The organism is Gordonia phosphorivorans, from assembly GCF_042432625.1.
Taxonomy (GTDB): domain Bacteria; phylum Actinomycetota; class Actinomycetes; order Mycobacteriales; family Mycobacteriaceae; genus Gordonia; species Gordonia phosphorivorans.
Genome location: NZ_JBHLWV010000030.1, coordinates 1 through 56,646 on the forward strand (window position 1 = coordinate 1; position 56,646 = coordinate 56,646).

The window sequence follows — 56,646 nt, forward strand, 5'->3', positions numbered from 1 at the left end:
GCTACCAGCCAAAACAAAACCGGCACAAGAAAATTTCTGTTACACACTATCGAGTTCTCAAAAAACACACACCCACCAACACCACACAACAAAAGACATCGTGCGAACTTCAATGAGCAGAGTTTGTCGTCTTCTCGGCCTCTCGGTCTTCCCGGGGGAATCCCTGGTCGCTGACGACTTGGATAAAGTTACACAGGGGTTGACGGGAACACAAATCAGCTGGTCAGGACCACTTCTGCGGCCTGCTGCGCGATCGCCAACTCCTCGTTGGTGGGCACCACCAGGACCGCGGTGCGCGAGTCGTCGGTGGAGATCCGACGGCTGACCCGCGCACGCTCGGCGTTGCGTGCCGGATCCACCGCGATGCCGTAGCCCTCCAGGCCGGCGAGCGCATCGGCGCGGACGGTCGCCGCGTTCTCCCCCACCCCGGCGGTGAACACGATCGCGTCGACCCGGCCCAGGTCCACCAGGTACGCGCCGATGTAGTGGCGCAGACGGTGGATGTACACGTCGTAGGCGAGTGCGGCGGCGGAGTCGCCGGCCTCGATCCGGTCCAGGATCGCGCGGAAGTCGTTCTCCCCGCACAACCCCTTGAGACCCCCGCGCAGGTTGTAGATCCGGTCGACGTCGTCGACCGACTTGCCGCCGACGCGGGCCAGGTGGAAGGCGATACCCGGATCGATGTCCCCGGTGCGGGTGCCCATGACCAGTCCTTCCAGCGGCGTGAGCCCCATGGAGGTGTCGATGGGGCGGCCGCCGCGGATCGCCGAGGCCGAGGCGCCGTTGCCCAGATGCAGCACGATCTGGTTGATCTCGTCGTCGGGCCGGCCCAGGAACCGCGCGGCCTGTCGCGAGACGTACTGGTGGCTGGTGCCGTGGAAGCCGTACCGGCGAATCCCGAACTCCTGCGCCACCTCGGTGTCGATCGCATAGGTGGCGGCGGCGTCGGGAAGGTCGTGGAAGAACGCCGTGTCGAAGATGCCGACCGCCGGCACGTCGGGGAGCAGGGCGGTGACCGCCTCGACGCCGACGAGGTTGGGCGGATTGTGCAGCGGGGCCAGCGGCGAGAGGCGTTCGATCGCGGCCAGGACCGCGTCGTCGATGAGGATCGGCGCGTGGAACTCGCGACCGCCGTGCACCAGCCGGTGACCGACGGCGGACAGCTGCGCAGCGGCGAGGTCGATGCCGTCCTCGCGGAACAGCTCGACCACCTCGGCGATGGCGGCCCGATGGTCCGGCAGCGCGACCCGACGGATGCGCTCACGCCCACCGACCTCGTGGGTGATCGACGAACCGGTCGGTTCACCGATCCGTTCGGCCAGCCCGTCGGCGTAGACGCGCTCGGTGGCCGGATCCACCAGCTGGTACTTCAACGACGACGAGCCGGCGTTGATCACCAGCACGGAGCCGGGGGCGATGCTGTCTGCGATCGACTCTGCCATCGGTCAGCTCCGCTTCATGTTCTGCGCCTGGATCGCGGTGATGGCGACGGTGTTGACGATGTCGGACACCAGCGCACCGCGGGAGAGGTCGTTCATCGGCTTGTTCAGGCCCTGCAGCACCGGACCGATCGCGATGGCGCCCGCGCTGCGCTGTACGGCCTTGTACGTGTTGTTGCCGGTGTTCAGGTCCGGGAAGATCAGTACGGTGGCCTGACCGGCGACCGGCGAATCGGGCATCTTGGTGCTCGCGACGGAACGGTCGATCGCCGCGTCGTACTGAATCGGCCCCTCCACCAGGATCTCGGGGGCGCGCTCGCGCACCAGCTCGGTGGCTGCACGCACCTTGTCCACGTCGGCGCCCGTCCCCGATCCGCCCGTGGAGTACGACAGCATGGCCACCCGCGGGTCGATACCGAAGGCCGCCGCCGTCGCCGCGGACGAGATCGCGATGTCGGCGAGCTCGGTCGACGTCGGGTCGGGCACGATCGCGCAGTCGCCGTAGGCCAGCACCTTGTCGGCCAGGCACATGAAGAAGACGCTGGAGACCGTCGAGACCCCCGGCTGGGTCTTGATGATCTCGAAGGCCGGTCGGATGGTCTGCGCGGTGGTGTGCACCGCCCCGGAGACCATGCCGTCGACCATGCCGGTGTGCAGCATCATCGTGCCGAAGTACGACTCGTCGCGCACCACCTCCTGCGCCCGATCGAGCGTCATGCCCTTGTGTTTGCGCAGTTCGGCGTAGATCGGCGCGAACTGGTCGACCAGTTCGCTGGTGCGCGGATCCAGGATGTCGACCTCGGACAGGTCGATCCCGAGTTCCTCGGCGCGACGGCGCACCGTCTCCTCCTGGCCGAGCAGGGTCAGCCGCGCGACGCCGCGGCGCAGCAGTCGGCCCGCCGCCCGCAGAATCCGGTCGTCCCCGCCCTCGGGCAGCACGATGTGCTGGGGATCGGATTTGGCCTGCGAGAGCAGCATGTACTCGAACATCTGCGGGGTCATCACCTCGGAGGAGTGCAGCCGCAGGTCCGCGAACAGCCGATCGGCCGGCATGTAGCGCTCCATCAGCGCCAGCGCCGCGTCGATCTTGCGGACCGAACCCACCCCGATCCGACCGCGCGTGGTGGAACAGATCCGTGCCGTCTCGTACGTGCCGTGCTCGCACTGCAGGATCGGCAGCGTAGGCCGCAGCCCGCGCACCAGCGCGTCGATCATCGGGTGCGGTTTGAGGCCGCCGTTCAAGATGATGCCCGCCAGCCGCGGAAAGCCTTGTGCCGCATTGGCGTTGACCAGCGACAGCAGCACGTCGGAGCGGTCGGCCGGCGCGATCACGGCCATCGACTCGCTGAGACGTTCCAGGATGTGCTCGACGGTCATGCCGCCGACCATCACGTCGATCGCCTCGCGATCGAGCAGGTCCGCGTCTCCGCTGAACAGTTCCGCGTCGAGCGCGGTGGCCAGCTCGGCCATGGTCGGCGCGAACAGCAGCGGTTCTTCCGGCAGCGCCCATGCGCGGTAGCCGCCCTCGGTCACCGCGTCGACGATCTCGGCGCGCCGGTAGCGGTCGCAGCGATTGGCCACCACGCCGGCGACCGCCGCGTGGGCCTGCGCGATGTCGCCGGCCAGCAGGTCCACCAGGGCCCGCACCTCCGACGGCTCACGGCCGAGCGCCTTGACCACCAGCAGGATCGGCGCCGCCAGGTTCGCGGCGATGCGGGCGTTGTAGCCGAGCTCGGAGGGCGAGGCGACGTCGGTGTAGTCCGAGCCGAGGATCAGCACGTTGTCGCACTGCGCGGCGACCGCGTGGTAGCGCGTGACGATGTCGGCGATCGCCGCGTCGGGGTCGTCGTGGACGTCGTCGTAGGTCACGCCGAGGCAGTCCTCGTACGGCACGTCGACCGAGGTGTACTCGATGAGGAGGTCGACGATCTCGTCGCGCTCGCCGGCGCCGGCCCGCGCGATGGGCCGGAACAGTCCCACCCGGCCTCCGGTCGCGGCCAACTGCACCAGCACGCCCAGCGCCACCGTCGACTTACCCGTGTCCCCCTCGGCCGACGCGATGTAAATGCCGCTCGCCGACTCGATCCCGTTGCCCGTCATGGGTGTCAGCGTATCGTCGCCGAGTCCGAATCCCGGATGACGGCGCGCACCGTGAGATCGGCGATCTGCTCGTCGGTCAGGTGCCCGCGCGGAACCAGCATGCAGGAGTAGGCGATCCGGATCATGAGCTCGATGGCCCCGCGCGGATCCGGGTACAGCAGGGCGGCCTCGTCCTCGCCGATCTCCGGCAGCGTGACGTCGACGATCATGTCGATCAGCGACGGCCCCTTCGCATCCGGGGACAGCACCAACGCGCCGACGATCTCCTCCGGTTCCCGGGTCAACACGTACTGCAGCGCCTCGTGTTGGCGGATGTACCGCAGCGACTCCACTGCCCGCACGTGCACGCGCGTGGCGATGTCCGGCTCGTCGGCGCCCCACTCGCGCACCTTGACCGCGACCAGCGCCAACTCCCGCTGCACGATGGCCGAGACCAGCGCGTCGCGTCCACCGAACATTCGATAGGCCGTCGCCCGGGCGACGCCCGCTTGGCGGGCCACCGACGTGAGGCTGAGGGCCTTGGCTCCGACGCTGGAGATGAGTCCGACGCCGACCTCGATGAGTCGATCTCGATCCATGTCCTAGCGATCGTCGTCGATCACATGCACCGCGGCCTCTTCGGCGGAAGCGCCCGCACCGTCGACCCCGGCGTCGCTGGCCAGCAGCTGCGCATCCACGTCGGCGCCGGTGCCCAGATCCGGTGCCACCAGACGCCCGGCGCGGCGCCCACCCACCTCGTCGCTGGAGGGGAAGTCCGGGTCGCGGTCCTCGGCGTCGTCGGTGAACACGTCCGGCTCCTCCTCGGCCAGCCGTTCGTCGAGCGTCTCGTGCTCCGGATGGTCGGCGGGACGACGGTCCGGCGGCGAGTAGCCGCGGTCCAAGACGTCTTCCAGGTCCTGGTTCTCCAACGTCTCTTCCGGTTGCAGCTGATCGCTCTGGTAGTCCTCGTTGCCGTCCACCAAGTCGTCTGGATCACTCATGGCATCGAGCCTATCGCCCGATCACCGCCGCCACGATTCGTATGCCCGCGGATCCTCGATCGGTTCCAGATGCACGGTCACCACGAGGCCTTCGACGGCGTCCCGCAGGGCCGCCTCGACCACTTCGGCCGCGTCGTGCCCGCGCTGCACCGACCAGGCGCCGGGGACCAGCATGTGCAGCTGCAGGAAGCGCACGGGGCCGGATTCGCGGGTCCGGATGTCGTGGAACTCGACCGGTTCAGGCGCCGAGTCGGCACGGAACTTCTCGAGCACCTCGTCGATACGCGCCAGGTCGTCGTCGCCGAGTGCGGTGTCCATCAGGCCCGCCGTCGACCGCTTGATCAGCAGGTAGCCGACCACCAGGATGTTGATCGCGACGCCGATGGCGATCAGCGGATCCAACGGCAGCCAGCCGGTGAGGGCCACCAGCGCGACGCCGACGACGACGCCCGCGGTAGTCCACACGTCGGTGAGCAGGTGCTTGCCGTCGGCCTCGAGGGTGATGGACCGGTGCCGTCGGCCGGCGCGGATCAACAGCCAGGCGACGACGCCGTTGAACACCGACGCCACCACCGAGATGCCCAGACCGATCCCGATCGATTCGAGTTCGCGCGGATTGAGCAGCCGGTCGACGGCGGTGTAGATGATGACGCCGGCGGCCACGACGATCATCACGCCCTCGATCACCGCCGAGAAGTACTCGCTCTTGGCGTGCCCGAAGTTGTGGTCGTCATCGGCCGGTCGTGCCGCCACTCGCAGCGCGATGAAGGCGACGATCGCCGCGACCAGGTTCACCAGGGATTCGGCGGCGTCCGAGAGCAGGCCCACCGACCCGGTGATCTGCCACGCCGTCGTCTTCAGGGCGATGGTCACCAGCGCGGTCGCGATGCTCAGCAACGCCCAGCGACTGAGGTCCTTGGTCGGCGCCGAATCCATGGCGCTCATCCTGCCATCTCCCGCGCCGCAGGGACCGGTGCGCCGGTTCGTCTCAGATTCCGCCGTCCTCGCCCGCCGCCGACTTATCAGGGGCATGGTGGAGTCATGCTCGACGAGCTGGAGGCCGAAGCCCGGTCAAGCTTCGAAGCCGGTGAGTACGACCACGCCCTCGCGGAGTTCTCTGTGCTCCGCGAAGTACGCGCCCGCCGCGAGGGCCCCTACTCCGTGCCCTACCTGCGCGCGCTGCACGCCAGCGTGCGGTGCATGCGTTTTCTGCAGCTGTGGCAGGACTCGGATCCGCTGTGCCGGGAACTGCACGGCAAGTACGTGCGCACCCACGGCCGCGGCCAGGCCGACACCGTCGACGTCGCCAAGCACTGGGCATGGACGATGCTGCACCTGGGTGCGGTGAGCGCGGCCGTGGCGCTCTACGTGCGGACCGCCGACGCACTGTGGGACTCCGACATCTCCACCGCCCGCCGACTGCTCGGCGCGGCCGCGGTGAACTCCGGGCCGGCGGTCGATCCGCTGGCCGGGCTCACCCTGACCCACACCACCGAACTCACCGAGTCGCTGGCCGACCTGCGCCGCCTGCTCCCCAATGACGCCGGCGCCGCCCCCGCGAGTGATTTCGACGGGGCGACGCCGGGCTGACGTACGGGGTGGACCTGCGGGTCAGTCGATGATCGGACCGGGCGCCGGCGCGAGGGGCACCTTGCGGGGCAACGACACCAGCGTGACGATGCTGACCACGATCAGCAGCAGGCCGAGGAGCCAGGCGAGCGTGGTGAGCGTGGCGCCCGGGGCCAGGAAGAGCATGGCGATACCGGCGAGCACCGAGATCACGCCGCCGACGATGACCAGCCACCGCGGCGCGACCGCGATGCCGGCGCGAGCACCGAAGATGTCCTGGAAGCCGCCGAAGATCCAGCCGATGCCGATGAAGACCGCCAGCATCCACCAGGCGTCGGCCGGGCTGATGATCGCGATCACGCCGCAGAAGACCATGGCCAGCCCCAGCGCCAACATCAGCAGGCGCAGACCGAAGCTCAGGCCCACCGAGGCGAACGAGTAGAACAGCCGGAACAGGCCGGCCGTCACCAGTGCGATACCGAACAGCAGGCCCGCGACGAAGACGCTCACGCCCGGCCACACCATCATCAGCACGCCGAGGACGATGCCCACCACGGCCGAGAAAAGGATGCCGGATCGAACCGCGTTGACGGCCTCCGCGGGCACCGCGGGCCCACTGGGGTGGAGTTCAGAAGTGGTCATGGACACAGCGTAGCCTCACGCCATGGTTGATTCTGCATTCTTCACTCGCGACAACAAGGGTCGCTTTATCCCCACGCCGATGGCGTACAGCCTGTGGGGACCCGATGCACTCAACGGTCCGGCCGTCTGCGCCGTCGCCGCCTACGCGGTGGAGACCGATCACGGTCGCGAGGGCTGGCGCCCGGCCCGCTTCACCATCGAACTGTTCAAGAGCGCGCGGCGGCTGCCGACCACGGTCCGCACCTACGTGCAGCGCTCCGGCGGTCGCATCCTGGTCGCCGGTTTCGACGTGCTCCAGCACGACGACGAGACCGAGATCCTCGTCGCCAAGGGCGTCACCGTCTTCCTCGTCGAAGGCGTCGACCCGCCGGGCGCCCGCTGGTCGCGGCCGGACGGCGAACGCACCTTCTTCCCGCCGGACGTCCCCGAGGACGACGACGATCCCCGCTTCGGCGGGCCGGACGGATGGTCCACCAGCATGGAGGGTCAGCAGGAGGCGCACCGGCACCGCCTGTGGTCCAAGGCGCTGCCGCTGGTGCCCGACGCCGACCTCACGCCGTTCCAGCGCGCGGTGATCACCGCCGAGTCGACCAGCCTGATGACCAACTGGGGCGAGGGCGGCATCGGATTCATCAACTGCGACCTGACCGTGGCGCTGGCCCGGCTCCCCGAGGGTCTGCGCGTAGGCGTGGAGGCCGACACGCATCTGTCCGCCGACGGCATCGCGGTGGGCACCGCGACGCTGTACGACCGGCGCGGGGCCATCGGCACCGGCACCGTGACCGCGGTGGAGAACGCCCGCGCGATGATCGATTTCACCCGCACCCCGCGCACGCACCTCTGGTCGACGTAGCCGTCGCGGCCCCGCCGGCCGCGGTCAGGCGGTCGGCGCGGGGCTCTGCGGCGGATTCGGGCTCGACGGCGAGACGGGTTCGGCCGCTGCGGCCGGCAGCGGGGCCGGCCCCTCCTGCAGGGCCTGATCCACCGCTTCGACGCGTTCGAGTTCCTCCTCGGCGGCGCGTCGACGGTTGCGCGGCTGAATGTAACGGCGATCCACCAGGCTCACCGTGCCCACCACGAGTGCCGCCAGGAGCCAGCCGAGCAGGATGTCGAAGACGTAGTGCTCGGCGGTGTACACCAGGGCGAAGGCCATCACCAGGGCGTACCCGGTGAACAGGGTTCGTCCGAGCGCCTTGGTCCGCGGCCACATGAACAGCGCCAGCATCATGGTCAGCCCCGCGTGCAGCGACGGGATGGCCGCCACCAGGTTCGACTGGCCCTGACCGCCCTTGATCAGCTTGCTCGCCGCTTCCACGCGGATCACGTGCCAGCCGCGCGTGGAGATCCGTTCCACGTACGGCGCCGCCCCCTCGTTGGTCGGCTCCACCTGGCCCAGCAGATTGTCGGGCACCGCGCCCTCGGGCAGGTACATGCAGTCCGGATCGTGCGGATAGTCGGCCACCTGGGCCGCGGTGCACTTGGCGGCCGCCCACGGCGGTGCCGCCGGCACCAGGGTGTAGCCGATCAACCCGATGAAGCTGGTGGCGATGAAGCACGCGGCGAACCGCCGCCAGGTCGCCCGGTTGCGCACCCACAGCACCGCCGCGGTCGCGTACGGGACGATGAAGTACGACATGTAGACGACGCTGACGATCACCTCCCACCAGGGCGGCTCCACGAACTTGATGTGCGACTGCAGCCACACCGTGGGATTGACTCCGAAGAGCCAGAAGTCTGCGTCGGCGGCGAGCTTCCAGTGCGTCGGCATGTCCAGCCAGACGGCGATGTTGCGCGTCCAGTCGTACAGCATCAGGATCAGCACGAACGGCAGCCAGTCGATGATCACCGTGATCGCGCGACGCCGGCCGACGGTGGCCGCGGCCATGCCGAAGGCCAAGTAGAGGATCAGTCGGGTGCGGTCGAAGGCGACGCCGTTGATCGCGATCTCGAAGCCGAGCGCCACCGCCCACACCAGCAGAAGCGAGCGCCGAACCCAGGTGAGGTCCCGGCCCTTCTCTACGACGACTTCGACCGGTGCCTCGGTCGCGACCTCGCGACCATCGGGCTCCGTCGCGACCTCGCGACCCTCGGGTTCGGTCACGACCTCGTGTTCCGTCGCGACTCCGCAGTCGTCGGGCTCGGTCTCACCGGTCGGCGACGCCGAACTGTTCACACTCACGTCAACTGCTCCTCGGCATACGGCAACCGCGTCAGACTACAGGCCCCGCGCCGCCGATCGTCGCCGCGAGCGCCCCGCCGCCTGGCCTATCGTGGACTCATGCGACTCGGAGCCCACCTGCGCCAGGACGAGAACCCGATCACCACGGCCGAGGAACTCGGTGTCGACATCTTCCAGATGTTCGTCACCGATCCCCAGAAGTGGAACAAGCCGGCGCCCCATCCGCACGCCGAGCAGATCCGGAACTCCCCGATCGACGTGGTGGTGCATTCGAGCTACCAGATCAATGTCGCCAGCCTGAACAACCGGCTCCGCATGCCCTCGCGCAAGGCGGTCGAGCAGCAGGCCGCGGCGGCGGCCGAGCTGGGCGCAATCGGACTGGTGGTGCACGGCGGCCACCTGCGCGACGGCGAGGACGCGCAGGAGGGTTTCGACAACTGGCGCAAGCTGTTCGAGCGACAGCAGGACAAGGGCGGCTTCGGCGTACCCATCCTGATCGAGAACACCGCCGGCGGCGATCACGCGATGGCGCGCACGCTCGAATCGATCGAGCGACTGTGGGATGCCGTCGGCGACTTCGATCAGGCCGGATTCTGCCTGGACACCTGCCACGCGTGGGCCGGCGGCGAGGAGTTGGTCGGCCTGGTGGAGCGCATCAAGGCGATCACCGGGCGCATCGATCTGGTGCATCTGAACAACTCGCGCGACGAATTCGACTCCGGCCGGGACCGGCACGCCAACCTGGAGTCGGGCCACATCGCCGCCGACGTCCTGGCCGAGCTGATGGCCCAGGCGAACGCGCCCACCATCCTGGAGACCCCCGCCGACGGCGTTCCGGCCGATCTCGCCTACTTGCGCGAACTCTAAGCCTGCTTGCAATTGTAAGCACTGACACATTCCTACCGGTTGTCCGGAGGCATACGGTTCGGTAGTCTGTCCAGTGTTACCGGCAAGTAACTTGTCTGTTCAGCCCTCCGTGACGTACTTGAGATTGGAAGATCATGGGCCACTACAAGTCCAACCTTCGCGACCTGCACTTCAACCTCTTCGAGATGTACCAGCTCGACCAGGTGCTGGAGTCCGGCGAGTTCGGCGACCTCGATCACGAGACCGCCGTCGACATGCTGCGTGAGGTTCGCACCCTCGCCGAGGGACCGATCGCCGAGTCCTTCGCCGACGCGGACCGCAATCCCCCGGTCTTCGATCCGGCCGACCACTCGGTCACCATCCCCGAAAGCTTCAAGAAGTCGTACAACGCCTTCATCGACGCGGGCTGGGACAAGGTCGGCGTCGACGAGGAGCTGGGCGGCCTGCCCGCACCGCGCTCGCTGTACTGGGCCCTCGGCGAGATGATTCTCGGCGCGAACCCGCCCGTGTTCATGTACGCGGCCGGCGCCGGTTTCTCGAACATCTTCTACGACAACGGCACCGACGAGCAGAAGAAGTGGGCCGCGATCTGCGCCGAGCGCGGCTGGGGCGCCACCATGGTCCTCACCGAGCCGGACGCCGGCTCCGACGTGGGCGCCGGCACCACCAAGGCCATCAAGCAGGAAGACGGCACCTGGCACATCGAGGGCGTAAAGCGCTTCATCACCTCGGCCGACCAGGACATGACCGAGAACATCTTCCACCTGGTGCTGGCCCGCCCCGAGGGCGCCGGACCGGGCACCAAGGGCCTGTCACTGTTCTTCGTCCCCAAGATCCACTTCGACCACGAGACCGGTGAACTGGGCGAGCGCAACGGCGCCTTCGTCACCAACGTCGAGCACAAGATGGGCATCAAGGCCTCCAGCACCTGCGAGGTCACCTTCGGTCAGCACGGCATCCCCGCCAAGGGCTGGCTCGTCGGCGAGGTCCACTCGGGCATTGCCCAGATGTTCGACGTGATCGAGCACGCTCGCATGATGGTCGGCACCAAGGCCATCGCGACCCTGTCGACCGGCTACCTCAACGCACTCGACTACGCCAAGCAGCGTGTCCAGGGCGCCGATCTGACGCAGATGACCGACAAGGCCGCCCCGCGCGTCACCATCACCCATCACCCGGACGTGCGTCGCGCACTGCTGACCCAGAAGGCGTACGCCGAGGGCCTGCGCGCCGTGTACCTGTACACCGCATCGCACCAGGACACCGTCGCGGCGAACATCGTCTCGGGTGCGGACGCCGAGATGGCGTACAAGGTCAACGACCTGCTGCTGCCGATCGTGAAGGGCGTCGGCTCCGAGCGCGCCTACGAGAAGCTCACCGAGTCGCTGCAGACCCTGGGCGGCTCCGGCTTCCTGCAGGACTACCCGCTCGAGCAGTACATCCGCGACTCGAAGATCGACTCGCTGTACGAGGGCACCACCGCCATCCAGGCGCAGGACTTCTTCTTCCGCAAGATCATCCGCGACAAGGGCCAGGCTCTGGGCCACGTCGCCGGTCAGATCAACGCCACCATCGAGGCGGCCGTGGACGAGCGTCTGAGCGCCGAGTACGCGCTGCTCAAGACCGCACTGGAGGACATCCAGGGCATGGCCGCGACCCTCACCGGCTGGCTGATGGCCGCGCAGGAGGATTCGAAGCAGCTGTACAAGGTCGGCACCGGTTCGGTCCGCTTCCTGATGGCCGTCGGCGATCTGATGATCGGGTGGCTGCTGCTGCGTCAGGCCGAGGTGGCCCTCAAGGCCCTCGACGCCGGCGCTGCGGGCGACGACAAGCCGTTCTACGAGGGCAAGGTCGCCTCGGCCACCTTCTTCGCCAAGAACATGCTGCCGCTGCTGACCGCCATCCGCGGCACCGTGGAGAACGTCGACAACGACCTCATGGAGCTCGACGAAGCCGCCTTCTGATCGCTTCGCTCTGATTCGAGCGAATCGACACCTTGCCACAGGCCCCGCCGGAGAATCCGGCGGGGCCTGTGGCATCGGAACTCACGCTCGACGACGGCGCCGACCGACCCCGAGGTACGACGACGGCACTGTGACGCCCCACGACGGGAATATGACGCCGTAGACCGCTGTGTTGCCGTCGTCGAACCGGCGATGAGGCGAACCGGCGGAGTGAGCTGTCGAGGTCACGCAGCGGCCCAGCCGGATTCCGGTGGGGCTCAGTGCATCCCCGACACAGGCGCTCTCCGACGGTCGGCTAGGGTCCCGAGAATGACCGGTATCGACCCAGCGCCGCGACCCCGGCACGTCCATCCGCAGCGCTGGTCGTTCGTGCTTCTCCTCGCGCTGCTGGCACTGGCCCTGGGCACCTCCGCGCTGCCCTCCCCGCTGTATCCGATCTACGCCGCGCAATGGGATTTCGGACCCCTGACCACCACCGTGATCTTCGCGGTCTACTCGGTAGGCGCGCTCGGCGCAGCCCTCACCGTGGGGCCGATCTCCGATGCGGTGGGCCGCAAACCCGTGCTGGTCACCGCGCTGGCGACGATCCTCGTGGGCCTGGTGATCTTCCTGTTCGCCACCGATTTGTGGCAGCTCCTGCTGGCCCGCTTCCTGCACGGCGCCGCGATCGGCGCGACCATCGTGGTCTCCGGCGCCGCCCTGCTGGACGTCCGCCCGCACGACGGCGCGCGCAACGGCGCGGTGAGCGGGGCCGCGCTCAACGCCGGCATCGCGCTGACGGTGCTCGGGGCCGCCGCGGCCGCGCAGTGGTCGTCGGTGCCACTGCGCCTGCCGTACGCGATCATGCTGGTCATCGTGATCGGCTTGCTGGCCGCCACCATCGCCCTGGTGGAGCCGCACACCGGGCGCACCGGAGCCAAGATCCGGCTCACCGCGCCGTCGGTGCCGTCGGAGATCCGCGCCGACTTCTGGTTCGCCGGGATCGGCATTCTCACCGCGTGGTCGGTGCTGGGCGTCTTCCTCAGCCTCTACCCCGCCCTGGCGCAGAACACGACGGGCCAGACCTCGGTGCTCTTCGTCGGCAGCGTCATCGCGGTGATGGCCGCGGCGGCCGCGGCCGCGCAGTTCCTCGGCGGCCGATTCGCCCCGCGCCCCACCGCCATCGTCGGCGACCTGGGCATGATCGTCGCGCTGATGGGCGCGATCCTCGCGGTGCGCAGCGGCTCGACGGTCGCGATCGTCGTCGACGCCCTGGTCCTGGGCGCGGTCTTCGGCCTGGCCTTCGGCGGATCGCTGCGCTACCTGAGCGAAGTGACGCCCGCCGACGCCCGCGGGCGGGTGATGAGCGCCTACTACCTGCTCGGTTACCTGGCGATGGGTGTGCCCACGGTGATCGCCGGCGCCCTGGCCACCCGCTACGGCACCGCCGCGGTGTTCCCGTGGTTCGCCGCGGCCGTGGCGCTGGCGTGCTTGGGGGCGGCCCTGCTCGGCCTGTTCGGCCAGCGCCCGCATCCGATCGACGAGCGCCCCGTACAGCTCTGAGACGGCCCCGCGCTCAGCCGTCGACGCCCAGTTCCACCAGCAGTTCGGCGGAGATCCGCTCCAGATCGGCGCGGACGGTCGACGGTTCGACCTCCGGCGGCACCAGCACCTCCAGCCGCGCCTCGAACAGCGGGCCGCCGGCCATCGGCGCTTCGCGGGTGGCGGTCGTCATCTTCTCGATGGTCACCCCGCTCGCACTCAACGCGGCGGCCACCGCGGCCACGATTCCCGGGCGATCGTTGCCGAGGACGCCGATCGACAGGGCCGTCCACGTGTCCTCGCGCGCCGCGACGGGGTTGGCGTCGTGCACGGCCACTTCCAGCAACCCGTCCAGGCCGGTGACGGCGGCCACCAGGGCGTCCGCGTCGTCCGCGGCGACCGAGACCGCGACGATCCCGGCGAACTTGCCGTCCAGGTGGGCCAGCTGACTGCGCTCCCAGTTCCCGCCCCGCGCGGCCACCGCGTCGGCCAGCGCCGACACCAGCCCCGGTCGGTCATCACCGATCAACGACAGCACCAGATTCCGCATGCCCGCAGCGTAACCGACCGCGCCGGGCCGCAGAGCGAAAAGGCCCGGCCGCCCCNTCGGTGGCATCCGGATGCCGCCGTCGACGCGGATCACTTCGGCGTTCATGTACGAGTTGGTGATCAGTTCCTCGACCATGGAGGCCAGCTCGTCGGGCACGCCGAGACGCTTCGGGAACAGCACGCTCTCGCCCAGCTTGGCCTTGAAGGCCTCCGACTCGGGGCCCTCGCCGTAGATCGGCGTGTCGATCAGGCCCGGGGCGATGGTGTTCAGGCGCACGCCCACCGCGGACAGGTCACGAGCCACCGGCAGGGTCATGCCAACGACGCCGCCCTTGGACGACGAGTAGGCGGCCTGACCGATCTGGCCGTCGAACGCGGCGACCGAAGCCAGGTTGACGATCGCGCCGCGGTCGTTGTCCGGGCCCGGCTCGTTCTTGCTCATCGCGGTGGCGGCCAGACGGGTCACGTCGAAGGTGCCGATCAGGTTGATGCCGATGACCTTCTTGTACAGGTCCAGGTTGTGGGCCGACGCGAACTCGCCGTCGCGGCCGATGGTGCGCTGAGCCCAGCCGACACCGGCCGAGTTGACCACGGCCTTGAGCGGGCCGAGTTCGACGGCCTTCTCGATGGCCGCGATGATCTGGTCGGTGTTGGTCACGTCGACCTCGACGAACACGCCGCCGATCTCCTTGGCCAGGGCCTGGCCCTCTTCGGCCTTCAGGTCGGCGATGACGACCTTGGCGCCACGGGCGGCCAGGCGGCGGGCGGCGGCCGCACCGATGCCCGACGAACCGCCGGTGACGATTGCACTTGCTCCATTGATGTCCATAACGGCGAGCATATCGTCGGGCTCATCCGCAGCGAACGATAGGCTCCGGATCATATTTGACGGTGCGCGTGGTTCGGGACACCTCGGCCCCGGTGCGGGCGTCCCGAACCACGCGCGTGTTGGACGCGGTGAAACCCGGCGAACCGCTGCTGGGCAGGCAATTGTCGCCGGCCGGGAGCACCAGGCTCTCCGGGCTGGTCGGGTTGGTCCGCGGTCCGGTGAACGACTCCACCTCGAACTGCTTGGTCCCCCACAGCCGCACGGTGATCGACGACCCCGACCAGGCGGTCTCGATCAGGATGCCGCTCTTGCTCGTGTTCCGGAACTGCAGGTCGATGAGGCCCTCGAAGACGGTCGCTTCGCGCGCCTCCGGATACCGCGAGATGTAGTAGGCGTGCTCGGTGTGGGTCACGTCCTGGAGACCGGCGAAGTACGCGGCGTTGTAGAGGGTGGTGGCGAACTGCGAGATACCGCCGCCGACGGCCTTGGAGGCGTGTCCGTTGTCGATGATCGTCGAGGTGACGTACCCCTGCGCGGTGCCGCGGGGGCCGGTGTGGCCATTGAGGGAGAAGACCTCGCCGGGCAGCACCACGGCTCCGTCGACCTCTTGGGCCACGAGGCGGATGTTCTCGCCGGAGGCGCCGCTGAAGCCGCCGGTGGTGAACTCGGCGACCACCTCGCGCACCCCGAGGCCGCGGGCCTTCGCGGTGGAGATCTTGGGTCGCTGCGTGGTGTAGACCACCTTGGCGGTGCGGCCGGACTCCACCGTGGCGGCGGCCAGCGCGTCGGCGGTGGCCGGCGTGTCCACCTTGGCGCCGTCGCGGGCCGGCACGACGCGGGGCGTGCCTCCGGAGATCCGGAAGGAGGCGTTCACCGGCGCCGACTCCGTCGCGGTCAGAGCCTTGCCGAGCACGCCCTTGAGGCTGCGCTGGCTGATCGACGGGACGAGACCGCCCTGTCCGTCGGGCACGAAGGTCACCAGGGCGCCGAGTTGGGCGGGGGTGACGGTGATCGTCTCGCCGTCACCGCGCAGGCGGATCGACGACGCGGTGACCTGACGCGCCGGTCCGTCGAGGGTGGCCTGCACCGTGTCGGCCGACACCGTCGGATCGAAGGGCTCCATGGCCAACGAGATCCGGTCGCCGCCGAGCCACTCCCGGGTCAGCGTCTGCTGTGCCGCCTCCCGGTCGATGCGCAGACCGGCCGACGGCAGGTCCGGGACCGGTGTGGTGCCGTCGAAATGCACGCCGCCCTCGACGGCGGCGCGTTCGAGCACCTTGCGTTGGGCGTCCAGCTCCTCGTTGAACGCGGCCTGGTCGATGTGCACCACCGGCGCCACCTGGTGCGACACCCCGAGCATGCCCAGCACGCGATCCCAGGGGTTCCGCGGCTGCTCCAGCAGACGCTGCAGCGTCGCGTCGGCGTCGAAGGTCAGGCCCAGGGCGGCCGGATCGACGGTGGCCTGACCGGAATCGGTGTGCACCACGATCGGCGAGGCCGCCGACACCGACAGCTTCTCGAGCGCGGTACGCGCCTGATCCGGGGACAGGTCCCCCAGGTCGAATTCGGCGATCTGCGCGCCGCGCGCGGTGCGATCCTGCGACTTGGCCATGTCGATGGCGAGGACGATGGCGCCGAGGAGCACGGCGGCCAGCAGGCCGCGCAGCCACCAGGCACGCGTCGAAGTCGCACGGCGCCGCGAGCGCCGATCTTGTCCAGGAATCACAACGGAATCGATCTTAGGCAAAAAATAAGACTCCAGCCGTACTGCCAGGTCGGGGGTCAGGCACTACGGCCGGAGCTACCACGTATATAGCCGTGGCCGAATGGGACGTTACACAGTCGAGGAAAGAATTTTAAAATTCCTCGTCACCGCAGGTCAGCCCTCGATAATCGCGGTCACACCCTGGCCGCCGGCCGCGCAGATGGACACCAGGGCCCGTCCGCCGCCGTTCTCGGCGATCATCTTGGCCGCCTGCGCGACGATCCGCCCGCCGGTGGCTGCGAACGGGTGACCGGCCGCCAGCGACGAGCCGCGCACGTTCAGCTTGCTGCGATCGATGGCGCCCAGCGGCTTGGCCAGGCCGAGACGCTCGGTGCAGTACTCCTCGGATTCCCAGGCGGCCAGCGTGGACAGCACCACCGAGGCGAACGCCTCGTGGATCTCGTAGAAGTCGAAGTCCTGCAGGGTCAGGCCGTTGCGCTCGAGCAGACGCGGGACCGCGTAGGTCGGGGCCATCAGCAGTCCGTCCGGGCCGTTGACGTAGTCGACGGCCGCGGTCTCGGTGTCCACCAGGTAGGCCTGCACCGGCAGGCTCTTCGCGGCGGCCCACTCGTCGCTGGCCAGCAGCACCGCGGAGGCGCCGTCGGTGAGCGGGGTGGAGTTGCCCGCGGTCATGGTGGCATCGCCGAGGGAGACGCCGAAGACCGGCTTGAGCTTGGCCAGCTTCTCCACCGAGCTGTCGGCGCGGAGGTTCTCGTCGCGGGTCAGACCGAGGAACGGGGTGATCAGGTCGTCGAAGAAGCCCTCGTCGTACGACTTGGCCATGTTCTGGTGGCTGGCGGCGGCGAGCGCGTCCTGGTCCGCCCGACCGATGCCGAACTCCTTGGCGGTGATCGCGGCGTGGTCGCCCATGGACAGGCCGGTGCGCGGTTCGCCGTTCTGCGGGATCTCGATGCCCAGCTTGGTCACCAGCGCCAGCGCCGCCTTGATGCGGTCCGGGGTGGTGCGGGCCCGGTTCACCTCGAGCATCTGTCGACGCATGTCCTCCGAGACGCCGATGGGGGCGTCGGAGGTGGTGTCGGTGCCGCCGCCGATGCCCACGTCGTAGCGGCCGCGGGCGATACCGTCGGCCACCGCGCTGATGGCCTGCAGGCCGGTGCCGCAGGCCTGCTGGATGTCGAAGGCCGGGGTGTAGGGCGAGAGCGACGTACCGAGCACGCACTCGCGCACCAGGTTGAAGTCGCGGGAGTGCTTGAGCACCGCACCGCCGGCCACCATGCCCAGCTGCTCACCCTGCAGGTTGAAGCGGCTGATCAGACCCTGAAGGGCCGCGGTGAACATCTCCTGGTTGCTAGCCTTGGCGTAGGCGCGGTCCTGCCGAGCGAACGGGATGCGGTTGCCACCGAGGATGGCTACCGGACGATCTTGCTTGGTCTCCGGCTTGCGAGGGGTGTACGAGGCCACGGGCATCTCCTGAACTCTACGTTTCTGCGGTTACCTGTATTCTTACTATTGAGTAAGTTCGTTGTCGACCCCGGCACCAGATCCATACACGCAGAAGGAGCACTGTTATGGCAGGCAGCACCGACCTCTATTCGTCGTTCGTCAACTCGGGACCGGGCGCCTTCCTGGCCAGCAAGGTCGGCCTTCCGCAGCCGCCTAAGCTGCGCCGATACTCCCCGTCCCAGCCCCCGCTGGGCGGCCCCGTCCTGCTCGGCGGCTTCGGCCGCCTGGTGGAGCCGGTGCGCGAGATCCTGAGCGCCGGCGACGACTACGACATCGTGGTGAACAACACGTCCGGCCGCAGCGCCGACAAGCTGGGTGCCGCGGTCTTCGACGCGACCGGCATCAGCGACGCCGCTTCGCTCGAGCAGCTCTTCGAGTTCTTCACCCCGGTCATGCGCTCGCTGGGCAACTCCGCCCGCGTCGTCGTCCTGGGCACCACCCCGGAGCTGGCCGCTTCGCCCGACGAGCAGGTCGCTCAGCGCGCGCTGGAGGGCTTCACCCGTTCGGTGGCCAAGGAACTGCGCGACGGCGCGACCGCACAGCTGGTCTACGTGCACCCCAAGGCCAAGGCCGGCGCGGGCGCCCTCGAGTCCACCCTGCGCTTCCTGCTGTCGGGCAAGTCGGCCTACGTCGACGCCCAGGTGATCCGCGTCGGCGCCGAGGCCGCCGCGACCGTCGCCGACTGGGACAAGCCGCTGGCCGGCAAGGTCGCCCTGGTCACCGGTGCCGCTCGCGGTATCGGCGCCACCATCGCCGAGGTCCTGGCCCGCGACGGCGCCCACGTGATCGCCGCCGACATCCCGGCCGCCGGCGAGGCGCTCAGCGAGACCGCCAACAAGATCGGCGGCACCGCGCTGCCGCTCGACGTCACCGCCGAGGACGCCGGCGCCAAGATCGCCGAGCACGTCCTGACCCGGCACGACGGCCTGGACATCATCGTCAACAACGCCGGCATCACCCGCGACAAGCTGCTGGCCAACATGGACGCCGGCCGCTGGAACTCGGTGATCGGGGTCAACCTGATCGCCCCGCAGACGCTGGTCAACGAGCTGGTGGCGCGCAAGGCGCTGCGCTCGGGCGGCGCCGTGATCGACGTCTCGTCGATCGCCGGTATCGCGGGCAACCGCGGCCAGACCAACTACGGCGCCTCCAAGGCCGGCGTGATCGGCGTGGTCGACGCCTACGCCCCGGTCCTGGCCAAGAGCGGCATCACCATCAACGCCGTCGCACCGGGCTTCATCGAGACCGCGATGACCGCCGCCATTCCGCTGGCCACCCGCGAGGTGGGTCGCCGGATGAACGCACTGCAGCAGGGCGGCCAGACCATCGACGTGGCCGAGACCGTCGCCTACTTCGCCAACCCCGCCAGCAACGCGGTGACCGGCAACGTCGTCCGGGTCTGCGGCCAGAGCCTGCTGGGTGCGTGATGAGTAGACCCGTCACCCTGCCTGCGATGCCCTCGGCGGCGACGCAGTACCCGAAGGCGGTCGGCGCCCTGCTGCCCGTCTTCGGCAAGCCCAGCCGCGTGTCCCCGGACGCGACCGTCCCGGACACCGTGCTGCGGGTGGAGAACATCCGGGTGGACCGGGATCGCCTGCTGGACTACTGCCACACCACCGGCTGCCAGTACGGTGCCGAGCTGCCGCTGACCTACCTGTTCGTCCTGCAGTTCCCGCTGGCGATGGAGCTGATGGTGGCGGGCGGCTTCCCGTTCGCCGCGGTCGGCGCCGTGCACGCGGAGAACCGCATCGAGCGGATGCGGGCGATCGGCGTCGACGAGCCGCTGACCATCACCACGCATGCGGAGAACCTGCGCGAACACCGCAAGGGTCTGCTGATCGACGTGATCTCCGAGTTCTTCGTGGGTCGCGAACTGGTGGCCGTGCAGACCGGCACGTTCCTCAAGCAGCAGCGCACCAGCCTGTCGGACACCCCGCGGGGCCCGGCGCCCAAGGAGACCACCCCGCCGCCGCCGGATCGGATTCTCACCGTGCACCTGCCGCTGATCCGCAAGTACGCGGCCGCGGCCGGCGACCGCAATCCGATTCACATGGCCGACCTGTCGGCCAAGATGTTCGGATTCCCCAAGGCCATCGCCCACGGCATGTGGAGCGCGGCCACCGCGATCTCCAACGTCGAGGCGCAGCTGCCCGACGCCGTGGTCTACAACGTGCGCTTCGGCAAGCCGATCCTGCTGCCGGCCAAGGTGAACCTGTACACCGAGAAGTCCGGCGACGGCTACACGGTGTCGATCCTCAACCGCCGCAAGGGCTATCCGCACCTGACCGGCACGCTCACCCCGCGTACCTGACCCCCATGTCGCGACCCGTCCCGTATCTCGCCCGCGCTGCAGCAAAGGCGACGTACGGGACCGGTCGCGACACGACTTCCAGAGGGGGTTGAGTGGGGCGGGCGGGTTAGGTGCCGACGCCCTTGAGGCCGCGCCAGGTGATGCCCAGCAGTAGATCGGTGGCCGCGTCGATGGAGACATCGCCTTCGGAGACCCGGTCGGCGACCGCCTCGGCCGCACCGACCAGCGCCACCGCGGTGAGTTCGAAATCGGTGTCCGACGCACCCTCGACGGTGGTGCCCTGCCGGATCAGCGCCGTGATCATCTCGGTGATCTCCGCGCGGGCCTTGGTGACCACGTCGGAGAAGCCCGCGCTGCCACTGGCCACGCGATAGAGCACCCGCCACGACGCTGCGTTCTCGTGCACGTACCGCAGGAACTCGCGCACCAGAATGCGCGCCTGTTCACGCTGCCGCAGGCTCGGATCGAAGCCTGCGCTCATCACGTCGATGAACCGGCCGGATTCGCGCGTGATGCACGCGGAGAACAGTTCGTCCTTGGACCCGTAGTAGAGGTACAACATGGGCTTGGAGATCTGCGCTCGTGCCGCGATCGCGTCCATCGAGGTGTCGGTGTAGCCGCTTTCGGCGAACTCGGCGATCGCCGCATCGAGCATCTGCTGCTCTCGTACAGCGCGAGGCAAGCGCTTCGTTCCGGCCATAAGCCTCAAATTACCATCGAGTAAGTTCCGCGCGTAGCCGCCTCAGCAGGACAACACACCTTTGGCCCGCAGGATCCGCACCACCGACGCATCGATCCGGCCTCGGTCGAGCTTGCCGTCGGCGACGGCCTTCTCCAGCGTGTTCAGCACCGTGGGCACCTGATCGGTGGCCAGCCACAGGCCGATGTCCGATCCCGCCTGGAACGCCCGCAGCACCGCCTGATCGATCGAGTACTTGTCTGTGATGGCCTTCATCCCGGACAGGTCGTCGGAGAAGATCACGCCGCCGAAGGCCGGACCGTCGTAGCCCTTGCCGGTGCGCAGCATGCCGATCGCGCGGGGGCTGATGCTGGCCGGGGTGTCCGCGGCGGTCAGCCCGGGCACGATCAGGTGGCCCACCATCACGCCCGCGGTGCCCGGGTCGCGCAGCAACGTCCGGTAGGGCACCAGGTCGCTCGTGCGCAGCTGCGCCAGCGGCGGCGTGGTGACCGCGCCGGTGTGCGTGTCGCCGGAACCGCTGCCGTGGCCGGGGAAGTGCTTGTACACCGGCATCACCCCCGCCTCGGCCAGACCCTGTGCGAAGGCGCCCGCGTACTCGGTCACCGTCTGCGGATCGTCGGAGTAGGAGCGGTCGCCGATCACGTCGCCGTCGGCCTCGTCGGAGACGTCGACGACGGGCGCGAAGTCGACGGTGATGCCCAGTCGCGCCATCTTCTTCCCGGCGGTCCGCGCCTGCGCGCGCACCTGCGCCGGGGTGGCCCCGCTCTCCCGCACCGACCGCGCCGACGGCAGGTCCACGCCGATCGACTTGAGCCGGGACACCCGTCCGCCCTCCTGGTCGACGGTCACCATCAGGGGAATGTCCTGGGCCTTGGACAGCTTCGCCGCCGCGCCGTCGGAGAGGATCGTCAGGTCGGTCCAACTGCCGACGAAGATGCCGCCGATCTGTTCGGCCGCGACCACGGCCTTCGCGTCGGCGGTGCCGGTGACGCCCACCACGAGCCGCTGTGCCAGCTTCTGCCGCAGGGTGAGCGCGGCCAGTTCCGCGCTGCCGCACCGGGCCGGAGCGGGCGCGGCCGAGGAAGAGGAGGAAGCCGCGGCCGAGGGCGCCGCGGAACTGGTCTCCGACGCGGCGATCGTGGCCTCGCCGCCGGTGGACGCGCAGCCGGTGACCAGCATGAGGCACGCGGTCAGCGCGATCGGACGAAGGACGTTCCGCATGGCGCAATGGTAACTTGGATCCCATGGTGCGAGACCGACTGATCTACGGAGCCGTGGCCGCCGCCGCCGGCGCGATCGTCGGTGTGGGTGCGGTCTTCCTCAGCGGCACGCTCGCGGCCGAGAACTCACCCTCCACCGATGTGAACAGTTTCAATGCGAACGACGGCTTCCTGCAGGGTTCGGTCCAGTACGGCACACGCGGCGGAGACGACGGCACCCAGTGAGTGCGGCCGCCGGCTGACTCGACGGGACATCGCCCTCGTCACCGCGGCAGCACTTCTCTTCTCGTTCTGGCAGGCTCCCGGCCGCATCGCGCCGGACACCAAACTCGATCTGACCGCCGACCCGGTGGGTTTCCTGTTGCGCGCCGCGCACCTGTGGTCGCCCGAGGCCCCGATGGGGCAGATCCAGAATCAGGCCTACGGATACTTCTTCCCGCACGGGGCGTTCTTCGCACTCGGTGATCTCGCGGGGCTGCCCGGCTGGGTCACCCAGCGGCTGTGGTGGGCACTGCTGCTGACGGTCGGCGTCGTGGGCCTGGTCCGGCTGGCCGAGGCTCTGCGCATCGGATCGTTCGCGTCGCGGCTGTTGGCCGGGGCGCTGTTCGCCACGTCCCCGCGCGTGCTGACCACCCTCGGTTCCATCTCCTCGGAGACGCTGCCGCTGATGCTGGCGCCGTGGGTGCTGGTGCCGATGGTGCGGGCCCTCGACACCGCGACCGCCGACCCGCGCCCCCTGTGGCAGGCGGCCCTGCGCTCGGCGTCCGCGGTGGCCCTGATGGGCGCGGTCAACGCGGTCGCCACCGCCGCGGCGGCCGCGGTCGCCGGACTGTGGTGGGCCTTCGGACTGCTCCGCGCCCGCGGCGCGGACCTGCGCCGCAGCCTCGTCTTCGGCGCGTGGTGGGCGTTCGGGCTGGCGCTGGCGTGCCTGTGGTGGCTGGTGCCGCTGCTGCTGCTCTCCCGGCTCTCGCCGCCGTTCCTGGACTTCATCGAATCGGCGCGGGTCACCACCGAGTGGTCCTCGCTCACCGAGGTGCTGCGCGGCACCAGTTCGTGGACGCCATTCGTCTCCGGCGAGCGCGCGGCCGGCGCCGTCCTGGTGTCCGAACCGGCGGCCGTGCTCGCCACCGGCCTGCTGGCGGCCGCCGGCCTGGCCGGGCTGGCCATGTCGCGGATGCCGTGGCGGCGCACCCTGATCGGACTCCTGGTGGTCGGCCTGCTGATCATGTGCCTGGGCTATCCGGGTGCGCTCGGCTCGCCGCTGGCCGAGCAGTACCGCCAGTTCCTCGACGGCGCGGGCGCACCGCTGCGCAACCTGCACAAGTTCGACGCCTTCCTCCGCATCCCCCTGGTCCTGGGCGTCGCGCATCTGCTGGCCCGCGTCCGCATCCCGACCACCGCACCGGCCTGGCGCACCGTCAACGGCTCGGTGCGCGGCCAACGCGGACTGGCGGCGGCGCTGGCGGTGCTGGTCGCGGCGATCAGCTCGGGCACCCTCGCGTGGACCGGCGGGATCGCTCCGCCGGGCAGCTACCGCGCGATCCCCGACTACTGGCAGCAGACCGCGGACTGGCTCGCCGCGCAGGAGACCGTCGCCCCGGCGCGCGCCCTGGTGGTCCCCGGCGCCCCCTTCGCCGACCAGCTGTGGGGCCTGACCCGCGATGAACCGTTGCAGGCGATGGCGCAGACGCCGTGGGCGGTGCGCGACGCGATTCCGCTGACCCCGCCCGGTGCCATCCGCGCGCTCGACTCGGTGCAGCGCGAGCTCGCCGCCGGGCGCGGCGGCCCCGGCCTGGCCCCCACCCTGGCCGCGCAGGGCATCGGCTACCTGGTGCTGCGCGCCGATCTGGATCCGGCCACGTCCCGCTCGGCGCGGCCGCTGCTGGTGGCGCAGGCCCTCCGGGACTCGCCCGGCATCACGCCCGCCGTCGAGTTCGGCCCGCCCACCGCACCGCCGGCCGCGGACGGCTTCGTCGTCGACAACGGCCTGCGCCCGGACCTGCCCGCGGTGACCGTCTACCGGGTCGACGGGGCGACGGGCACCGGGCCGAGACTGACCCCGCTGGCCGACATGCCGCGGGTGGCGGGCGGACCGGAGGCCCTGCTGCCGATCAACGCAGCGCGCGCCGCGGCCGGACTGGGGCCGCTCGGCCCGTCGTTGTCGGCGGCCCAGGCGCGCCGGGCCGGGCTCGGCGACGGACCGGGGCTGATCGTCACCGACACCCCGACGCTCCGCGAGATCGACTTCGGTCGGGTCGACGACCACGCCTCCGCGCTCCGCTCACCCGACGACCCTCGGCTCACCAAGAACGCCGTCGCCGACTATCCGGTCGACGAGCAGGACCGCGTGGTGGCGCGGTGGCTGCTCGACGGTGAGCCCGACCGGGTGCGGGTGAGCAGCAGCGGTTCGGCCGCCGATGCCACCCAGCCCGGTCAGAGCGCACCCGCGACGTCGACCGCGGCGGCCTTCGACGGCGAAGAGTCCACGGCCTGGGTGAGCCGAGGCCTGGAGTCGGCGGTGGGCCGCTGGCTGGCGCTCACCTTCGCCGAGCCGAGAGAGAACCTCGCGGTCACGATCACACCGGCGCACGCGATCGGCCCCGACGTGACGTCCATCCTGGTGACCACCGACAACGGCAGCGCGGTGGCGCACGACGTGCAGCCGGGGGTGCCCACCCGCGTGGTGCTGCCGGCCGGCCCCACGAGCCGCGTGCAGATCCGCGCGATCGCCACCGAGGAGGGCGGCGGCAATCAGTTCGCCCTCGCCGAGGTGTCCCTGGCCGATGCCGACAGCGGACAGCCGCTCAGCGTGCGCCGCCAGGTGCTCCTCCCGGAGGTCGACGGCGCGGTGCGGCAGTGGGTGCTCGGCGCCGAACTCGGCGGCCGCGACCAGTGCGTCACCGATGACGCGGGCCGGGTGCGCTGCGCGGGCGCGCTCGGCCTGGACACCGAGGAACCCGGCGTGTTCACTCGGACCCTCTCGGTGCCGACCGCGACCACCGTGACGCCGTCGGTGTGGCTGCGGCCGGTGCCGGGCAGTGCCCTGAATCAGCTGCTCGACGAGCCCGGTCAGCTCCGCGCCGAAGGCCCGTCCGCGGTCGCCGACGTACGCGGCAGCGCGGCCGCCGCCGTCGACGGCGACCCGCACACCACCTGGATCGCTCCGGAACCGACCGATCGCCGCACCCGGCAGCCCACCCTGACCGTGCACCTGCCGGCCCCCGCCGAGGTGACCGGCCTGCGCGTGCGGTCCCCGGCCGACTATCCGGCGCGGCCCACCAAGGTGCGCGTGGACCTCGGCGCGGGTCCGCAGGTACGCACGGTCGGCGCCGACGGCGTGCTCACGCTGCCCGCCACCCGCACCGACACCGTCAAGCTCACCGTGCTCGGCACCGAGGATCTGCTCGACACCAACAGCCTCGGCTTCACCACCCGCGCGCCCGTCGGAATCAGCGAGATCGAGGTGCTCGGCGCCGAGCAGCTGGCCGCCGCCGACCCGCAGCGCCCGGTGCAGATCCGGTGCGACAGCGACCCGTCGGGCCCCTACGGGCTGGGCCTGACGGCCGCCGGCCGCCTCGTCCGACTGCAGGTGTCCACCACCGCGGGCGACCTGCGCGCGGGTCGGCCGGTGCGCGCGACGCCGTGCCCGGGCCCGCCGTTGGAGCTCCCCGCCGGACAGGTGGAGGTGGCCGTGAACCCGGGCCGGGCCTTCACCGTGGACACCGTGGTGCTCGACACCCCCGAAACCGGCACCCAGACCTTCGGGACCGAGCCGACGGATCGGCCCGCCGTCGCCGAGTGGACGGCCACCCGCCGCAGCCTGGACGTGCCGGCCGCGGCCGACGCGCAGGTGCTGTCGGTGCCGGAGAGCACCAATCCCGGCTGGCACGCGCGGATCGACGGGGTGGAGCTGACCCCGGTGGTGGTCGACGGCTGGCAGCAGGGCTGGGTGGTTCCCGCCGGGGTGGGCGGCACCGCGGTGCTCACCTTCGATGTGGACGGGGCCTACCGCTGGGCCCTCGGCATCGGCCTGGCCCTGGTGGCGGCCCTGCTGATCGCCGCCGTCCTGCCCGGTCGGCGTCCCCGCACGGGCACGACCCACGCCCCCGATGCCCTCGGCCCGCTGTCCACCGCGGGTGTCCTCGTCGGGTCGGCCGCGGGCCTGGGAGCGGTCTGGCTGCTCGGCGGCTGGTGGGGGCTCGGTCTCGGACTGCTCGGCGGCGCGTTGACGGTTCGCCTGCCCCGCACCGCGCGGGTGTGGACCGTCTTCGGCGCGATGTTCGGTGCCGTCGTGCTGCTGGCGAGCGGTCCGTGGAACTCGGGTCTGCCGTACACCGGGCACGACGCCGGGCCGCAGGCGGCGGCGCTGCTGGCGCTCACCGTTCTGGTGGCCGGCGCGCTGTTCGACTGCAGAGACGATCCCGGCAGGGCACAATGCGACGCAGCACTCGACAGCAAGGGGAACCCGTGAGCGCACGCATCCGAACCGCCCTCGTCGCAGGCTGCGCCGCCGCGGCGGTCGCCGCCACCGTGTCCGCCGCACCGGCGTCGGCCGCCCCGCAGGGCCGGGTGGATCCGGGGATCGGCTTCTTCTCGGTGAATCACGGGGTGGGCTGCTCGTACAGCATGACGGTGCCGGTCAATGCGTCCGGCCTGGTGAGCTTCTACGACTGGAAGGGCCGCGGCTACCCGCCGCAGCTGATCGGCCGCGCCATGGCCTCCGGCGGCAACGCCGCCGTCACCTGGTGGCCCAAGCGACAGGGTCTGCGGAAGGTGTACGCGGTGCAGAACGGCAAGAAGTCGGCCATCACCACGGTCCGGGTCACGCAGGGTTACGGGAGCGGAGGCCTGTGCTTCGCGTTTCCGTGACGACCGGTGAGCGTCGCCGCTCCCAGGCCGCCAGCGCGCGGCGGCACGGATCCTCGATGAACGCGTAACTGGCCGCCGACACCCCCAGGGTCAGGAGCACGGTCAGCACCCACACCAGCACGAAGTCACCGTGGAACGCGGTGATGCCGAACAGCCCGAACACGCAGGTCAGCACGGCCAGATGCCAGATGAAGACGGCGTACGACCAGCGGCCCACGGCGGTCATCGGCCCGGAGGTGAGGAACCGGAACGGTCCGGGCGAGCACACCAGCGGCGCCAGGATCGCGTAGGCGCCGATCGCGCCGAGGGCGATCTTGCCCACGTACTGCCCGTTGTCCAGGTCGCCGAGCCCCACCGGACCGGCCAGCGGGGTGCAGGCCAGCCCGTAGGCGACGACGGCCACCGCCAGCATCCACCACCGCCGCGCCGACACCGCCAGCGCGCCCCGCACCAGCGGGGACAGCGGGGCCCGCGGATCGGCGGCGTGCGCGTCGGCGCTCGCGGTCAGTTCGGCCAGCACGAGGCCGGCCAGGAACCACGGCAGATGTCCGAACACCCAGTTCTTGCCCTCCACTCCGGGCGGCAACGGCAGCGCGGTGACCACCCACGCCCATCCGAGGCTCACGACGCCGACGGCCAACAGCAGCGGGATGCGCAGCCGCGCGCGCCGGCCGCGCAGGCCGGTCAGCACCACACCGATCACCGGAAGCAGCAGGTAGAAGGCCACTTCCACCGACAGGCTCCACATCTGGGTGAGCCCGGGTGCCAGGGTCCAGGGCACGAACACCTGGGTCAGCGTGAGGTTGGCCAGCCAGCTCTCCCACGACGCCCCGCGGGCCTGCGGCAGCAGCGTGAAGACGGCCACCACCGCGACCACGTACGCCGGCCAGATCCGGACGAAGCGGTGCCGCAGGTAGCGGACCGGCCCCGGGTTCGTCATGCGCGGATGGCGGGCCGCGGCCGCGTAGGGCCGCCACAGCAGGAAGCCGGAGAGGGCGAAGAAGAGGGCGACGGCCAGGTCCAGCCGCCCGAGGACGGGGCCCAGCACCGGCCACTCGATGGCCCGGGTCTGGAAGGCCACGTGCGTGGTGAGCACCCCCAGCGCGGCGACCGCGCGCATGCCTTCCAGCTGCGGAAAGTAGCGGCGCTGCGGCTCGGTGGCCGTGCTCGTCGTCGTGTCGGGGATCGCCATGGTCTCCCGGCCAGGTTACCGGGACCATCGCCGACCGGCAGTAGGCTCGGCGCATGGCCGATCCGCACCCGCGTCTGTCCGCGCGCGACCTGCTCGGCCCCTCCGCGCTGTTCCTCGGCGCGCTGCTGATCGCGGTGGCCGTCGCGATCGGTCCGCTGCTGGGCACCGACCTGAAGAAGGTGCCGCTGGACGTGGATCAGACCTGGGTGGCCGACGGTTCCGCCGACACCCGGCTCCTCGACCGCTGCTCCCTGGAGGGCCGGCGGGCCGCGGTGGTCGACGGCACGGTCAGCCAGCAGCGCCGCATCCTCACCGTCCAGCCGTCGGATTCTCGGGTGGTGACCCTGCAGGCCGGGACCGCGCTCGGCCTCGTCGGCAAGGACGCATCCGGCGACGAGGAGAATTCTTGCGACGAGCCCACCCTGGCGGCCGCGATCGACCGGGTCACCTTGGACCGCCGCACGGCGGCCCCGACCGGCCGCTCCCAGGTGCAGTACGACGACGAGCGCGCCGCCGTCCCGATCACCGACCGCCGCGGCTACACCTATCTACTCCCGTTCGGTTTCGACCCGGACGACGCCCAGTACTTCGACCCGGTCACCCGCCGGACCCTGCCGCTGCGGGCGGTCGGCGCCGAGACGATGGGCGGCCGCGCGGTGACGCACTTCGTCGTCGACGTTCCCGACACCGATCTCGCGGTGGCCCAACAGGATCCGCGTGCCGTGCTGACCAAGCCGGCGTCCTGGTTCGGCGACCTCGACGCGACCGCACCCGACGAGGTGCTCACCGCGACGCTGCACCACCGCGCCACCCGCGACCTGTTCGTCGACACCGTGACCGGGGTGATCATCAGCGAGCGGGCGCAGATCACCGAGGTCTACCGGTTCGTGCCCGAGGTGCGCACCCGTAGCGCGGCGCTGGACGATTTCACCCTGACCAACCTGTCCACCACGCTGACCTCGGATCACCAGTCCATGCGGGAGGCCGCCGACTACGCGGCCGGGCGCGCGTGGCCGGTGGCGGTCGCCACCCGCGCGGTGCCCGTCGCCGCTGGCGTCCTCGGCACCGCGGCCCTGGTCATGGGTGTGTGGTGGTCGCGCCGTCGACCCGACGAAGCACCAGCCACAGACTGAGCACCGAGGCGGTGGCGCAGACCGCGGCCACCACGGCCAGCGAGGTCACCGAATCGGCGACCGTCATGATCAGCACCACCTCCACCAGCACCAGCGCCGCGACCGGCAGCCCGCCGCGCATGCGATCGCGCGCGATCACCGCCAGCAGCAGCAGTTGCAGCACCGCGAGCGCGGACCCGGTGTACGCGAACAGCCAGAGCAGCCCGGCCACCGGCCGGTAGTCGGCGGAGACGACGATCGGCACCAGCGGTCCGGCCAGGGCGGCGGCCGCGGTGACCGCCGCGCCGATCCCCACCAGCACTCCCGTCGCCGAGCGCAGCGCCGCCGTGGACCGCACCGGGTCGGCCAGCCGGGGATAGACCACCACCCCCACCGCCTGCGGCAGCCAGAACGCCGCCTTCGTCGCCACCGCGCCGAGGGCGTACACCCCGGCGTCGTGCGCGCTGAGCACACTCCGCGACAGCAGCAGGTCCACGGACACGGCGACGATCACCACCAACTGCACGCCGGAGGCCCGCAGCACCATCGACACCGGCACCGCGCCGCCGCGGGCCGGCCGCGACCGCGCCCCGACGGCGGCCACCGCGACCACGCCGACCGCCGCCACCGCGGTGCCCAGCGTTCCGGCCGCCAGCGCCGCCGTCGCCTGGCCGCCGAGAACCACCGCCACGATCACCGGCACGCTGCGCAGCACCCCCACCGCCGCGAGGACCGCACCCAGCACCCCGAATCGGCCGCCGCCCTGCAGCAGCCCCTGCCCACCGGCGATCACGGCCAGCGGCGCGGCACCGGCCATCGCCGCGAACGCCGGACCGGCCCCGGAATCGGCGATCGCCATCATGGCGAAGGCCCCGCCCACCGAGCAGACCGCGACCACCGCGGTCACCACCGCGATCAACCGCCAGAGCACCGACGTGCCGACCCCGCGCACCACCTCGCGCGCGACGACGGTCTGCAGGGCCAGCGCGGGCACCGACAGCACCAGCATCGCGGCCAGCAGCACGGCGAACTCGCCGTATCCGGCCGGGCCGAGCAGCCGTCCGGCGGGCAGCTGCACCAGATAGGCCAGCGCATTGGCCACCAACGACCCGGCGGTCACCGTGCCGACCGAACGCACCGATGCCCTCGACACCCCGGTCCGGCTCGGCGAACCCTTCGCGCGTGTGGCCACGGCCACCAAACTACCCCGCAGGTCAGCGCGGGGAGACGGTCCACCGCCGGTGCGCGTATAGACTGCTAGCGCAGCATTCGGAACTGATAGACAGCAGGCAATCGACTCGATGTACGACACCGACCCACTCCCCGAGCCCGACTCCACCGAACCCGGCTCCCGGATCGATCCGGTACTCGCGCGGAGCTGGCTCCTTGTGAACGGCGCGCAGGCGGAGCGGTTCGCGGCGGCGGCGCGTTCCCGCGCCGACATCGTCATTCTCGACATCGAGGACGCCGTCGCCCCCAAGGACAAGGACGCGGCCCGCGAGAACGTGGTCCGCTGGCTCAACGACGGGCACTCGGACTGGGTGCGGATCAACGGCTTCGGCACCCCCTGGTGGGCCGCCGACATCGAGGCGCTCGCCAAGACGTCGGTGGGCGGCATCATGCTCGCCATGGTCGAATCGGTCGATCACATCACCGAGACCGCGCGCCGCCTGCCCAACGTGCCGATCGTGGCGCTGGTCGAGACGGCCCGCGGCCTGGAACGTCTCAATGAGATCGCCGCCACCAAGGGCACCTTCCGCCTGGCGTTCGGGATCGGCGACTTCCGCCGCGACACCGGTTTCGGGGAGAACCCGATGACGCTGGCCTACGCCCGTTCGCGCTTCACCATCGCGGCCAAGGCCTCGAACCTCCCGTCGGCGATCGACGGTCCCACCGTCGGCTCCACCGGCCTCAAGCTCAGCGAGGCCACCGCGGTCAGCACCGAGTTCGGGATGACCGGCAAGATCTGCCTGACCCCCGACCAGTGCGCGGCCGTCAACGAGGGCCTGTCCCCGTCGCAGGACGAGATCAGTTGGGCCCGTGAGTTCTTCGCGGAGTTCGAGGCCGCCGGCGGGGAGATCCGCAACGGCTCCGACCTGCCCCGCATCTCGCGGGCCACCAAGATCCTGGACCTGGCTCGCGCCTACAACATCGTGCCGAGCGACTTCGCCGACGCCGACCACCGGCCGCCGCCGACCGATACCTACCACTACTGAAGAGCACACCGGTGAGTGACCGCAGTCGGCCTGCTGCACTCCCGGTCTCGCTGGTCAGCCTGCTGGCGACCGCGGTCGTCTGCGCGCCGCTCTTCGGCGGGTACCTCCTGCATCGCGACGCCGTCGCCACCCCGCGGTCACCGCTGACCGCCGCGGCGTTCGGGATCGACGGCGCACCGCCGCGCGCGGTACCCCAGGACGGCGCCCTCGCGATCGCCTCGCAGGGGATCGACGGCGGTTTCCTCGTCGCCGCGCTGATCGCGCTGACGTTGTTCGGTGCGGGTCTGGGCTACGGGCGCCTCGCGGCGCGTCTGCTGCCGGCGGCGGGCACCGGCGGCGCGGTGGCCGCGGCCCTCGTCGCGATCTGGAATCCCTTTGTGGCCGAACGTCTTCTGCAGGGGCAGTGGAGTCTGCTGACCGGCTACGCCGCGCTCGGCTGGATGGTCTGCGCGGTGCTCGATCTGCGCGAGGATCCCGGCTGGACGCGGTGGGCGGTGCTGGCCGGGCTGCTCGCGGCGGCCGGCTTCACCCCGACCGGTTCGCTGCTCGGGCTCGTCGTGGCCGCGGTCGCGCTGGCCGCCACCGACCTCGCGCGCCGCCCCGCCTACTGGGCGGGGCTGCTCGGCGTCTGGGTCCTCACCGCGCTGCCGTGGCTGGTGGCCGCCGCGTACAGCGACGACGCCGGCGGGCCGGTCGACGGCGCGGAGGCCTTCGCCGCGCGCGCCGAACCCCTGCTCGGCACGGCCGGGTCGCTCCTCGGTCTCGGCGGAATCTGGAACGCCGACGCGGTGCCGACCAGCCGGACCTCCGGATGGGCCGCGGTAGCCACCCTCGCCCTGCTGGCGGTGGTCGTGGTGGGCGGGGCGGCGCTCTGGCGGCAGCGGCGCCGGCTGCCCCGACCGGTCCTCGCCCTCGGCGTGCTCGCCGCGGTCGTGCTGGCCGTCATCGCTTGTGCGGCAACCGGTCCGGGCCTGGCCGCCGTCGACTGGCTCCTCACGCACGTGCCCGGTGCGGGCCTGCTGCGGGACACCCAGAAGTACCTGGCGCTGGCGCTGCCGTTCTACGCACTGGCCGCCGCCGCGGCCGTCGGCTGGCTGCGCGCGTGGGTGCCGACCGGCTTCGCCGTCGCCGCGGTCGCGGCGCTGATCGTCGCACCCCTGCCCGACCTCGCGTGGGGCGTGGGCGGCGCACTGAAGCCTGTCGAGTACCCGGACGACTATGCGCGGGCGGTGGCGCTGATCGGCGCCGACGACCGCGCCGTGCTGCTGATCCCGGCCTCCGGCATGCGCGACTTCCCCTGGAACAACGCACCGTCGCTGTCCCCGCTGCCCCGGATGCTCGACGCCCCGGTGATCGTCGACGACACCCTGCTGGTGGACGGCGTTGCGCTGGACGGTCCCGCAGCGGAGCAACCGCTCGACCCCGCCGCCCTCCACGACGTCGGTTGGGTGGTGTGGGAGGCGCCGCGGGCCGACCGCGTCGACCTGCCGCCCCCGGCGCGACTCGAGTTCAGCGGGGACCACCTGGCCGTCTATCGCCTGCCGGACGCTCCGGCCCATCCGGCCCCCGGCGCGGCGGCCTGGATGACGGCCGCGATCGCGCATGCGCTCTGGTTCGGCTGCCTGCTGGGGCTGTTCGCCCCGCTGGCTCGCCGAGGTCAGCGGGCCCGGGCCGGTCGCTGACGGTCGTCGGCCATCGCCGCGGCCAGCACCGCCTCGACGCCCTCGGCGGTGGCGGTCCACGAGTAGCCCTCGGCGCGGCGGCGCGCCGCCGCCCCCAACCGGGTCGCCTCGTCCGGGTCGTCGAGCAGGGCGCGCACCGCGGCGGTGAACTCCGCCGGGCCGTCGCCCACCAGCACCCCGGTCTGCCCGTCGTGGATCGACTCGACCAGTCCGGCCGAACTCCGGTAGCCGACGGTCGGGACCCCGTGCTGGGCCGCTTCGATCACCGCGAGCCCCCAACCCTCCTTGCGCGAGGGCATCAGGTGCAGGTCGGCGGCGGCCAGCAGCCGATGTTTGGTCTCCTCGTCCACATAGCCGTGGAACTCGACGCGGTCGGTGAGCCCCTGCTCGCGGGTGCGCGCCAGCAGCTCCGGCGACCACCAGCCCGAGCCGACGACGTCCAGGTGCACGTCGACGCCGTCCGCGCGCAGCGCCGCCACGGTGTCGAGGGCGTGCTCGACCTGCTTGTGCGGCACCAGCCGGGACACCACGATCAGCCGGGGTCGCGGCGCCGCCGATACCGCGCCGTCGGCCGCGGACGGCACCGGATCCACCCCGCCGTGCACCACCGTGATCCGGTGTCGATCCACGCCGAGGGCGACGAGCTCGTCGGCCGAGGGCGTGGAGACGGTGACGTACCGGCAGCGCCGGTGCACGCGCGGGGAGAGCCGCGACTCGATCCACCAGCCCAGCCGTGACAGCACCGGTCCGGCCACCGGCCACTGCTCGCGATGGCAGTGGTGCACCAGCACCACCGTGGGGGCGCGCACCACGAGACGGGCGAAGAAGGGCACGCCGTTCTGGGTGTCGATCACCGCGTCCGGCCGATACCCGGCCAACCGGCCCAGCCCCAGCCGCGCGCCCGCGAGCAGTGCCAGCACGCGCAGGTAGACCGTGAGGCGGCCGCCGGTGCGCAGCACCCGCACCCCGTCGATCAGTTCCTCGCTCGGGGCCCCCGGGTACGCCGCCGTGAGGTACGTGACCCGGGTCCCGCCCGCGGCCAGGTGCGTCCCCACCCGCTGCAGGTAGCGCTCGCTGCCCCCGCCCTGCGGATGGCCGGTGTCGCGCCAGCACAGCAGCAGCACCTCGGTCCCAACGCTCACCGGATCCAGGGTATGCGAGAGTGAACGCCATGCCCGACAACGGCTTCGCCCGCCATGCCACGTGGAGTCGTGCCCGTCGGCTGCTGCACGAGTTCGGCTACGAGCAGACCCGACCGGAGCGCTTCTATTCGGCGTTGGCGCAGGACACCGCGCTGCTGGTCGCCACGTGTCACGACGCCCCGCTGACCGGCGCGGTGGTGCTGGATGTGGGCGGCGGCCCCGGCTTCTTCGCCGACGCCTTCACCGCCCGCGGCGCGTCGTACCTGTCGGTGGAACCCGACGCCGGTGAGATGCACGCCGCGGGGCTCGATCACCGCACCGGGATCCGCGCGCAGGGTCAGCACCTGCCGCTGCGCACCGGCTCGGTGGACGTCGCCTATTCGTCCAACGTGGCCGAGCACACCGACCGCCCGTGGGAGATGGCCGACGAACTGGTGCGGGTCACCCGTCCCGGCGGCACCGTGATCATCAGCTACACGCTGTGGTGGGGTCCGTTCGGCGGCCATGAGATGGGGCTGACCCACTATCTCGGCGGCCACCGCGCCGCCCGCATGTACACCCGGCGGCACGGTCGCCTCCCGAAGAACCTGTACGGGGTGTCGCTGTTCCCGATCACCGCGCAGGCCGGACTGCGCTGGGCCCGCGCCCAGCCCGACGCCCGGCTGGTCGCCGCCTTCCCCCGCTACCTGCCGCGGTGGGCCTGGCCGGTGGTGCGGGTTCCGGTGCTCCGGGAAGCGGCCGCCACCAACCTGGTGATGGTGCTGAAGAAGACGGGCGCGCGCTGAGCGCGCCGACCCATCAGCTCTTCGGCAGCTGAGCCCGGCAGACCAACGGTCCGCCGCTGCTGGTCGACGAGGCGAGCAGATCCTCCCCGTGCAGGATGGTGCAGGTGACCGTCCCGGTCACCACGATCGCGGTGAGTTCGGCGGAGGTGCCGCGGACGGTGGTGCGCACCGACCACGGGGCTCCGGCCGCCGCGAGCACCTTGTCGCCGTCGGCGCTCTTGTAGCCCACGGCCACCACGCTCCCCGAGCCGGTGAACTGGTAGGTCACCGAGCCCGGGGCCGCGGTCGGTCGCGTGTGGTCGGGCGTCGACGACGTCGGCGCCGCACTGCTCGGCGTGGACTCCGTCGAGGACGATGACGCCTCGGCGGTCGTCGACTCGGTGGCCGCGCCCGGCGACTCGGTGGAGGCGCCGGGGCGGAACACCAGGAATCCGACCACGGTGAGCAGCGCCAGCGCGAGCGCGACGATGACGACCAGCATCATCGTGCGGCTCGACGCGGCGGTCGGGTGGTTGTCGGTCATCGCCGCCGCTACTCGGTGATCGCTTCGAGCGGTTTGGTGCGTGCCGCCGTGAACGCCGGCCACAGGGCCGCGATCACGCCGATCACCGCCGCGCCGACTAGCGTGCCGACGATCAACGGCCACGGCACGGTCAGCGCCTCCAGGCCCCAGTGCCGCAGGGCGTAGACCAGCGGCAGACCGATCGCCAGCCCCACGATCACGCCGAGCAGCGCGCCGAAGATCGCGATGTAGGTGGACTCCAGGTAGATGGTGCGCCGCAGCTGCGCCCGGCTCATGCCGATCGCCCGCAGCATGCCGATCTCCTGGCGACGTTCCACCACCGACAGCGCGAGGGTGTTGATGATGCCGAGCACGGCGATCACCAGCGCCAGACCCAGCAGGGCGTACAGCGTCGCCATCATCTGGTCGATGACCGCGGCGAAGCTGTTCTTGAACTCCTGCTTGTCCTGCACCTGCGCGGTCAGGAACGGTTTGACCGCGGTCTCCAGCTGCTCGCGCAGCGCGCTCTCGGAAACACCCGCCTTGGCCTTGATCAGCACCACGAAGGTCATGCGCTGCGCCTGGCTCGGCGACAGCTTGTCGAAGGCCGAGTTGCCGACGATCCACTCGCCGAGGGCCGGATTGTCCTCGTACACGCCGGTCACCGTCACCGGCACGTCGGTGCCGGTGGTGGAGGCGAACATCACCTGTTCGCCCAGTTCCCAGCCCCGCGTCTTGCGCACCTGATCGCTGATCAGGATCGAGTCGCCGCCCACCTGCTCGACGCCGTCGATCATGTCGATCTGCATCACATCGCTCAGCGGTCCGCCGACGGGTGTGGTCACCACGGCGTCGGAGTCGTCGAGCTTGACGAAGGCCATGTCGAAGGCGACCACGGTCTGCGCGTCGGACACCTTCTCCACCGCCGGTCCCACCGCGGCCGACATCGGGCCGTTGTTGCTGCCGGAGATCACGAAGTCGGCGCGCAACTGCTTGTCCACACCCTCGTCGATGGCGCTCTTGAACGACGCGCCGAGGGTACCGATGATCACCACCAGCACCAGCCCGATAGTCAGGGCGAAGGCGGTCGCGGCACTGCGGCGCGGATTGCGCACCGCATTGGTGCGGGCCAGCTTGCCGACGGTGCCGAAGGGCACCTGCAGCACCCGGCCGATGGCGCCGACCACCGGCTGCGACAGCGCCGGCGCCCCCAACACCACGGCCACGATGATGAGCAGTGCGGCCCCGCCGATCAGCGCCAGGGCACCCGCCCCGGTGATCAGCACTCCGCCGACCAGCATGGCGATACCGACCAGACCCAAGACCGCACCCGTGATCGTCCGCTTGCGCAACGATCCGGCGCCCGGCTCGGCCGCGCTCATGCGCATGGCCTCCACCGGCGGGATCCGAGAGGCGCGACGGGCCGGGAACCAGGCGCTGAGCAGGGTCACGACGACGCCGACGAAGATCGCCGACAGCACCGCCGCCCAGCCCACCTTGAGTCCGTCCGACGGCAGCCCGGTCGAGCTGGTGAAGCCCTGCATGGCCGCGGCGATGCCGACGCCCAGCGCCAGACCCACCACGCCGCCGATGAGGCCGACGATGAGCGCCTCCAGCAGCACCGACCGCGAGACGTCCTTGCGGCTGGCACCGATGGCGCGCAGCAGCGCGAGCTCGCGGTTACGCTGCGCCACGATCATCGAGAAGGTGTTGTAGATGATGAAGGTGCCCACCACCAGGCCGATGGCCGCGAAGGCCAGCAGGATGTACCGGAAGATGTTGAGGAAGGTCGCGACGCTGGCCTTCTGGTCCTCGCGCACCTGCTCGCCGGTGCGCACGTCGAACAGCGCGTCGTCACCGGTGCGCGCACCGTTGACCACGGCATTGACCCGATCGCGCAGCTCGGTGTCGCTGACCCCGGACACCGCCGACATGTCGATGGAACCGACGTACTTGCCGTCGGAGAACAGCTTCTCGGCCTGTGCGCGCTCGAACTGCACGTTCACCATGCCACCGGTGGCGGCGGGCATGTCGATCAGGCCGACCACGGTCACCTCGATCGGCGGCGTGACACCGGCGCCGAGCGCGACGACGGTCTTGGAGCCGACCTTCAGGTCCGCCTTCTCCGCGGCGGTCGTGTTCAGGACCACCTCGCCGGGAGCGGTCGGAGCCCGGCCCTCCACCAACTTGAAGCCCGCGGTGTCGACGGCCTCGTCGGGCGGAATGTAGGTGGATCCGATACTCGGCGCACCACCGGTCTGCAGCCCCGAGCCGTCGGCCTTGGCGATGGTCGCGGTACCGGAGAAGTCGACCTGCAGCTTGTCGATCCCGAGCTTCTCGCGATCGGCCCGCAGCTGGTCGGCGAGGGCGAGCGGGACGCCCGGGCTGTTCGGGTCGGCGGGGGTCACCTGGGTGGCCACCCCGCGCGCGACGTTGTCGAAGATCGCGTTGAACGAGCTCTGCACCGTCGAGGTGAAGATCACCGCGGCCGCCACGAAACTCGTGCCGAGAACCACGGAGAAGACCGTCAGGATCAGTCGAACCTTATGCGCGGCAAGGCTTCTCAGCGAAACCTTCCGCATCACATTGGAGGCCATGGGTTCAGTTCCCCTCGTCCTCGCCCAGGCCACGCATCACGGCGAAGACGTCATCGGCCTTCGGCTTGTGCAGCTCGTGCACCAGCTGGCCGTCGGCCAGGAAGACCACCCGATCGGCGTACGACGCGGCGCGCGGGTCGTGCGTCACGATCACCACGGTCTGCCCGAACTCGTCGACGGCGGCGCGCAGAATCGACAGCACCTCGCTGGACGAACGCGAGTCCAGGTTTCCGGTGGGCTCGTCGCCGAAGATGATGTCCGGCCGGCCCACCAGTGCGCGGGCGCACGCCACGCGCTGCTGCTGTCCGCCGGACAGCTCGCTCGGGCGATGGGTGAGGCGATCGCGCAGGCCCAGGCGGTCGACGACGGTGTCGAACCACTCCTGGTCGAGCGCGCGACCGGCGATGTCCAGCGGCAGCGTGATGTTCTCCCGCGCCGTCAGCGTCGGCACCAGGTTGAACGCCTGGAAGACGAACCCGATGCGGTCGCGGCGCAGCCGGGTGACCTCCTTGTCGGACAGTCCCTCCAGCGTGACGTCACCGATGCGCACCACGCCCGAACTCGCATCGTCGAGCCCGGCGAGGCAGTGCATCAGGGTCGACTTGCCGGAACCGGACGGCCCCATGATGGCGGTGAACTGGCCCGCGTGGAAGTCGATGGACACGTCCCGGAGCGCCTGGACCTCGGTGTCGCCTGCGCCGTACTTCTTGATGACGTGCTGGGCACTCGCCGCGACCGATCCCTGTGGGAGCTCTGTAGCTGAAGTCATGGGGTATACGGTTCCAGACCTCGAGCCCGCGCGCCATCGGGGACCCCCCTTAGATACCCCGAAACGCCCGTCGCCCCCGAAACCGGCGGTTTCGGGGGCGACGGCCGAGGAGATGATCAGGCCTGATCGAGTCGTTCGACGAGCGCGTCGAGCTCACCCTGGAGGTCGGCCGGCAGCTTGTCGCCGACGAACTCGTACCATTCGTTGATCGACGGGATCTCGTTCTTCCAGGCGTCGACGTCGACGGCGAGGGCCTCGGCCAGGTCCGCCGGATCGATGTCCAGACCGGTCAGGTCGATCTCGCCGGGCGCGGCGACGGTGCCGATCGGGGTCTCGACGCCCTCGACGTTGCCCTCGATACGATCGACCATCCACTTCAGGACACGGCTGTTCTCGCCGAAGCCAGGCCACAGGAAGCGGCCGTCGTCGCCGCGACGGAACCAGTTGACGAAGAACACGGCGGGCAGCTGCGCGCCCTCGCGCTCACCGAGGTTCAGCCAGTGCTGGAAGTAGTCACCGACGTGGTAGCCGAGGAACGGCAGCATGGCCATCGGGTCGCGACGGACCACGCCGACCTTGCCCTCGGCGGCAGCGGTCTGCTCCGAGCCGACGGTGGAGCCCATGTAGACGCCGTGCTTCCAGTCGCGGGCCTGGGTGACCAGCGGGACGGTGGTCTTGCGGCGGCCGCCGAACAGGATCGCCGAGATCGGCACACCGTTGGGGTCGTCCCACTCCGGAGCGAGCGTGGGGCACTGGCTCATCGGGGTGCAGTAGCGCGAGTTGGGGTGGGCGGCCTTGGTGCCGGACTCGGGAGTCCAGTCGTTGCCGAGCCAGTCGGTCAGGTGCGCCGGGGTCGGACCGTCGATGTCCTCCCACCACACGTCGCCGTCGTCGGTGCGCGCGACGTTGGTGTAGATGGTGTTGCCGGCCTCGATGGTCTTCATGGCGGTCGGGTTGGACGCATGGCTGGTGCCCGGCGCCACACCGAAGAAACCGAACTCCGGGTTCACGGCGTACAGGCGGCCGTCGGCACCGAAACGCATCCAGGCGATGTCGTCGCCGACGGTCTCGGCGCGCCAGCCCGGCAGGGTCGGCTCGATCATCGCGAGGTTGGTCTTGCCGCACGCCGACGGGAAGGCCGCCGCGACGTAGTAGACCTTGTCCTCCGGGCTGATCAGCTTCAGGATCAGCATGTGCTCGGCCAGCCAGCCCTCATCGTGGGCCATCGCCGAGGCGATACGCAGTGCGTAGCACTTCTTGCCCAGCAGCGCGTTGCCGCCGTAGCCGGAACCGTACGACCAGATCACGCGGTCCTCGGGGAAGTGTGCGATGTACTTCTCCGAGTTGCACGGCCACGCCACGTCCTGCTGACCGGGCTCCAGCGGAGCGCCGACCGAGTGCAGGGCCTGGACGAAGAAACCGTCGTCGCCGAGCAGGTCCAGCACCGGGGTGCCGACGCGGGTCATGATCTTCATCGAGAGCACGACGTACTCGGAGTCGGTCACCTCGACGCCCAGCTTGGGGTCCTCGGCGCCGAGGGGGCCCATGCAGAACGGAATGACGTACATGGTGCGGCCGCGCATGCAGCCGCGGTACAGCTCGGTCATGGTGGCGCGCATCTCGGCCGGGTCCACCCAGTTGTTGGTGGGTCCGGCGTCCTCTTCGGTCTTGCTACAGATGAAGGTGCGCGACTCGACACGGGCGACGTCGGCGGGATCGGACAGAGCCAGGAACGAGTTGGGCTTGCGCTCTTCGTTCAGCTTCTCGATGGTCCCGGCCTCGACCAACTGCGTGGTCAGGCGGTCCCACTCTTCATCAGTTCCGGCGACCCAGACCACGCGCTCGGGCTGGGTGAGCTCGGCGACCTCCGCAACCCAGGCCAGCAGGCCAGCGTGATTCGTGGGTGCGCTACCGGCTTCCAGGCCGGGAATGGTCGCAGCGGTCATTGAGCTGTCTCCTCGCTTTTGCCAACTCTGCGCAGTCGTCACGCCCGCACAGTCGCCCTCATGATACCGCCGCGCGAGAACCAAAGGCACAGGTACTCGTCCGAGCCCTCATTCGAGGCGCCCCAGGCGGCTCGCCCACCACCGGCCGGTCTCCGGATCGAGGTGGCTCACCGCATAGTCGCCGGTCGGGTCGAGTTCGGTGATGCGGTCCACGCGGCCGTCGGCGTCGGTGTCGGTGTAGACGGTGAGCTGACCGTCCTCTCCCCTGGTCAGCGAGTCGGGGATGCCGTCGGAGTCCGCGTCCAGGCGGGCGGGACCGAGGTCCCACGCCGTTTCGCCGGAGAAGACCCACAGATGACCGTCCAGGGGTGCGCCCTCGTGCCCCGGGAGAGATTCGTCACCGACTCCGTCGAGCGCCCCGGTTTCGGTGAAGTCCAGCGGCCCCGCACCCCCATCGCCCGCACCCCGATCGCCCGTGTCCCAATCACTGATGTCCCAGACGTCCATGTCGCCCTCCCTGCTCCTACCGTCTAGAAGGTTGGACGCACGGCGAGGCCGTTCGGTTCCATAACTCGCGGCTCAAGTGCGCTTCTGCCGCGCCCAGCCCCGCCGCCACCGCGTGTTCGAGGGTGCTGCGCGCCGCCGCGACGGCCTCGGCGGCGGCCTGGTTCCGGGCCGTTCGGGCCGCTGCGGATCGTCGGACCGCGACCACCCCGGCGGCCACCGCCAGCCCGGCGAGCACCGTGAGCACCGTCCCGGCGGCCCCCAGCCCCGCCCACTGCACCAGCGGCACCACGCTCACCCGGCCCAGACCAAGCCCCGCGGAGGCGCCCAGGGCCAGCACCACCGCGTCGTCGGCGGCGAAGCGCCGCCGCGGCGCCTGCGCGACGGGCGGCGCCATGGTCGTGGCCGGACGCCCCCGCGGTACCGGCGCCGGCTCGACGTCCGGCAGCCCGAGCAGCGCGGCGGCCCGGATGTGCTCGATCCCCGCCGCCAGTTCATCGTCGATCCGGTCCCGGTAGCGCAGCAGGGCCGCGTGCAACCAGGCCTGCAGGTCGGCGGCGTCACGCCCGGACAGTCGCGCGCCCGACTCTCCGACGGCGCGGGAGAGTTCGTGGGCACCCGCGCGCACGTTGCCGGCCAGCTGCGCCCGCAGCGCGGCGAAACCGATCCGCGCCCCGGCCATCCGTTCGGCCCGCGTCGCGGCCGCCAGCGGCCCCGGTTCCGGTTCCGGTGCGGACCTCCGCGGGGTCGCCGGTTCGGCGACCCCGGCGACGGCGGGCCCGGGCGCACGGCACCAGAGCGCCACGTCGCTCGCACCGGAGAGGCCGAGCGCGACGGCGAACACCGGCAGGCGGTGCGCCGGATCCAGCGTGTCCCGGGCCTGCGCCAGCCGGGCCGGCCAGGTGCGGTCCTGCCCCGCCCCGACGCCCACCAGCGCGATCGGCACCCCGGCCGCGCGCAGCTCGGCCAGTCGGCGTTCCTCGAGGCCGCCGACCGCGCACGACAGATCCACCGCGAGGACAGCCACCTCGATACCCCTGGGCAGCTCCCGGTCGAGGCAGGCCCGGACGGGCAGCCCGCAGTCGGCGCGCAGGTCGGCGGCCAAGGGTTCCGGGTCGGCGCCGACCACCACGACGGTCACCGGCCCCACCGCGCCTGCGCCAGCATCGCGGCCCGACGCCGAGCCAGGCGCCGTCGGGCGGACAGCTCCGGGCCACACCCGCGGAGCGGCTCGGCCAGCGCCCCGAACCCGCCGGCGGCGCGCAGCCGTGCGGTCATCGCGCGGCACACGGCCGCTTCGTCTCCGGTCGCCGGCCCTTCGGCGCACAGCGCGAGGGCCGCACGCAGGCCGGTCGCACCCAGCGCATCCAGGGCCGCTCCGCGGCGTCGGCGTTCGTCCGGGTCGGGCACGTCGACGAAGGCCGCGGCCAGCGGCGGCACGTCGATCCGGGCCCGCACCCAACCCCGCAGGTCGGCCAGCAGGGCCTCGTCGACGGTCGCCGTGGCCAGCAGCCCGGACACTGGGTACACCGGCCTCCGCAGCCGGGAGGCCGCGGTCGCCGCCGCGACGGCCGCGCGCGGTCCGCGCACGTCGGCCTTGCCCGCCACCACGATCACCGGCCGCCGCTGTCGACTCAGAAAATCCCGGTCGCAGTCGCGCACCACCGCACCCAGGACGTGCACCAGGAGGTCGGCCGCCGCACGCTGCTCCGGCGGTGCGCCGGGTCCGTGGGCGGCGATCCCGAAGCGGTCGGTCACCGCCGCGGCGACGGTGTCCCGGCCGGTCCCCCGATGCCCGGTCACCGCGATCGAAACCGACGATGCGTCACGGTCGTCCATGTCTGCCTCCCCCAAGGCCGATGGATCTCGACGGTACCGCCGCAACACTGTTTCGGGTGTCGGATACCGCCAAGCCAGACGGATGCGCGACCATGGTGGGGTGAACACCGACTCCTCCGCCGGGCCGCAGGACGACACCGACCGCTCGCGTCTGTATCCGCGCGTCACCAGTTTCCGCTTCCGGCGGGGCTCGTTGACCGCCGGTCAGATCCGCAATTGGGAGCGATTGTGGCCGACGATGGGCCGGGATCTGCGCACCGGCCCCGACCGGACCACCGAGCCGCCGCTGGATGCACCCGCCTGGTTCGGCCGCACCGCACCGCTGATCATCGAGGTGGGCAGCGGCACCGGCATCTCCACGGCCGCCATGGCCGCCGAGGAGCCCGAGCACGATGTCGTGGCCGTCGAGGTCTATCAGCCGGGCCTGGCCCAGCTGCTCGGTCTGGTCGACCGGGGCGGGCTCACCAACGTCCGCATGGTGCGCGGCGATGCGACGGTGGTGCTCACCGAACTCGTCGAGTCCGACAGCCTCGCCGCGGTCCGCGTGTTCTTCCCGGATCCCTGGCCCAAGGCCCGCCATCACAAACGCCGCTTCCTGCAGTCGGGCACCCTCGCCCTGATCGCGGACCGGCTGGCGCCCGGCGGGATCCTGCACATCGCCACCGACCACTCCGACTACGCCGAGTGGATCGCCGAACTGCTGGCCACCCAGGATCCGGCGCGCCCGCACGTGATCCCGTTGACCTACGACTCGCCGATCCTGCTCGAGCGCCCCACCACCAAGTTCGAGGGCCGCGCCGAACGCGAAGGCCGCGACGTCAACGAGTTCGTCTACGTGAAGCCGCAGGTGAAGGCATGACCACTTCGGACACCACCAAACGCGTCCTGCTGGTCTGGGACGCCCCCAACATGGACATGGGTCTCGGCGGCATTCTGGGCGGCCGGCCCACGGCGGCACACCGCCCGCGATTCGACGCCCTGGGTCGCTGGCTCCTGACGCGCACCGCCGACCTCGCCGAGGGGCACGACGAGCCCATCGAGCCCGAGGCGACCGTCTTCACCAACATCGTGCCGGGCAGCGCCGAAGTGGTGCGTCCGTGGGTCGATGCCCTGCGCAACGTCGGCTACGCGGTCTTCGCCAAGCCGAAGCTGACCGACGACAGCGACGTCGATCAGGACATGCTCGACCACATCGCGCTGCGCCAGCACACCACCGGTCTGGCCGGGGTCTTCGTCGCCTCCGCCGACGGCCAGGCCTTCCGCGAGCCGCTGCTCGAGCTGGCGCGGGAGGGCATTCCGGTCACGGTGATCGGTTTCCGCGAGCACGCCTCGTGGGCGACCACCGCCACCGAGATCGAGTTCATCGATCTCGAGGACATTCCGGCGGTCTTCCGCGAGCCGCTGCCGCGCATCAGCCTCGACACCCTGCCCGACGACGGCGCCTGGCTCATCCCGTTCCGCGCGTTGTCGACACTGCTCAAATAGGCGCGCACCGATCATTTGATCGGGGCGCGCCCCCGTGCCTGCTGGGTTCTCTCAGGCCGACCTGAGACAATTTCCTCTGGATTTTGTCCGCGGAAGGAAGGAACCGGCGTGTTCGGATCCATCGGCACATTCGTTTACCGAATGCGCTACACCGTCATCGCCGTGCTCGTCGTCCTCATGGGCGGACTCGGCATCTACGGTCTGACCCTGCCGAATTATCTGTCGCAGAGCGGCTGGTTCGCGCCGAACTCGGAGTCGGTGACCGGTTCGGTCATCGCCGACGAATCGCTGGGCCGCGACCACAAATCCGACGCGCTGCTGCTGATCAAGCCGCCGGAGGGCACGTCGATCGACGATCCGGCCTTCGGCGCGAAGGTCGAGACCATCGTCGACGACATGGTGGAGCAGTTCCCCGGCATCATCAGTCGGCAGAGCCCCTCCGGCCCCCAGGATCTGGAATACGCGGGCCTCATCGACCCCTTCCCCGCGGGGGAGAACGGCGCCCAGCAGGCCGCCCAGGAGATGAAGCGCGACCGGATGTGGAATCTGGACGAGAACGTCGGCTTCATCTCGATCGGCATCGTCGGCAACGACGACACCACCATCCTGAAGAACTATCAGACCGTCGAACCGTTCTTCCAGAACCTGGCCGAGCGCTACGACATGCCCGGCACCACCTTCCAGCTCGCCGGCCTGCAGCCCATCGCCGGCGCCATGAGCAAGGGCATGGAGCAGGACATCAAGCGCGCGGAAGTGATCGCCCTTCCGGTGGTCGCCCTGATGCTGCTGTTCGTCTTCGGCAGCGTGATCGCCGCCATTCTTCCGGTCCTCATCGGCGGTCTGACGATCGCCGGTTCGCTCGGCATCATGACGATGCTGGCGCAGGTCACCGAGCTGAACGTGTTCGCACAGTCGGTGGTCACCCTGATCGGTCTGGGTATCGCCATCGACTACGGCCTGTTCATGGTGAGCCGGTTCCGAGAGGAACTCGCGGCGGGCTACACCGTCGAAGCCGCGGTACGAAGATCAGTGATGACCACCGGTCAGACGGTGGTCTTCTCGGGCACCATCATCGTGGCCGCGCTGGCCTGCCTGTTGATGTTCCCGCAACCCTTCTTGAAGTCGGTCGCCTACGGCGCGATCGCCTCGGTCAGCTTGGCCGCACTGCTGTCGATCACCGTGCTGCCGGCCATCCTGGCGATCCTCGGTCGACGGATCGACGCCTTCAGCGTGCCGTTCCTGCAGCGCACCAAGACGCGCGAAGAGATCATCAACGGCTTCTGGGGCAAGCTCTCGGGCTGGGTGATGAAGCACCCGGTCAAGACCGCGGTCCCCACCGTGCTGCTCCTGCTGGCCCTGATCATCCCGTTCAGCAACATCGCCTTCGGCGGCATGAGCGAGGCCTATCTGCCGCCGAACGATCCCCAGCGCAACGCGCAGGAGGATTTCGACCGGTACTTCCCCGCTGAGCGGACCGAAGAACTCAAACTCGTCGTCCTCTACAACCAGGACGACGAGGACGCCGGTGACAAGGTCGCGGCCATCGCCGCCGAGGCCAACAAGATCCCCGGATTCACCAAGAAGTTCTCCCCCACCGCCGAGGGCGGCGGCTTGGACGGCGTGTACGGCGACCCGGACACCGGTTACGGCGTCACGCAGATGTCGGCCGGTCTGGTCGATCGCACCACCGCGGCCGAGGCCATCCGCGAGCTGCGCGCCATCGACTCGCAGGGCCTGCGGGTCTATGTCGCGGGCATGCCTGCCCTCACCCAGGACTCCATCGATTCGCTGCTCGACCTGCTGCCGTTGATGGCGATCGTGCTGGTGCTGGTCACCGGGCTGCTGATGTTCCTGGCCTTCGGATCCATCATCCTGCCGATCAAGGCGGCGCTGATGTCCGCGCTCGGCCTGGGTTCCACGCTGGGCATCCTGACCTGGATGTTCATCGACGGCAACGGCTCCTCGCTGCTCAACTTCACGCCGGGACCGCTGTTCGCCGCCGTCCTGGTGCTGATCATCGCGATCGTCTACGGCCTGTCCACCGACTACGAGGTGTTCCTGCTCTCCCGCATGGTCGAGGCTCGCGATCAGGGCGCCAGCACCACCGAGGCGATCCGGGACGGCACCGCGCTGACCGGTCGCCTGATCACGGCGGCCGCCGCGATCCTGGTCGTGGTCACCGGCGCGTTCGCGCTCTCGAACATCGTGATGATGAAGTACATCGCGTTCGGCATGATCGCCGCGCTGATCCTCGACGCCACCGTGATCCGCATGCTGCTGGTGCCGTCGGTGATGAAGCTGCTCGGCGACGACTGCTGGTGGGCGCCGCAGTGGATGCTCAAGCTGCAGCGCAAGATCGGCCTCGGCGAGACCATCCTCGAGGACGAGCCGCAGTTCAAGGATCCCGCCCTCGTCGGAGCCGCCACCGGTTCCACCAGCGCGGGCGGCGTGGTGGCCGTGGCGCAAGCCGAAACCACCCAGCTGCGCGTCCAGTCGCTGGACGAGTCGCGCCCGGCGGCCGGTCAAGCCGAGCCCAAGCGGCTGCGTTCGCTGGCCCGGCGCGGCCGCAGAGACGAGGACGCGTCGTTGGACCACCTCGACGAGTTGGTCGACGAGCCGACGCCGGAGCCCACTCCGCCGTCGGGCCCGACGCCCGTTCTGGCCCAGCCTCCGATGCAGGGCCAGCCTCCGGTTCAGGGGCAGGGACAGGCACCCACGCAGGCTCCGCCGATGCCACCGATGCCGGCCTCGCGCCCGCCGGAGCGGCAGGTCGGTCCCGACACCGGATCGTGGCGCCTGGGCGCCGGGGGCGTCCGCCAGAGCAACCGCGATCTGCGGCCGCGGCCGGCGCCGATGCCGCCGCGGACCGTGGCACCCGCGCAGCCGCCCGCGCCGGACCCCCGGCCACCGGCCGCACCCGCGCCGACCGGCCCCTATCCGGTCCCGGAGAGTCATGACAATCCGGAGATGCCGCCGCAGTACGGGAAGCCCGCTGCGCGGCCGTCTCGGGAGCGTCGCGCGGACCGCAGCGAGCAGATCAGCGTGCAGGATCTGCTTCGGCGGAGCCGAGGCGGAGAGTCCGACCAGGACTGATGCATTGGTGCCCCACGGTTCTCGGCCACTAATGTGCTAGCCATGTCTGCCGAGAACCCCGCCCGCCGCAACTGGCGCCGTTGGCTTCGCGTCGGCATCGTCGTCCTCGTGGTCGTGATCCTGTCGGTGGAGGCGTGGTTCGTCTGGCCGCACCTCGAGCAGGCCTGGGACCACATCGGCGAGATCAACTGGTGGTGGGTGCTGGCCTGCATCGTCGCCGCCCTGGCCTCCATGGACAGCTACGCGCAGGTGCAGCGGGTGCTGATGGGTTCGGCCGGGGTGCGGGTGCGCCAGCGCGAGTCGTTGGCGGTGATCCTGGCGTCCAACTCGATCTCGCAGACCATGCCCGGCGGCCAGGTGCTGGCTCCGGCGTTCATCTACCGGGAGAGCCGCAAGTGGGGAGCCACCCCGGTGGTCGCCTCGTGGCAGTTGGTGATGTCCGGGCTGCTCGCCGGCGTCGGTCTGGCGGTGCTCGGTCTGGGTGGAGCCCTGCTCGCCGGGGCCAAGACCAGTCCGTACTCGGTCGTCTTCAGCGTCGTCGGGTTCGTGGCCTTCGCCATCGTCATGCAGTATGTGGCCACGCATCCGGAGTCGCTGGAAGGTCCGGGACGCCGCGTCCTGGGCTGGATCAACAATCTGCGCGACAAGCCGCGCGAGCACGGCGTCGAACGGCTCAAGCGGATTCTCGACCAGCTGCAGTCGGTGCAGCTCAAACGGCGCGCCGCCGGCGAGGCCTTCGCCTGGAGCCTGTTCAACTGGGTCGCCGACGTGGTCTGCCTGGCCTTCGCCTGCTACGCCGTCGGCGCCGAACCCGGGTTCGCCGCCCTCATGGTCGCCTACGCGGCGGGCAAGGCGGTCGGCACCGCGCTGCCGCTGCTGCCCGGCGGTATCGGGGTGGTCGACGCCGTGCTCATCTCGGCGTTCACCGCGTCCGGGATTCCCGCCGCCGACGCCCTGCTCGCGGTGTTGATCTACCGCATCGTCAGCTACCTGTTGATCGCACTCATCGGCTGGGTGGTGGTGGCGATGCGGTATCGCGGCGCCATCAGTTCCCGGGACGACATCCGCACCCAGATGGAGCGTGAGGAAGGCGACATCTCCCCGGCCGGTTAACGTGGTGGCATGCTCGCTTTCGCCGCCCTCGCTGATTTCGTCGCGGTCATCGTCTTCGCCGCCGTCGGCCGCTCCAGCCACGCCGAGGCCCTGAGCCCGTCCGGGGTGTGGGAGACCGCGTGGCCGTTCCTGGTGGGTGCGGCGGTCGGCTGGCTGATCGTCGGCTTGCTCCGGCGCACTCCGGTCGCCCTGGCTCCGGGCGGGGTCATCATCTGGATCTCCACCGTGGTGGTCGGCATGGTGGTGCGCTGGGCCACCGATTCGGGTACCGCGACCGCATTCATCATCGTGGCCACGGTCTCCACCGCGCTCCTGCTTTTGGGCTGGCGCCTGATCGCCCGCATCGTCAGCGCGAAGTCGAGCGCTTCGTCGCCGGAGGCCGCGGCGGGTCAGTCCAGCCGGTAGTACTTCTGCGCCACCTGCAGGGCCGCGGTGCCGGAGGCGTCGCCCTCGCAGTAGACCACGATCACCTTGCCGCCGGAGATCCCGACGAACCAGCCGGGACCGGCCGGACCGTTGGTGCCGACGAGCGCCCGGAGCCCGGGCGCCCCGGTGAGGTCGCTGGCGTCGCCGCGGCGGGCGACGACGGCCATCTGCGCCGCCACCCGGGCGACCGTGGCCGCGTCCATGGCCCCGAGCTCACCGCCGGACACCTTGGTGGGGGTGTCCTTGATCAGGTACGGGGGCACCGAGGTGGGCGACCCCTTCAATGAGCGCGCCACCGACACGCCGAGGATCCCCATGTTCAGCATGGTGGCGGTGAAGTTCTGCGGCCGGAACGACGCCGCCGACACCGACGCGGAGGAGCTGCCGGGCGGACCGACCACACCGGGCACGGTGAAGGTCAGTCCGAGCCCGAGGTGCTGCCACCGCGCTCGCGCCTGGTCGGCGTCGGTCGCCGTGTCGTCGATCGCGCCGAAGACCGGGTCGAGGGTGCTGCCGGTCGGGTAGGCGATGTCCGCCTGAATCCGGTGGTCGGCGGCGGCGTCGTTCTGCGCCATCGCCAGAATGCCGCCGGTCTCGGCGTCGAAGCTCATCACGGTGGCCGGTTGCGCCACCTCCACCACCGCGTCGCCGAGGGTGAGCTGCTCGTTCTGGTTGATCGTGGTCATGATGTCCGGGGCGGGGCGACCCTGCTCGCCGGCCAGTTTCACCGGCTTGGCCCCGGGGGTCGCCTCCTGCACCTGCCAGCCGGACGTCGCATTGCGGACCGCCTGCCAGTAGTTGGTGAGTCCCGTCGACAGCGGCGTGGAGAGCCGCCGGTCGCTCATCACCAGCATGCCGGTCTTGACCACGGTGACCCCGGAGATGCGTTCGGGATCGGAGGCCAGCACCTTCATGTCGGGGTCACGCAGGGTCACCGCCAGCGCCTCGCCGCCCTGCGCCGCGACGATCTTCTCGTTGATCACCTTCGCGGTGACCAGCGGGGCGATGGGCTTGAGGGCGGCGGCCAGGGCATTGACCGAGCGCTGCAGGTTTCGGGTGGCGGCCGGGTTGATCATGATCTCGTTGACCGGCTGCATGGTCATGAAGGCCTTGCCCGAGGCGCTGCGCACGGTCGGCGCCGGGGTGGCGTCGGTGCGGACCATTTGCAACCGCGCGCCCACCGGCATCCCGGTCTTCAGCAGGCTCTGCTCCCACTGCACCTTCCAGCCGGTGGAGAGCCGACGCAGGCTGCCGGTGGTGGTGGTCGCGTAATCGCGGTCGTCCGACCAGTGCCACGTGGTGGTCATGGTGAACGACGCGGTCCCGTCGGAGTATTCGACGGTGTTGCCGATGGTCGCGTCGACGGTGCGGGCGTGCATGCCGGCGAAGGAGGCGCTGAGCGCGTCGGCGGCCTGGGAGGGCGAGGTGGTGAGGTCGGAGGCGGTCTGCACATCCTGGTTCGCCATGGCCGCGGCGAACGCCCGCGCGGCCCTCGCCGAGTCGGAATCGTCGTCGTTGCCGCACGCCACCAGTGCGAGCGCGCAGACGGCACTGACGCACAGCGCCATCACCGAACGCCACGATCGCAAGTTCATAGTCACAATAGTCACTCTATTCACACGGCCTTGGCTAGCCGGGGCGTTCACGGTCCGGCGTCTAACTGGTCACGATCCGGTCTCCATTGATAATGGGACCATGTCCCTGCATGTCGTCCGCGCCGATGAACGCCTCCTGACCAGCACCGATTGGCTCACGTCCCGCCACGGCTTCTCCTTCGGCGATCACTACGATCCGCACAACACTCACCACGGCGTGCTGCTGGTGCACAACGACGAGATCGTCGCCCCGGGGCAGGGATTCGACACGCATCCGCACCGGGAGACCGAGATAATCACCTGGGTGCTGGAAGGCTCCCTGGTCCACCAGGATTCGCAGGGCCACAACGGAGTGATCTATCCGGGCCTGGCGCAGCGCATGAGTGCCGGGACCGGGATCCTGCACTCCGAACGCAACGACGCCGGCGACGCCGCCGCCAGCGAGCGGGTGCACTACCTGCAGATGTGGCTGCTGCCCGACGAGACCGGCGCCGATCCGAGCTACGAGCAGCGCGACGTGAGCACCGAACTGGCCGCGGGCGGGCTGCTCCCGCTGGCCTCCGGCGACCCCCGGCACGACTCGGCGATCCGCATCCGCAACGCGGGCGCCACCCTGTGGGTGGCCCGGCTGGCTGCCGGTCAGCGGGTGACCCTGCCGGCCGGCCGCTTCACGCACCTGTTCGCCTCGTCCGGGGCCGTCGAGGTGGAGTCCACCGTCCTGGGGGCCGCGGACACCCTGCGCGCCCATGACCTCGGCGGCTCCGCACTGACCGCACGCACCGCCGCCGAAGTGCTGATCTGGACGATGGATGCGGCCCTCGGCGAGTAGCCGACCACGGATCACGGTGCGGCTGCGGCACACCGTGCCCGCGCGCAAGGCACTATGTAAGGCGTGACCCACGCTTCGAACACCCCCGTCGAACTCCCCTCCGGCCTCGATCTGCAGTGGCGGGATCCCGCGGTCGCCGTCGGCGACGACCTGTTCAGCCACGTCAACGGCCGTTGGCTCGCAGAGCACCGGATCCCCGACGATCGTAGTATCGACGGCGCCTTCCACGTCCTGCGCGACAACGCCGAGGCACACGTGCGCGAGATCGTCGAAGCCTGCGCCCGCGGCGACGGGACGGGCCCCAACGCCGCCAAGATCGGCGACCTGTACGGCTCCTTCATGGACGTCGAGCGTCTCGAGGCACTGGGCGCCTCCGCGATCGCCGACGACCTCACCGCCATCGCCTCGATCGACGACACGTCGGACTTCGCCCGCGTCCTCGGCGACCTGCAGCGGCACGGCGCCACCGGCCTGTTCGGCTACTACGTGGACACCGACGCCAAGAACTCCGACCGCTACCTGGTGCACGTGGTGCAGAGCGGTCTGGGCCTGCCCGACGAGGCGTACTACCGCGAGGACAAGCACGCGGCCACGCGGGAGTCGTACGTGGCCCACGCCGAGCGGATGTTCGCCCTAGCCGGGCTACCCGACCCCGCCGGGGCCGCCGCGACCGTCCTCGAACTGGAGACGGCCATCGCCGCGCACCACTGGGATGTGGTGCGCCGCCGCGACGCCGACGCCACCTACAACCTGCATACCCGCGACGAATTCGCCACCGCGGCACCGGGATTCGATCTCGACGCCTGGATCGGCGCGCTCGGCGCCCCCACCACCGCGACCTTCGCTGAGGTCAACCTGGGGCAGCCCTCGTTCGTCACCGGGGCAGCCGAGCTGATCGCCGAACGCCCGCTGGAGCAGTGGAAGACCTGGCTCACCTGGCGGCTGCTCCGCGCGGCTGCCCCCTATCTCTCGGCCGCGTTCGTCGACGAGAACTTCGACTTCTACGGCCGGGTCCTCACCGGCGCCCCTGCCAACCGGGACCGCTGGAAGCGCGGTGTCGGCTTCGTCGAGGCCGCCATCGGTTTCGCCGTCGGCGAGCTGTACGTGGCCAAACATTTCCCGCCCGCGGCGAAGGCCCGGATGGACGAGCTGATCGACAACCTCATCGAGGCTTATCGGCGCAACATCACCGACCTGGAGTGGATGACCCCGGACACCCGCGAGCGCGCCTTGGCCAAGCTCGACCGGTTCACACCGAAGATCGGGTACCCGGCGGGCTCCCGCGACTACGGCGCCCTGACCGTCGACCGCTCCGATCTCATCGGCAACGTGCGCCGCGCCTCGGACTTCGAGAACCACCGCGAGCTGAGCAAGATCGGTCGTCCGGTGGATCGCGACGAGTGGTTCATGACGCCGCAGACGGTGAACGCCTACTACAACCCGGGCATGAATGAGATCGTCTTCCCGGCCGCGATCCTGCAGCCGCCGTTCTTCGACGCCGACGCCGACGACGCCGCCAACTACGGCGGCATCGGGGCGGTGATCGGCCACGAGATCGGCCACGGCTTCGACGATCAGGGCGCCAAGTACGACGGCGACGGCAACCTCGTCGACTGGTGGACTGACACCGACCGCACCGAGTTCGGCAAGCGCACCACCGCGCTCGCGGCCCAGTACGCCGAGTACACCCCGGTCGGTCTCGACCCGGAGCACAGGGTCAACGGCGAGTTCACGCTCGGCGAGAACATCGGCGACCTCGGCGGCCTGTCCATCGCGTTGGTGGCCTATCGGATCGCGAACGAGAAGTCCGGGGCCACCCCGCCGGTGATCGACGGCCTGACCGGTGAGCAGCGCGTCTTCTTCAGCTGGGCCCAGATCTGGCGCACCAAGACTCGCGACGAGGAGGCGATCCGCCGCCTCTCGATCGACCCGCATTCGCCGCCCGAGTTCCGGTGCAACGGCGTGGTCCGCAACCTCGACGCCTTCTACGCGGCGTTCGATGTACCCGACGACGCCGACCTGTACCTGGCCCCCGCCGACCGCGTCCGCATCTGGTGAACGCGCGTTCCGTCGCCCGCTGGCTGCTGCCGGCCCTGGCCGTCCTCGTCTGGCTGGGCGTCGGCGGGGCCACCGGTCCCCTGGCGGGCAAGCTCAGCCAGGTGACCACCACCGAGGCCAGCGCCTTCCTGCCGGCCTCCGCGGAGTCGACGGTGGTGTCGGAGGAACTGCCGGCGTTCACCGACACCGGCTACTTCCCGGCGATCGTCGTCGCCGAGCGGGACGGCGGCCTGACTCCGGCCGACAGCCGGTACCTCGCCGACGCCACCGCGCCGCTGGCCGGCACCGCCGGTTTCGGGCCGGACTTCTCGCCGGTGCTGCCGTCGGCCGACGGCCTGGCCGCCCAGCAGTTCGTGCCGATCGCCACCGACGGCAAGCCGAAGGAACCGGTCGCCGAGCTGCGGAAGGCGCTCGACGCGCCGCCGCCCGGGTTGACCGTGGCGGTGACCGGTCCCGCCGCCCAGGCCGCCGACCTGTCCGGTGCGTTCGCCGGGATCGACGGTCTGCTGCTGCTGGTGGCCGGGACGCTGGTGCTGCTGATCCTGATCGTCGTCTACCGCTCGCCGATCCTGCCGATCGTGGTGCTGATCTCGGCGACCCTCGCTCTCGCCTTGGCGTCCGGCCTGGTCTATTGGCTCGCCGACGCCGGCGTCCTCGAACTCAACGGCCAGAGCCAGGGCATCCTGTTCATCCTCGTCTTCGGCGCGGCCACCGACTACGCGCTGCTGCTGGTGGCGCGCTACCGCGAGACGCTCGCCGATCAGCCCGACGCACGGGGCGCGCTGCTGACGGCCTGGCGGGCCACGCTGCCGCCGATCGCCGCGTCGGCCGGCACGGTGATCGCCGGCGTGCTGTGCCTGCTGCTGAGCGACCTGAACTCCAACCGCAGCCTCGGTCCGATCGCGGCGCTCGGCGTCGCGGCGTCGTTCCTGGCGTCGGTCACCTTCCTGCCCGCGGTGCTGGCCCTGTTCGGCCGGACGGCCTTCTGGCCGCGGCGGCCGCAGCCGTCCGACGACCCGGGCAGCTCCCACCGGATCTGGCAGCGGGTGGCGGACTTCGTGGCCGCCGCCCCGCGCAAGGTGTGGGCGGTAACGCTGCTGGTGCTGCTGGTCGGCGCGGCGTTCGCCCCGATGTTCCGGTCCGACGGCGTCGCCACCACCGACTTCTTCCTCAACGAGACCGAGTCGGTGCAGGGTGCGGCGATCCACGCCGAGCACTTCGACGCCGGTTCGGGCACGCCCACCTGGATCGTCGTCCCGCAGGTCTCCGGCGACGCCGCCACCGAGGTCGCCGCGGACACCCCGGGCGTCGCCGGGGCGGCCGTGCTCACCGAGAACGCCGCACCGGTGGTCCGCGACGGCCGGGCCGCGGTGCAGGTGACCCTGGACGACGACCCGGATTCGCTGGCCGCGCAGGACACCGTCGCCGCACTGCGCGAGGGCCTGAGCCGACTCGACGGTGCCCGCGTCGGCGGCGCCACCGCGGTGGACCTGGACACCCGCCTCACCGCGGCCCGGGACCGGAACCTGATCATCCCGGTGGTGCTGCTGGTGGTGCTGGCCGTGCTCGTCCTGCTGCTGCGGTCGCTGGCCGCGCCCGCGCTGCTGCTGGTCACCACCGTGCTGTCGTTCGGTACGACGCTCGGCATCGCCGCGCTGATGTTCAACGGTCCGCTGGGCTTCCCCGGCGCCGACCCGACCGTGCCGCTGTTCGCGTTCGTCTTCTTGGTGGCGCTCGGCGTGGACTACAACATCTTCCTCATGGCCCGGGCGCGCGAGGAGGCGCCGGTGCACGGCACCCGTAAGGGCATGCTGGTGGCGCTGACCAGTACCGGCGGGGTGATCAGCGCCGCGGGCATCGTGCTGGCGGCCACCTTCTCCGCGCTCGCGGTGATCCCGCTGCTGTTCCTGGCGCAGATCGCCTTCCTGGTGGCCGTCGGCGTGCTGATCGACACGCTGGTGGTGCGCTCGCTGCTGGTGCCGGCGGTGACGCTCGACGTCGGACGTCGGATCTGGTGGCCCAGCGCCCTCTCGCGTTCGGAACCGGCACGTTCGGAACCGGCGGGTTCGGGGCAGTCGTGAGGCACGACCCCGACATCCAGGCCTCCATCGACCTCAACAGCGGCCGCTGGATCGCGGCGGCCATCCTGCGCCCGCTGTTCGCCGCCGCGGTGCTGCTTGTCGGCTACTTCCTGCTGCCGATCAGCCACGACAGCCGCTGGAACGTGGTCGGGCTGATCATCGGCGGCTTGATGCTGGCGGGGTTCTGCGCGTGGGAGATCTGGCAGTTCCGGCACACTCGACGCCCGGTGCTGGTCTCCCTGGAGTTGTTCACCGCGCTGGTCGGCTTCTACGTGGTCTCGTTCTCCACGGTGTACTTCCTGTTCTCCGACTACGACCACGGCAGCTTCACCGAGTCGCTGACCCGCGTTGACGCGCTGTACTTCTGCCTCACCGTGTTCACCACCACCGGCTTCGGCGACATCGCGGCGGTCAGCCAGGGTGCCCGCATCGCGGTCTCGGTGCAGATGGCGTCGTCGCTGGTCCTGCTCGGCCTGGGCGTGCGCTTCCTGACGCTGCTGGTCGGCCAGCGCGTCAAGGACGTCAGCACCGACTGACCCCGGCGCACCCACCCCGTCGCCCACCCTCCCGCGTGTCGCGACCCCTTCCCCGGGTCGCCGTCCGGGCTCGCGCTTTGCCACCCTGTTGGTGAGACTTCTGGGGGGCTGCGTGTGGGGAGGGAGTGACGATGATTTTTAGTGTTCGTACCGAGCAGGAGCGTGCGGAGGAGATC

At 70.6% G+C, this 56,646-nt stretch carries 46 protein-coding genes and 1 pseudogene; 23 read left to right on the forward strand and 24 right to left on the reverse strand.

Annotation, left to right across the window (positions count from 1 at the left end):
• Positions 1-215 precede the first annotated feature (215 nt).
• Genes ACFFJD_RS16220 through ACFFJD_RS16240 form a run of 5 tightly spaced genes read right to left on the reverse strand, consistent with a single transcriptional unit; the run spans position 216 to position 5,455 of the window.
• The gene (locus tag ACFFJD_RS16220; RefSeq protein ID WP_382366041.1) at positions 216-1,442 is read right to left on the reverse strand and encodes an acetate kinase; all 1,227 of its coding nucleotides are present in this window, start codon (positions 1,440-1,442) and stop codon (positions 216-218) included.
• 3 nt (positions 1,443-1,445) lie between these two features.
• Positions 1,446-3,539, reverse strand: a complete 2,094-nt coding sequence (pta, locus tag ACFFJD_RS16225) for a phosphate acetyltransferase (protein WP_382366043.1) — start codon at positions 3,537-3,539, stop codon at positions 1,446-1,448.
• A gap of 5 nt (positions 3,540-3,544) precedes the next feature.
• A complete protein-coding gene (locus ACFFJD_RS16230; protein ID WP_382366045.1) occupies positions 3,545-4,117 on the reverse strand; it encodes a TetR/AcrR family transcriptional regulator in 573 nt (190 codons plus the stop codon).
• A gap of 3 nt (positions 4,118-4,120) precedes the next feature.
• The gene (locus tag ACFFJD_RS16235) at positions 4,121-4,519 is read right to left on the reverse strand and encodes a DUF5709 domain-containing protein (RefSeq protein ID WP_382366047.1); all 399 of its coding nucleotides are present in this window, start codon (positions 4,517-4,519) and stop codon (positions 4,121-4,123) included.
• 21 nt (positions 4,520-4,540) lie between these two features.
• Positions 4,541-5,455 (reverse strand): cation diffusion facilitator family transporter, encoded by a 915-nt coding sequence (locus ACFFJD_RS16240; protein WP_382366123.1) that lies wholly within the window; start codon positions 5,453-5,455, stop codon positions 4,541-4,543.
• 105 nt (positions 5,456-5,560) lie between these two features.
• On the opposite strand from ACFFJD_RS16240, the gene ACFFJD_RS16245 reads away from it, so the two are divergent.
• A complete protein-coding gene (locus ACFFJD_RS16245) occupies positions 5,561-6,109 on the forward strand; it encodes a hypothetical protein (RefSeq protein WP_382366049.1) in 549 nt (182 codons plus the stop codon).
• A gap of 21 nt (positions 6,110-6,130) precedes the next feature.
• Here the strand turns inward: ACFFJD_RS16245 and ACFFJD_RS16250 are convergent, their stop codons facing one another.
• Complete coding sequence (locus ACFFJD_RS16250; protein WP_382366051.1) at positions 6,131-6,730, reverse strand: DUF308 domain-containing protein; 600 nt, start codon at positions 6,728-6,730, stop codon at positions 6,131-6,133.
• A gap of 22 nt (positions 6,731-6,752) precedes the next feature.
• On the opposite strand from ACFFJD_RS16250, the gene ACFFJD_RS16255 reads away from it, so the two are divergent.
• Positions 6,753-7,583 (forward strand): hypothetical protein, encoded by an 831-nt coding sequence (locus tag ACFFJD_RS16255; RefSeq protein ID WP_382366053.1) that lies wholly within the window; start codon positions 6,753-6,755, stop codon positions 7,581-7,583.
• Between the two features lie 24 nt (positions 7,584-7,607).
• Here ACFFJD_RS16255 and ACFFJD_RS16260 read toward each other — a convergent pair whose 3' ends face one another.
• On the reverse strand, positions 7,608-8,909 hold the full coding sequence (locus ACFFJD_RS16260) for a phosphatase PAP2 family protein (protein ID WP_382366055.1): 1,302 nt from the start codon (positions 8,907-8,909) through the stop codon (positions 7,608-7,610).
• A gap of 99 nt (positions 8,910-9,008) precedes the next feature.
• Between ACFFJD_RS16260 and ACFFJD_RS16265 the strand changes: the two genes are divergently transcribed.
• From ACFFJD_RS16265 to ACFFJD_RS16275, 3 genes are all read left to right on the forward strand, one after another.
• Entirely contained in the window at positions 9,009-9,776 is a 768-nt protein-coding gene (locus tag ACFFJD_RS16265; RefSeq protein ID WP_382366057.1) for a deoxyribonuclease IV, read from the forward strand.
• Positions 9,777-9,910: 134 nt separating this feature from the next.
• Positions 9,911-11,740 (forward strand): acyl-CoA dehydrogenase, encoded by a 1,830-nt coding sequence (locus tag ACFFJD_RS16270; RefSeq protein WP_382366059.1) that lies wholly within the window; start codon positions 9,911-9,913, stop codon positions 11,738-11,740.
• Positions 11,741-12,049: 309 nt separating this feature from the next.
• A complete protein-coding gene (locus ACFFJD_RS16275; protein ID WP_382366061.1) occupies positions 12,050-13,282 on the forward strand; it encodes an MFS transporter in 1,233 nt (410 codons plus the stop codon).
• Positions 13,283-13,295: 13 nt separating this feature from the next.
• Here the strand turns inward: ACFFJD_RS16275 and ACFFJD_RS16280 are convergent, their stop codons facing one another.
• The 4 genes and pseudogenes from ACFFJD_RS16280 to ACFFJD_RS16295 all read right to left on the reverse strand — a co-directional run bounded on the left by ACFFJD_RS16280 (position 13,296) and on the right by ACFFJD_RS16295 (position 17,832).
• Positions 13,296-13,877 carry a glycine cleavage system transcriptional repressor gene (locus tag ACFFJD_RS16280; protein ID WP_382366125.1) on the reverse strand — a complete coding sequence of 194 codons (582 nt, stop codon included), beginning with the start codon at positions 13,875-13,877 and terminating at the stop codon, positions 13,296-13,298.
• Positions 13,869-14,639: pseudogene (locus ACFFJD_RS16285) on the reverse strand (SDR family NAD(P)-dependent oxidoreductase); the annotation flags it as partial. The pseudogene ACFFJD_RS16285 and the gene ACFFJD_RS16280, both read right to left, overlap by 9 nt.
• Positions 14,640-14,661: 22 nt before the next feature.
• Entirely contained in the window at positions 14,662-16,362 is a 1,701-nt protein-coding gene (locus ACFFJD_RS16290; protein ID WP_382366127.1) for a VanW family protein, read from the reverse strand.
• A 156-nt stretch (positions 16,363-16,518) separates the two neighbouring features.
• Positions 16,519-17,832, reverse strand: a complete 1,314-nt coding sequence (locus tag ACFFJD_RS16295) for an acetyl-CoA C-acetyltransferase (protein WP_382366063.1) — start codon at positions 17,830-17,832, stop codon at positions 16,519-16,521.
• Positions 17,833-17,933: 101 nt separating this feature from the next.
• Here ACFFJD_RS16295 and ACFFJD_RS16300 point away from each other — a divergent pair, with 101 nt between their 5' ends.
• Together ACFFJD_RS16300 and ACFFJD_RS16305 are read left to right on the forward strand one after the other, a co-directional pair.
• A complete protein-coding gene (locus tag ACFFJD_RS16300; protein ID WP_382366065.1) occupies positions 17,934-19,295 on the forward strand; it encodes a 3-oxoacyl-ACP reductase in 1,362 nt (453 codons plus the stop codon).
• The gene (locus ACFFJD_RS16305; protein WP_382366067.1) at positions 19,295-20,179 is read left to right on the forward strand and encodes a MaoC/PaaZ C-terminal domain-containing protein; all 885 of its coding nucleotides are present in this window, start codon (positions 19,295-19,297) and stop codon (positions 20,177-20,179) included. Before ACFFJD_RS16300 ends, ACFFJD_RS16305 begins: the two co-directional genes overlap by 1 nt.
• A gap of 106 nt (positions 20,180-20,285) precedes the next feature.
• Here the strand turns inward: ACFFJD_RS16305 and ACFFJD_RS16310 are convergent, their stop codons facing one another.
• Both ACFFJD_RS16310 and ACFFJD_RS16315 read right to left on the reverse strand, forming a co-directional pair.
• The gene (locus tag ACFFJD_RS16310; RefSeq protein ID WP_382366069.1) at positions 20,286-20,879 is read right to left on the reverse strand and encodes a TetR/AcrR family transcriptional regulator; all 594 of its coding nucleotides are present in this window, start codon (positions 20,877-20,879) and stop codon (positions 20,286-20,288) included.
• 42 nt (positions 20,880-20,921) lie between these two features.
• Positions 20,922-22,100 (reverse strand): glycoside hydrolase family 3 N-terminal domain-containing protein, encoded by a 1,179-nt coding sequence (locus tag ACFFJD_RS16315; protein ID WP_382366071.1) that lies wholly within the window; start codon positions 22,098-22,100, stop codon positions 20,922-20,924.
• Positions 22,101-22,123: 23 nt separating this feature from the next.
• Here ACFFJD_RS16315 and ACFFJD_RS16320 point away from each other — a divergent pair, with 23 nt between their 5' ends.
• From ACFFJD_RS16320 to ACFFJD_RS16330, 3 genes are read left to right on the forward strand one after another with little or no spacing between them, the layout of a single operon-like run.
• The gene (locus tag ACFFJD_RS16320; protein WP_382366073.1) at positions 22,124-22,324 is read left to right on the forward strand and encodes a DUF2613 family protein; all 201 of its coding nucleotides are present in this window, start codon (positions 22,124-22,126) and stop codon (positions 22,322-22,324) included.
• Positions 22,254-26,570, forward strand: coding sequence for a DUF3367 domain-containing protein (locus ACFFJD_RS16325; protein WP_382366075.1), 4,317 nt, complete (start codon positions 22,254-22,256; stop codon positions 26,568-26,570). The genes ACFFJD_RS16320 and ACFFJD_RS16325 overlap by 71 nt, the downstream gene beginning before the upstream one ends.
• Complete coding sequence (locus tag ACFFJD_RS16330; protein ID WP_382366077.1) at positions 26,567-26,968, forward strand: hypothetical protein; 402 nt, start codon at positions 26,567-26,569, stop codon at positions 26,966-26,968. The genes ACFFJD_RS16325 and ACFFJD_RS16330 overlap by 4 nt, the downstream gene beginning before the upstream one ends.
• Here ACFFJD_RS16330 and ACFFJD_RS16335 read toward each other — a convergent pair.
• Complete coding sequence (locus ACFFJD_RS16335; protein ID WP_382366079.1) at positions 26,922-28,160, reverse strand: acyltransferase family protein; 1,239 nt, start codon at positions 28,158-28,160, stop codon at positions 26,922-26,924. The genes ACFFJD_RS16330 and ACFFJD_RS16335 overlap by 47 nt on opposite strands.
• A 53-nt stretch (positions 28,161-28,213) precedes the next feature.
• On the opposite strand from ACFFJD_RS16335, the gene pgfA reads away from it, so the two are divergent.
• Positions 28,214-29,293, forward strand: a complete 1,080-nt coding sequence (gene pgfA / locus ACFFJD_RS16340) for a cell envelope lipid trafficking protein PgfA (RefSeq protein WP_382366081.1) — start codon at positions 28,214-28,216, stop codon at positions 29,291-29,293.
• Here the strand turns inward: pgfA and ACFFJD_RS16345 are convergent.
• Complete coding sequence (locus ACFFJD_RS16345; protein WP_382366083.1) at positions 29,238-30,464, reverse strand: polysaccharide biosynthesis protein; 1,227 nt, start codon at positions 30,462-30,464, stop codon at positions 29,238-29,240. The two genes, pgfA and ACFFJD_RS16345, sit on opposite strands and share 56 nt — an antisense overlap.
• A 109-nt stretch (positions 30,465-30,573) precedes the next feature.
• On the opposite strand from ACFFJD_RS16345, the gene ACFFJD_RS16350 reads away from it, so the two are divergent.
• On the forward strand, positions 30,574-31,488 hold the full coding sequence (locus ACFFJD_RS16350; RefSeq protein ID WP_382366085.1) for an HpcH/HpaI aldolase/citrate lyase family protein: 915 nt from the start codon (positions 30,574-30,576) through the stop codon (positions 31,486-31,488).
• 11 nt (positions 31,489-31,499) lie between these two features.
• Positions 31,500-33,170 (forward strand): MmpA family trehalose lipid delivery protein, encoded by a 1,671-nt coding sequence (locus ACFFJD_RS16355; RefSeq protein WP_382366087.1) that lies wholly within the window; start codon positions 31,500-31,502, stop codon positions 33,168-33,170.
• Here the strand turns inward: ACFFJD_RS16355 and ACFFJD_RS16360 are convergent.
• Positions 33,146-34,312, reverse strand: coding sequence for a glycosyltransferase family 4 protein (locus ACFFJD_RS16360; RefSeq protein ID WP_382366089.1), 1,167 nt, complete (start codon positions 34,310-34,312; stop codon positions 33,146-33,148). The genes ACFFJD_RS16355 and ACFFJD_RS16360 overlap by 25 nt on opposite strands.
• Before the next feature lie 29 nt (positions 34,313-34,341).
• Here ACFFJD_RS16360 and ACFFJD_RS16365 point away from each other — a divergent pair, with 29 nt between their 5' ends.
• Entirely contained in the window at positions 34,342-35,097 is a 756-nt protein-coding gene (locus ACFFJD_RS16365) for a class I SAM-dependent methyltransferase (RefSeq protein ID WP_382366091.1), read from the forward strand.
• A gap of 13 nt (positions 35,098-35,110) precedes the next feature.
• Here ACFFJD_RS16365 and ACFFJD_RS16370 read toward each other — a convergent pair whose 3' ends face one another.
• The 7 genes from ACFFJD_RS16370 to ACFFJD_RS16400 form a co-directional block, all read right to left on the reverse strand.
• Positions 35,111-35,620: a hypothetical protein gene (locus tag ACFFJD_RS16370; protein ID WP_382366093.1), complete on the reverse strand. Its 510-nt coding sequence runs from the start codon at positions 35,618-35,620 to the stop codon at positions 35,111-35,113.
• Between the two features lie 8 nt (positions 35,621-35,628).
• Complete coding sequence (locus ACFFJD_RS16375) at positions 35,629-38,181, reverse strand: ABC transporter permease (protein ID WP_382366129.1); 2,553 nt, start codon at positions 38,179-38,181, stop codon at positions 35,629-35,631.
• Positions 38,182-38,200: 19 nt separating this feature from the next.
• Positions 38,201-38,965 (reverse strand): ABC transporter ATP-binding protein, encoded by a 765-nt coding sequence (locus tag ACFFJD_RS16380; protein ID WP_382366095.1) that lies wholly within the window; start codon positions 38,963-38,965, stop codon positions 38,201-38,203.
• Between the two features lie 116 nt (positions 38,966-39,081).
• A complete protein-coding gene (locus ACFFJD_RS16385; RefSeq protein ID WP_382366097.1) occupies positions 39,082-40,911 on the reverse strand; it encodes a phosphoenolpyruvate carboxykinase (GTP) in 1,830 nt (609 codons plus the stop codon).
• A 108-nt stretch (positions 40,912-41,019) separates the two neighbouring features.
• The gene (locus tag ACFFJD_RS16390) at positions 41,020-41,418 is read right to left on the reverse strand and encodes a DUF6802 family protein (RefSeq protein ID WP_382366099.1); all 399 of its coding nucleotides are present in this window, start codon (positions 41,416-41,418) and stop codon (positions 41,020-41,022) included.
• Between the two features lie 16 nt (positions 41,419-41,434).
• A complete protein-coding gene (locus ACFFJD_RS16395) occupies positions 41,435-42,556 on the reverse strand; it encodes a hypothetical protein (RefSeq protein ID WP_382366101.1) in 1,122 nt (373 codons plus the stop codon).
• Entirely contained in the window at positions 42,553-43,254 is a 702-nt protein-coding gene (locus ACFFJD_RS16400; RefSeq protein ID WP_382366103.1) for a hypothetical protein, read from the reverse strand. The genes ACFFJD_RS16395 and ACFFJD_RS16400 overlap by 4 nt, the downstream gene beginning before the upstream one ends.
• 82 nt (positions 43,255-43,336) lie before the next feature.
• Here ACFFJD_RS16400 and trmB point away from each other — a divergent pair, with 82 nt between their 5' ends.
• From trmB to ACFFJD_RS16425, 5 genes are all read left to right on the forward strand, one after another.
• Positions 43,337-44,113 carry a tRNA (guanosine(46)-N7)-methyltransferase TrmB gene (gene trmB / locus ACFFJD_RS16405; protein WP_382366105.1) on the forward strand — a complete coding sequence of 259 codons (777 nt, stop codon included), beginning with the start codon at positions 43,337-43,339 and terminating at the stop codon, positions 44,111-44,113.
• Positions 44,110-44,739, forward strand: coding sequence for an NYN domain-containing protein (locus tag ACFFJD_RS16410; protein WP_382366107.1), 630 nt, complete (start codon positions 44,110-44,112; stop codon positions 44,737-44,739). The genes trmB and ACFFJD_RS16410 overlap by 4 nt, the downstream gene beginning before the upstream one ends.
• A gap of 108 nt (positions 44,740-44,847) precedes the next feature.
• Entirely contained in the window at positions 44,848-47,832 is a 2,985-nt protein-coding gene (locus tag ACFFJD_RS16415; RefSeq protein ID WP_382366109.1) for an MMPL family transporter, read from the forward strand.
• A gap of 42 nt (positions 47,833-47,874) precedes the next feature.
• Entirely contained in the window at positions 47,875-48,945 is a 1,071-nt protein-coding gene (locus tag ACFFJD_RS16420) for a lysylphosphatidylglycerol synthase transmembrane domain-containing protein (RefSeq protein WP_382366111.1), read from the forward strand.
• Positions 48,946-48,954: 9 nt separating this feature from the next.
• On the forward strand, positions 48,955-49,350 hold the full coding sequence (locus ACFFJD_RS16425) for a DUF3054 domain-containing protein (RefSeq protein ID WP_382366113.1): 396 nt from the start codon (positions 48,955-48,957) through the stop codon (positions 49,348-49,350).
• On the opposite strand, the gene ACFFJD_RS16430 is transcribed toward ACFFJD_RS16425, so the two are convergent.
• The gene (locus ACFFJD_RS16430) at positions 49,335-50,966 is read right to left on the reverse strand and encodes an NTF2-like N-terminal transpeptidase domain-containing protein (RefSeq protein WP_382366131.1); all 1,632 of its coding nucleotides are present in this window, start codon (positions 50,964-50,966) and stop codon (positions 49,335-49,337) included. The genes ACFFJD_RS16425 and ACFFJD_RS16430 overlap by 16 nt on opposite strands.
• Positions 50,967-51,066: 100 nt before the next feature.
• Here ACFFJD_RS16430 and ACFFJD_RS16435 point away from each other — a divergent pair, with 100 nt between their 5' ends.
• From ACFFJD_RS16435 to ACFFJD_RS16450, 4 genes are all read left to right on the forward strand, one after another.
• Positions 51,067-51,795: a pirin family protein gene (locus tag ACFFJD_RS16435; RefSeq protein WP_382366115.1), complete on the forward strand. Its 729-nt coding sequence runs from the start codon at positions 51,067-51,069 to the stop codon at positions 51,793-51,795.
• Positions 51,796-51,858: 63 nt separating this feature from the next.
• Positions 51,859-53,853: a M13 family metallopeptidase gene (locus ACFFJD_RS16440; protein ID WP_382366117.1), complete on the forward strand. Its 1,995-nt coding sequence runs from the start codon at positions 51,859-51,861 to the stop codon at positions 53,851-53,853.
• Positions 53,850-55,934, forward strand: a complete 2,085-nt coding sequence (locus ACFFJD_RS16445) for an MMPL family transporter (protein WP_382366119.1) — start codon at positions 53,850-53,852, stop codon at positions 55,932-55,934. The genes ACFFJD_RS16440 and ACFFJD_RS16445 overlap by 4 nt, the downstream gene beginning before the upstream one ends.
• On the forward strand, positions 55,931-56,470 hold the full coding sequence (locus tag ACFFJD_RS16450; RefSeq protein WP_382366121.1) for a potassium channel family protein: 540 nt from the start codon (positions 55,931-55,933) through the stop codon (positions 56,468-56,470). Before ACFFJD_RS16445 ends, ACFFJD_RS16450 begins: the two co-directional genes overlap by 4 nt.
• Positions 56,471-56,646 lie beyond the last annotated feature (176 nt).

Coding starts and splice junctions, on each gene's coding strand:
- ACFFJD_RS16220 (WP_382366041.1), bottom strand. CDS start 1,442: ATGGCAGAGTCGATCGCAGACAGCATCGCCCCCGGCTCCGTGCTGGTG.
- pta (WP_382366043.1), bottom strand. CDS start 3,539: ATGACGGGCAACGGGATCGAGTCGGCGAGCGGCATTTACATCGCGTCG.
- ACFFJD_RS16230 (WP_382366045.1), bottom strand. CDS start 4,117: ATGGATCGAGATCGACTCATCGAGGTCGGCGTCGGACTCATCTCCAGC.
- ACFFJD_RS16235 (WP_382366047.1), bottom strand. CDS start 4,519: ATGAGTGATCCAGACGACTTGGTGGACGGCAACGAGGACTACCAGAGC.
- ACFFJD_RS16240 (WP_382366123.1), bottom strand. CDS start 5,455: ATGGATTCGGCGCCGACCAAGGACCTCAGTCGCTGGGCGTTGCTGAGC.
- ACFFJD_RS16245 (WP_382366049.1), top strand. CDS start 5,561: ATGCTCGACGAGCTGGAGGCCGAAGCCCGGTCAAGCTTCGAAGCCGGT.
- ACFFJD_RS16250 (WP_382366051.1), bottom strand. CDS start 6,730: ATGACCACTTCTGAACTCCACCCCAGTGGGCCCGCGGTGCCCGCGGAG.
- ACFFJD_RS16255 (WP_382366053.1), top strand. CDS start 6,753: ATGGTTGATTCTGCATTCTTCACTCGCGACAACAAGGGTCGCTTTATC.
- ACFFJD_RS16265 (WP_382366057.1), top strand. CDS start 9,009: ATGCGACTCGGAGCCCACCTGCGCCAGGACGAGAACCCGATCACCACG.
- ACFFJD_RS16270 (WP_382366059.1), top strand. CDS start 9,911: ATGGGCCACTACAAGTCCAACCTTCGCGACCTGCACTTCAACCTCTTC.
- ACFFJD_RS16275 (WP_382366061.1), top strand. CDS start 12,050: ATGACCGGTATCGACCCAGCGCCGCGACCCCGGCACGTCCATCCGCAG.
- ACFFJD_RS16295 (WP_382366063.1), bottom strand. CDS start 17,832: ATGCCCGTGGCCTCGTACACCCCTCGCAAGCCGGAGACCAAGCAAGAT.
- ACFFJD_RS16300 (WP_382366065.1), top strand. CDS start 17,934: ATGGCAGGCAGCACCGACCTCTATTCGTCGTTCGTCAACTCGGGACCG.
- ACFFJD_RS16305 (WP_382366067.1), top strand. CDS start 19,295: ATGAGTAGACCCGTCACCCTGCCTGCGATGCCCTCGGCGGCGACGCAG.
- ACFFJD_RS16310 (WP_382366069.1), bottom strand. CDS start 20,879: ATGGCCGGAACGAAGCGCTTGCCTCGCGCTGTACGAGAGCAGCAGATG.
- ACFFJD_RS16315 (WP_382366071.1), bottom strand. CDS start 22,100: ATGCGGAACGTCCTTCGTCCGATCGCGCTGACCGCGTGCCTCATGCTG.
- ACFFJD_RS16320 (WP_382366073.1), top strand. CDS start 22,124: ATGGTGCGAGACCGACTGATCTACGGAGCCGTGGCCGCCGCCGCCGGC.
- ACFFJD_RS16325 (WP_382366075.1), top strand. CDS start 22,254: ATGCGAACGACGGCTTCCTGCAGGGTTCGGTCCAGTACGGCACACGCG.
- ACFFJD_RS16335 (WP_382366079.1), bottom strand. CDS start 28,160: ATGGCGATCCCCGACACGACGACGAGCACGGCCACCGAGCCGCAGCGC.
- pgfA (WP_382366081.1), top strand. CDS start 28,214: ATGGCCGATCCGCACCCGCGTCTGTCCGCGCGCGACCTGCTCGGCCCC.
- ACFFJD_RS16350 (WP_382366085.1), top strand. CDS start 30,574: ATGTACGACACCGACCCACTCCCCGAGCCCGACTCCACCGAACCCGGC.
- ACFFJD_RS16365 (WP_382366091.1), top strand. CDS start 34,342: ATGCCCGACAACGGCTTCGCCCGCCATGCCACGTGGAGTCGTGCCCGT.
- ACFFJD_RS16370 (WP_382366093.1), bottom strand. CDS start 35,620: ATGACCGACAACCACCCGACCGCCGCGTCGAGCCGCACGATGATGCTG.
- ACFFJD_RS16375 (WP_382366129.1), bottom strand. CDS start 38,181: ATGCGGAAGGTTTCGCTGAGAAGCCTTGCCGCGCATAAGGTTCGACTG.
- ACFFJD_RS16380 (WP_382366095.1), bottom strand. CDS start 38,965: ATGACTTCAGCTACAGAGCTCCCACAGGGATCGGTCGCGGCGAGTGCC.
- ACFFJD_RS16385 (WP_382366097.1), bottom strand. CDS start 40,911: ATGACCGCTGCGACCATTCCCGGCCTGGAAGCCGGTAGCGCACCCACG.
- ACFFJD_RS16390 (WP_382366099.1), bottom strand. CDS start 41,418: ATGGACGTCTGGGACATCAGTGATTGGGACACGGGCGATCGGGGTGCG.
- ACFFJD_RS16400 (WP_382366103.1), bottom strand. CDS start 43,254: ATGGACGACCGTGACGCATCGTCGGTTTCGATCGCGGTGACCGGGCAT.
- trmB (WP_382366105.1), top strand. CDS start 43,337: ATGCGCGACCATGGTGGGGTGAACACCGACTCCTCCGCCGGGCCGCAG.
- ACFFJD_RS16410 (WP_382366107.1), top strand. CDS start 44,110: ATGACCACTTCGGACACCACCAAACGCGTCCTGCTGGTCTGGGACGCC.
- ACFFJD_RS16420 (WP_382366111.1), top strand. CDS start 47,875: ATGTCTGCCGAGAACCCCGCCCGCCGCAACTGGCGCCGTTGGCTTCGC.
- ACFFJD_RS16425 (WP_382366113.1), top strand. CDS start 48,955: ATGCTCGCTTTCGCCGCCCTCGCTGATTTCGTCGCGGTCATCGTCTTC.
- ACFFJD_RS16430 (WP_382366131.1), bottom strand. CDS start 50,966: ATGAACTTGCGATCGTGGCGTTCGGTGATGGCGCTGTGCGTCAGTGCC.
- ACFFJD_RS16435 (WP_382366115.1), top strand. CDS start 51,067: ATGTCCCTGCATGTCGTCCGCGCCGATGAACGCCTCCTGACCAGCACC.